This window comes from Pseudomonas sp. (genome assembly GCF_030690725.1).
Lineage (GTDB): Bacteria > Pseudomonadota > Gammaproteobacteria > Pseudomonadales > Pseudomonadaceae > Aquipseudomonas.
In genome coordinates, this window is record NZ_JAUYGD010000011.1 from 57,672 (window position 1) to 110,303 (window position 52,632).

A 52,632-nucleotide genomic window follows, 5' to 3' on the forward strand; every position below is an offset into this window, starting at 1 on the left:
CCTTAGGTACCCGGTAAGGCAACTGCCAGGTGCGCTTACCAAAACTGACGCCCAAGTCATGTACCGTACGACTGCGGTTTTCCAGCAGGCGTAAGCTCTTCAAGGCGCGACTGTCGTCATCGAACTCGACCTTCAGGTCGAGTTGCTGCATCGGAATTGCCACAGTGCCAAGCATAGGGGAAAGAATCTTCGAAGTTGGCGTTTGCTCGTCAATGCTCAGCGTTTGTTGCAACAGGGGTTGCAGTACCTGCGCGCCACGAGCTGCAGACCTACGGTCGACCGCGTGACCAATCAAAGTGACACTGCCACTTTGCACTTCAGCCGGTATCGGCATGAAAACGTTATGGCGCTGATTGATGCTGACGGCAGTTCCGCTGCTGGCAACCTGCAAAAACGCTGTCTGGGCGGCGTCGCCTATGCCATCCTGCACCAGCAGACTAAGTGCATTGCGACCGGGCATGCGCGCGCCGCTGGCACTAGACAGCTCAGCCGCTCGGCCTTCCTGGAGGCTGAACTGTAGCTCGCGAACAAAACCAGGGGCGCCGCCAAGAGGGCGTAGTATCAGGCGAGTGACATCGTCATTGATCAGCGCTTTGAGATCCAACGTGCCGCCAACCGCTTGCACTTCACGTATCTCAGGGCGAGCATGGCAAAGGCTGCGCGAGTAGCTTTCCACCGACCAGACGCTAGCCTGATCGCCGACCTTCAGGCTGATCGGTGCCTGGGACTCCTCCCCGCCCTCGAACTGTAGCCGATTGTCCTGCACCCTAATGAAGGGCTTACCGTTGAGCAGTAGCTCGCCCTGCCAACCCTGGGCCTCTGGGTAAGCAAAATCAATTGTCGGGTGGTTACGCGTAGTCTGGCTGTCATGGCGATTCTTGCCAAACAACTCGCGAGCGCCACCCAAATCACGCAACGAGCTAATCAGCAGGAGGTGCCCAATAGCATCTCCAGGCGCGTTGGTGCTGTAATCGTCCTGCACATTCAAACTGCCGCGCAAAGGCTGACCACGCTTCTGGCTCTCAGCCGGCAGGCTGTCGCGCCATGCAAGCGTAGGCGCCTGATCGCGCTGAATCAGAAGACGCCGGGTCTCCTGGCTTTCGTTACCGAGGAGATCCTTGGCCTTGACCACCAGCGTCAGTGCCACTGGCTCATTTCCAGGTTGGTAACGCTGGATATCGAGAGAAACCGTACCGATCTGGGGAATAGATACCTGAGCGGCTTTAAGATCAGTCGCGCTGGCCAACACTTCGTCGCGCCCCTGGTCGTCGAGCAGACGCACTTCATAGGAAGCAACCTCAGTCTCATCCTGCAGACTGGCCTTCAGCTCGACCGTCTGGAACTCGAACAGGCGCTCACCCGGAGACTGAATGGTAATGCGCGGCCCTTGCTCATCAGCCACCACCTTCACATTGATGGGTGTCGAGCGGACTTCATTGATCCCACGATCAAGTGCGCGAACAACAAACTGCAGTGTGCGGCCTGCATAGCGACGGCTCAACTCTGCTGGTAAACGCAAACGAGCATCGAAGTCCGCGTAAAATCTCTGCCCGGAGACAATAGCGCCCAAGGTACCGGGATTAGGGATTTTTATGGTTTCCACTCGATCCTTGCGGCTGAAAACCTCCCAGTTCAACGAATGCTCTTCGCCGGTTTCTGGGTCAATCATCAGTGCATTGATACTGTCGATGAACTGATTGTCGCCCGCACTGCCTTGCACATCGAAACTCTTGCCCGGCTCCAGGCTGAAATCGGCTATCGGCTTGTTCATCTGCAAGAGCGGCGGCTCTGTGTCGTCGATGATTTCGATATCAAACATCGCTTCACTGCTTTGCCCGGCGCTGTCAACGGCACGCACGCCCATAGCGGTGGAGTCGTTCAGCTTGTTCGGCACACGCAACGAAGCGCTGACGTATCCACCCAACGCACTAACCAGCGCGCTGCCTGTGACAGTCTTGAGCACCTGGGTCTGGCCGTCTTGCCGCAGGAAGAACTCGACTTTAGTCAGCTGGCGATCATCTTGAGCAAGAACCTGCGCATTGAACGCCTCGCCTTCGTAGAGTCGCGCTCCAGGTGCTGGCGTACGCACGCTCAGTACTGGTGGAAGATCCCGCTCTATAGGGAAGCGCCAGAGCGTAGGCTCCGCATCGTTTCCATACTGATCCTGGCCACGTAGCTCAACCACCAACTCATCGCCCTGCTCAGGGATAGAGACCTGGAAGGAACCTTCGAAACTGGCCATATCAATGCTGGTGTTGTTATACAGCGTCTGCGCTCCGCTCAAGGCTCGCAGGGAAACCAGCTTGGTATCGTCCACGCCGCGCACACGAAACTGCACTTGGTTGCCTGCATATAGCGGCACACCCTGAACCGGCGAAATCACGGCCAGACGAGGACCAAGGGTGTCGGCCATAACCTGCAAGGCCAACTCTTTGGCATCACCACGCTGACCACCGTCATCCACCGCCGCCACTCGCAAACGCAAATTGCGGTTCTGGTTACCCAGGGCGAGCGGCTTCAGATCAATAGTCAGCCGATTAACCGTCTCGGGCCCAGGTGTAAGGCCTGCGGACTGATCAATGAGCGCCTCCCACACTGGGGTACTTCCGTTTTCTAGCCACAAGCTAGCTTCAAGAGCGTGCACCGCAAGGTCATCACGGGCCACCACATCGACCAGCAAGCTGTCCTGGCTGTAAAAACGACTTTGTGCGGGACTCAGAGCGCGCACCTCAGGCTTGCTGTCGTCGCGAATACCAATCAACACCCGTAGTTCGGAATCGTTGCCGGTGCCGTCGGTCGCCACCGCACGAATGGGATAACGGTCGTAACGCACACCATCGAGGTGCTTGAAAGTTGGAGCAGCCACCACCTTGAGAGTGGAGAAAGCTTTGAGTGCACCAGGAATCGACTGCACCACCAGGTCGCCGTCGATGCTGCTCAGGCGATCCTCAGGATCGCCGGTAAGGACGTACCCGATACCGTCCCGCTTCGCCACTCCGTAGAGTTCCAGGCGTTCAACGCCGACATTGTCGTAACCAGTGAGTTTGAGAACGAATGTGCTGTTTTCTACCACTGGAGCTAGATCTACGCCGGCATCACTGACATTGATGCTCGGTGAAGCCAGGTTGATAACCGGGTCTTCCTCGTCCTTACCCAGAGTGACGTTAACCACAGGGCTACGGGTCAACTGGCCGTCAGTGTCGATGGCCTCGGCATGAATGGTGAGCGGCGCTTCTTTTTCGACGCCGCTCGGCGTCTTGTACACCACCGTAAAGGGTGCACGCTGATCGGTACCCACCAGCTTACCGTTTACATAGAAATCGACCTGGCGCATGCCCAAATCGTCGGTGGCATTAGCCCGCAACTCGACAGGCTGTCCCGAAACCAGGTGGCTGCCCTCGACCGGATGACTAAGAGCTACGGTAGGAGATTGATCCCCTTTCACCGGCAACAAAAGACGCTCTGACTCGTTTACCTGCTGGTGCTGGTCCACCACCCGACCACGCAGCTCTAGAGTACGTCCCAGCCACTCGCTCTTGATCGGCAGTTGGAAGGTGTGGCGGGCGCTACGAATCCCCAAAGCGTTGCCGTCGTAGTTTTTCACGTGATGACGGAAGGACTGCACCTCCTCGCCATTCACCAATAAGAAGATGTCGGTACCGCCATCCAAGGTGTCGTCGCTCGCCTCGATGGTGACTGCAACGGTCTGACCCACTGTTGCCAAACTGCCAACTGCAGGTTGGGTAATTCGCGCGATGGGCTTCTGGTTCTCCAGCACCCGCAGCAGACGGGCCGGAGCGTCGACGACTCCGCCATTACGAGCATGCACACGCGCAGAAAGAGCGATGCTGGTCTCACGCACGGCGATATCCGGCGCCTTCAGGTCGACCTGCCAGAGCTCCATCAATTGCTTTTGGTCCGGGTCGCGCGGTAGTGGCCGCTGCTCCAAAATAGGAAATAGCGTTTCGCCCACCTTGCGGCCATCGAGAAAGTACTCGACCTGACTGATGCCGCTTTGGTACTCGACATTGGGCAGCACACCCAAGTTGGCACTGACCACAGCCCTGAACCGGCTATTCTCGATCACACGCTGGGCATCTATGGGCGATTCAAGATCGAAGTCTGGAACCTTTGGATTGCTTTTGGCCACAACCCTCACAGGCCGCTCGGCTGTACTCTGACTCTTACCGGTTTCGTCGAAAGCAACTGCCCGCAGCCGCAAGGTACGACCTTCCAACTCCTGCTCAATGGGTAGCGTTAAGGCATATGGAGGTGTGAGACGACGGCCAACCAGCGTGTCATCCAACCAAAACTCAACACTTTTAACAGCAACGTCATCCGTAGCCGAAGCAGCCAACTCCAGCACCGCACCGACGGCGACGGTCGGCTCTACTTGCAATTCAACCGATGGGGGGGCGTCTAGCGCGGCGAGCAATAGCTCTGCGCCAATTTCTGGATAGCGCTGTAGGCGCACGCTAACCTTCAACGGACTCTGCTCAGGCACTTGGGCACGAGCTAACAATGCACGCTGATCATTGCGCTCAAGTATGCCTTCACTGCCAGGTGGTAGCTGCATCTCAACTATCAGGCTGTCCGCTAGCGGCGCCTCGCTACCATCATCAAACACTGCCAGCAATTGCGGCAATGGCTGAAAACTATTGAGCCTTGGCAGAATCAATGGCTGATCTGCAACCTGTCCCTCGTAGCGCAAGGCGGTCAATCGGCGGTTGAAATCGACCGTTACAGGCAGACTAATCTCATCGAGCCCCGGATAGCTCAGATAAACGAGAACCGCCTCGCCGGCGGTTTCTTGCAACGGATACACGATACCGTCGGCACTGACCCAGACCTTTTCCGGATTTGATGAGCGGTAACTAATCCCATGCCCCATACCTGCAAGCGGCGTTGCACCGCGAAACTCGAAATCAACCTCCGGCACCAACCGCGCCGATTGCAATGCATCACTAAATAACAATTTACCGGGGCTAACGCTGAGCGAGCGCGCCGCCTCATCAATGCTGTCGCCGGTGAAGCGAATATCCGAGTAACTACGTTGGTTGCCAGATGCATCCACGGCAGTCGCCTGCACCATTACCAATGCGTTGCGGGCAACCTCATCGGCGGATAAAGCGGGTTCAATCTGCTGACGCACACTGAACCTAGTTTGCTCATCGCTGCTCGGAAATACGCGCAGGGCTTCGGGCATCCGTAAAAACGCCTTGCTTTCAGCTTCGCTAACTACTCCGCCAGCAGCCCGCAGATCTGAGGCACGTAAACCTGTGAAGGACAGGCTTAGGTAACTGAGATCAATATTGTCTTGCGCATCGAAACTGCCAACCAAGTACTGCTTACCGTCGTTGATCTCTATCGCTAACTGAGCCAACTGAAGCTGAGGTGGCTGCCGCTCATACTGAAAAACTTCGCTGTATGCCGCTTTACTGCCGTCAGCAAAAACGAGATTCACAGCAGGCTGCAGAGCATTACTGCCGTCGAGGCGAAAGTTGAAAGCACAACCAATGGACGAGCTTTGGCTGCGAACGGAGTCGACTGGCTGAAAACGCTGCCCAGAAGCGACAACAGTTACGTCTACTAACTCACGACAATCATCAACCGCCAACGTGTAGTCGACGGCATTGCCGGAGCTACCAAGAGGAGATGCAGTGCGAATATCGAACTGAGGGGAAGCAAATGCAGCCGGCATGGCCAGCGCGAGAAGCACCGCCAGGGCACAGCGAAACCTAAGACAGCGGCTTCCTTGCTGCATTCGCGTAATAGTTCCATTAATTTTGCGCATGTAGACTGAGCCCACTGATAGACTCAACCCCGAGTGGCACAATGCTATACATCAGCAATAGGCATTTCAAGCGGGCATTAGCTTTCAAAAATGAATAAGCCGAAAAAATCGTGACCCAGGTCAAAAATGCAGGAACGGGAACCCTTCCTTGCAACCGACTCTTTGCAGCTCGACTTCGAACCAGCAACAATATCACTGAGCCATCACAGGGACGAGTCCATGGCCAATACTCTGCAAATGACCATTAACCTTGCGACAACGCGCGCCACCCAACACCTTGTACTAGCCTTCGTAATTATGGCTGTGGTAGCGGGTTTATGCTGGCTAGAATTCAAATTTATCAATGAGTTACAGCTAAAAGCGCCTTTTCGCGCGACTAACGTACCCACAACCACTCCCGAAAGACAGAAGTTAAGTAGAGCACTTTTTGAGCTATTTGGACCTGAAAAAACTGACCCAAACCCCATTAGCGCACCCGCAGAACAACTACCTGAAAGCAATCTCAATTTGCATGTTTCGGCCATATTCTTCATGGCGAATCCTGGCCACAGCTCGATTGTTCTAGAGGATGGCGATAGAACTCTAATACTCAAACCTGGAGATGAAGCTCGCCCTGGCGTCTCCGTCCAACATATCGAAAGCAATCGAGTAACCCTCAAACGCAATGGAAAACTCGAACAAATAAGCTTTCGAGGATTCGGCGAAATTGCTAGCAGCGATCTAGCATCCTTACCGCCTCTTGCGCAAAGCTCGAATAGCGAGCCCTTAACGGCCGCAGCCTCACCAGCCCCCCCCCCGCAGCTAGAGCAAACTACGCCGACTGCTTATCAGCAATTTATTCAACGCAAACTTGCGCAAACCAAGTAGTAGAGTACAAAAATTGTCTATCCGAATCCCATTAGTAATATTGTGCTCCCTCTTTTTTTTCTCGCCACAAAATTCCTATGCCGAGGACACATCTCCGCCAGAGGCAAGCGAGATTAAAATTAACATGCAAGACACCAATATCCGCTCTTTTATTGAGTGGATAGCTAAAGAAACAGGAAAGAACTTCATTATTGATCCGCGCGTGACCGGTAAAGTCACCGTAATATCTAACGAGACTATGACACCGGAAGAAGCATATAGGGTATTTCTTTCTGTATTGCAGGTTCACGGCTTTTCTGCAATTGAATCAGAAAGCGCCGTAAAAGTAATTCCTGACGCCAATGCAAAGCAGAGCGGCGTACCACTGGTTGACGACAACCAACTTAATGGTGATCAACAAGTCGTACGTGTAATACGCACAGAGCATGTCCCTGCTACTCAACTAGTTAACATTCTCCGCCCGATGGTACCTCAAGTCGGACACTTGGTGGCCTACCCGGACAGCAACGCACTGATTATTTCTGATAGAGCATCCAACATCAATCAGCTACTAAAATTGATTGTCGAAATAGACCGCGCAGGGCAATTTGAAATTGATGTAATACCTCTTAAATTTTCTAATGCAAAAGAAGTATCAGCCATTCTTAGCTCTCTGGCCTCCCAGAGCGGAGGACAAGAAGGAGCTAGTAAAATGAACATCGCGGTAGATGAGCGCACCAATAGCGTTCTTATATCTGGCGACCCCAGTAAACGCCAACAACTGCGAGATGTATTAGCCAATCTTGACCGGCCTGGCAGTCTTGTTCGTGACACACGCGTCACCTATCTGCACTATCTTAAAGCGTCTGAGGTTGCTCAAATACTTCAGAATATTGCCACAAGCATTCAGAAACAAGACAAAGACATCGGAATATCAGGCGCCGACATTTCGATACAAGCCAACGACACGACAAACGCATTAGTTATAAGCGCCCCTCCTGGAATAATGGAAACCATAGACAGCGTAGTTAAACGCTTAGACATTCGGCGCGCGCAAGTACTGGTTGAAGCCGTTATAGTAGAAGTTTCCACAAATAAACTTAATGAACTCGGTGTTCAGTGGAAAACCTCTAATAGTGCCCTTACGGGTGACGGCCTATTTGGGGGTATTAAATCTTCCTTCAAGGGCAATAGTATCGACAGCCTCCCTGACAGCCCATTAAAGCTAGATGCGGGGCTGACCTTGGGGTTTTTCAGCAATGGCTCCCTTCGCTCCTTAGTCCGCGCACTCGCCACTGACGATTCAATGAATATATTATCTACACCAAACTTGGTTACCCTCGATAATGAGGAAGGGAAAATTGTAGTAGGTCAAAACGTCCCCTTCGTAACCGGCAGTTCAACGAGCGCCTCAAATCCGTCAACCAACCCTTTCCAGACAATAGAAAGACAAGACGTCGGTATTACACTCAAGATAAAACCTCAGATTAATGAAGGCGACTCGGTTACCCTCAACGTCTACCAAGAAATATCCAGTGTCAGCACGGACACTGGCGCTGCCGACATTGTGACCAACAAACGCTCCATAGAAACGAGGGTACTTATCAAAGACAATATGACCCTAGTGCTCGGCGGACTGATTTCAGATGAAGTCCGTGACTCTGGCGACAAAGTTCCTTTCCTTGGAAAAATCCCCGTAGTAGGCAGATTATTTCGCAGCGACCGCAAAGAAATTGCGAAGAAAAATCTTATGGTTTTTATAAAACCAACAATAATTAACGACTTCGATCACGCAAGCCAGCTCACTGAAGGAAAGTACAACTTCATCCGTGACCGACAACTTCGCTATGACACAGAAGATTCCATCCAGGGCAAACCCACACTCCCCAAACAGCTCAACAGCTCCAACAACGAACTAAAGATTAATAACACAATACCTTTGGACTGATTTTAATTTAGCCAATTAAATCTTCGCCGTAATAGATGCCGTTTGTTTGCTTCGAGGTCTGCGCCACTTCCTGTGTAGTTTGCCACCACAGGCTGCCCAGCAATGCGACTCCAAGCCCCTAACATGCGACACACAAGTAAATCGATAATAATTGATAACGCGTAGCAAAGTATAAAAGCACAGCACACTTAAACAGCCTATACATATTCGCCGCTGAGTCGCGAGAAAAACGGCTATGCGTAGACAAACAACTGACATTATTAACACCAGCGAAGCTCATGTCGCCTTGAGCTTTTTCTTTAATTTGATAAAAATGTGGGGGTTGCACAATCGAACAGCAGCTTATTCTTTTAGGGGGAATCAGCGAAAAACTTATGAGGCTTACCAAAAGAACCCTGAACGACCAATAAGCGGTGAATTGCTTGAACGCATCTCTTATTCGATGGGAATTCATACGTCATTGCTGATCTCACATATCACCATCAACAATAACGCGCATGAATGGTTATATCAGCCGAACTTTGCAGCTCCACTCCACGGAAAATCTGCCCTTGAACATATGCTAAAAAGCCGCACGCTAGATATTGCAGATGTTCGCCGCCACCTAGGGATGGTCTGAAGTAGCCATGTATTTCCCCGGCATACCACCTAGCGCAACTTTTAAACTCGCCAAATGATCAAAAAACAATCAATTCGACGAGTATTTCTTACGTTTTCGCCACCCGGACCCCACTCCGGTGGCCATTTCCCGCATTACAGGCGCACCTCTCCTGCATTCGTCAGTAAATGTCGGCGCGCCATCCACAGGTTCGACAGAGCGAACAGTGTCACCAGTTGCGCCGTGTTTTTGGCCAAGCCGCGAAAGCGCACCTTGGTGTAACCGAACTGGCGCTTGATTACCCGGAACGGATGCTCGACCTTGGCGCGCACCTGAGCCTTGGCCTTTTCAATCTTGCGCTTGGCTTTGTACAGCACGCTGCGCTTATCGAGTTTTTTGTAGGTGCTGCGGCGTGCCGCCACCTGCCAGATAACTTCACGTCCTTCATGCTCGGGCCGCTTTTCGACACCGGTGTAGCCTGCATCGGCGCAGACCACGTTTTCGTCGCCATGCAGCAATTTGTCCACCTGGGTGACATCCGCCACATTGGCCGCCGTGCCCACTACGCTGTGCACCAGACCCGATTCGTCATCGGCGCCGATGTGGGCCTTCATGCCAAAATAATACTGGTTTCCCTTCTTGGTCTGGTGCATTTCCGGGTCGCGCTTGCCGTCCTTGTTCTTGGTCGAACTGGGCGCATTGATCAGCGTTGCATCGACGATGGTGCCCTGGCGCAGCGACAGGCCGCGGTCGCCCAGATAGCCATTGATGACAGCGAGGATGCCGGCCGCCAGCTCGTGTTTCTCCAGCAAGCGGCGGAAGTTGAGAATGGTGGTTTCGTCGGGGATGCGCTCCAGGTTCAGCCCGGCAAACTGGCGCAGGATCGTGGTTTCGTACAGCGCTTCCTCCATCGCTGGATCGCTGTAGCCGAACCAGTTCTGCAGCAGATGCACACGCAGCATCGCCATCAACGGGTAGGCCGGACGGCCACCTTCACCCTTCGGATAATGTGGCTCGATCAAAGCAATCAAGCCCTTCCACGGCACCACCCGATCCATCTCGATCAGGAACAACTCCTTGCGGGTTTGCTTGCGCTTGCCAGCGTACTCGGCGTCGGCGAAGGTCATCTGCTTCATCGGGAAACTCGGTGGGTGGGGTCGCGGTATTTTGCCAAATCAGAAAGTCTTTTTCAGAGTTTCCTTAACGGTTTCAGGGCATTTGGTATTTCGATATGACGGGAAGATAGCGACTTGAACCCGTTTGTGAGCGCTTCAGTTCGTGCAACCGCCCACTTAATACGGGGCTTCCGCTCGCTTCACCAGCTCATTTCGGCTCAATTCGCCGCAGCGTTTTCGACACTTTTTCGACATTTATTTCTTATTGCCTAGAGTGATAATCTTCCCTCATCTCAAGCCACCATCGACAACTAGCATTTAAAAACATGGAAAAATTAATTCTCACGGACAAACTATGGCAGGGCTTTATTGGGCAGGCCTACACAGAAAATCTATTGACCATCCCTAAGGCAGAGCACAGAGAAACCGACTCAGTATTAAGAATGCACAAGTCGTCCCGACACAAGAAGGAGGCATTGACTTTATTCTTACTTTACGATCAGACAATACTAACAAATGACCATCTAAGTTTTTCATCTCCAGCCCTTGAGGCGGAAAATCATATTCTTCTGTGCGAACAACCAGAAATCCTCCTCGATATATTCAAACACACAGACTGGTACGACATACGCGACCCCGCCGCCTTTGCAAAGGGAATGGAGCTTGTAGTCGAGAGCAAAGAATTTATTGTTCCCTGGGCAGTAGAACAAAAACATCAACTATTTTGTGAAATAGCAAAAGAACTGAAGCTGTCCAGAATCGAATTAATCACCAATTTCATAGATTACGCACATCAATATTTCACTCTAAATGCTTCCCCTGAAAATCACGCTTTTTCTCAAATGGTAGGAAGTGAGATTGCCGATATTTTTTGTGAAAAATTCCAGGCCGCCACTCCAGACAAGGAAGCTTTACATTCCGTAGACGCCATCTTATTTGGCTTAATGGTTAAGGCTGAAAGAATTTTCGAAGCTAAAAGATTATCCATAGAACATGGAGCCCCGGCAGCGGGAAAAGTAACTTCTGACGGTCGATACGCTCTCAACTCTAAGACTAACCCTTCAAACCCAAACACTTTATTCTCTGATTTTCATGTGGTTAGACAAGCCTTTGAGGACGCAGATTTATCAATTCCAATTCCAGAATCAATAAAAAGTGCTTTAGCAATGAAGCAAGACCCAAACTTTAAACCATTCCAAGAGCAGCTAAGACTTTTTCAACAAAAATTTGCCAACGGCCAGATAAAAGACTCCCATGAGATACTCTTAGAAATAAAGAAAGCAAGAAAACACCTAAGGTACTCTGGAGAGCTGACTAAAGGAATGCGACTTGTTACATACTCCTCCATTCCCACTGCAATTCTTGAATCTTTGCTTTTGGGCGGAATCCCTGCAATTAGCATGACTGCTACCGTTCTTTCTACTGCAGCGCAAACATTTAACGACGTTGCGCAGAAGAAAAACAACTGGGTGTTATTTGGAAAATGACCTATCAAAGTTAATTTCTAATAAAATCATCCCATCGGGCTAAAATTGCTCGATGCTGAGCAATAGCGCTGTTTCATACGATCACTATGATCCTGTCGATCATTGTCGTAGCGCGCCCGCCATGCCCTGCACTCTTCGTGGTAGTGCTGTTTGGCGGCTTTGCGGCATTCGCGGTAGTCGATTGAGCCTTTGCGGTGGTTGGCGCATACGCTGCTGTTGTCGATGTAGTTATTAACGGCCACCCACTCTGCTAGGTAGTTCGTGCCGCCATTCCAGCTCTTGATCCACTGTGAGGTGTGCTCTCGCCTTACGGTGTTCGTCTTTCTTTCGTTACTGGTGCTGGCCGCTGCAACCTGCGTGTAGGTTGGCGGTATGTAGGTGCTGGCCGGCTGTTTTGGTGTGTAGTTGTTGTCATTGAATACGTTCTGGCTTCGCTGCACTGCTAGCGCGGCTTGCTGCTCTGACCATTCAATATCAGCTTGGCTAGGCGATGGCTGGGCAACCTGTGGGGCGGGCTCGAAATGCGCAGGGGCCTCTTGGATGGAGTGCGGGGGTTCGCTGTAGGTTTGGGCTGGCTGCTCGCTGAAAACCGGCTGACCGCCAATACGGATGGCCTGTTTAAGCTGGTTAACGTCGGTCACGATTGGCTTGGCAAACAGCGCGATCAATCCCCATGTAATCGCTGAGCCAACGCCCAGGATAACGACGGTACGCCAAGGGGATTGCTTCTTGTTGTTGCGTATATAGTCCGGCGCATCATCCCAGTCTGAGTTCATTAATGCTTCCTTGCCGCCCACCTAGTTACTGAAAGTAGATTTGTTCTCTTCTATGCATTGTGGAAATGCCACACGGATAGTGACGGAACGAACATGGAACTGGAAGAGCCGGAACCCTCAACGCTGATAGGCCCGCAACAGGACGTTAAAACCGTCCAATCCTGGGCGGAGCGCAACGGCCTTACCTATGGCGCATCCCGCATCTGCGCCATAAAGGCGGCTACGGAAGGTGGATAAGCACATGCCTTCATCGGTGATTGTTTAGCCTTGCACCAGCCAGATTTTCCCCCAACCCACCGCCTTTGATCGCAAGCATCTGAAAGTATGTGAAAAATTTCAAACCAGGGGTTCGCCAAACGCACTTCAGCTGTTATCATGCGCGCCGCCACGGGAAGATGCCGGAGTGGCCGAACGGGACGGATTCGAAATCCGTTGTGTTAGCGATAGCACCTAGGGTTCAAATCCCTATCTTCCCGCCATATCGCAGTACCGAAGCCCCTGACTTTTTAGCGAAGTCAGGGGCTTTTGCGTTTCAGCTCGGTCAATAAATGCCGAAAGCGCGCTGCCGCTTGAAAGCCACAAAAAAGGGGCGCCGTAGCGCCCCTCTGCGTCGCGCTTACGCGCTTAGTGCTGCGGTTTAGACGGTCAGGCGCGTCAGGGCTTCGCGGTATTTGTCGGCGGTTTTTTGCGCGACGTCGGCGGGCACTGCTGGGGCCGGCGGCTCTTTGTTCCAGCCGGTGGATTCCAGCCAGTCACGCACGAACTGCTTGTCGAAGCTTGGCGGGTTCTTGCCTTCTGCATAGCTGTCCGCTGGCCAGAAGCGGCTGGAGTCTGGCGTTAGGGCTTCGTCCATCAGGGTCAGGGTGCCGTCTTCATCCAGACCGAATTCGAACTTGGTGTCGGCGATGATGATGCCGCGCGTGGCTGCGTATTCCACTGCTGCGCTGTACAGGGCAATGGCGGTGTCGCGCACTTTGGCGGCCAGCTCTGCGCCGATGATCGCTTCGCACTGTTCGAAACTGATGTTCTCGTCATGGTCGCCCACGGCAGCCTTGGTCGAGGGGGTGAAGATCGGCTGCGGCAGTTTGGCCGCTTCCTTGAGGCCCGCTGGCAGTTGGATGCCGCAGACGGTGCCGCTCTTCTGGTATTCCTTCCAGCCGGAGCCGACGATATAGCCACGTACGATGGCCTCCACCGCGACCGGCTTAAGGCGCTTGGCGACTACTGCGCGGCCTTCCACCAGCGGCAGTTCGGCGGCCGGGACGATGTCTTCGACCTTGTCGCCGGTGAAGTGGTTGGGCACCAGGTCCTTGAGCTTGTCGAACCAGAAGTTGGAGATGGCGGTGAGGATCTTGCCCTTTTCCGGGATCGGCTCGTTGAGGATCACGTCGAATGCCGAAAGGCGGTCGGTGGCGACCATCAGCATGCGTTTGTCGTCGATCTCATATAGATCACGGACTTTGCCCGAATAGATTTTCTTCAGGCTCAGGGTGGTGGCTGTGCTCATGTCGGAATTTCCGCCTTTGGTAAACAAAACAGGCGAAACCCGCCGGGTTTCGCCTATTGGTAGTGCCGGTGCAGCAGTTACCTGCTGTCAGCCAAGGTTTTCCTGGATCAGGTCCAGCACCTTGCGCGCCACGTCGGACGGGGCAATGGTGTTGAGGTCTTTTTCCACGGTGACCTGCACGCTGTCGCCAACGGCGGTCAGGCGTACCTGATAACGCTCGGCGCGGGCGTCGATCTCTTCCTTGCTTGGCGCGCTGCCAAACACGCTGCCGAAGAAACCAGGCTTGTCATCAGGCTTCTGCGCCCGTTCGGCCAGGTTGATGTAGTACACGCCCAGGCTGCGGTTGATGTCGTCGATACGCACATCAGCCATTTCCAGGGAGCGACCCACACCGGACCAGGCGCGGTCGAAATCAGCCCCCAGGCTCAGCACCGGGTTGCCGTTGCCGTCTTCAGACAGGCTGACGCGATTCGGTGCGTCGTAATCACGGGCGGCCAGCAGGGAGACCGAACCGCCCTGCTCGGCGCTGCGCGCCAGGGTCACGAGCATTTCATCGAGCAGTGCAGCATCCAGGCTTGGATTGCTGCTGCGGTTGGTGAAAGCGACATCGGCAGTGCTGCCGGCTGGACGCTCGGCACTGACCACGAAGATTTCGCTGGTGTTGCGCTGCACGCCTGGCTCGATACGCACCCGTACACGGGTTTCGGCATCTGGATTCACGCCAGAGACACGGCTGCTCAGACGGCGCGCCATGGACTCGGACAGGGCATCAAACCGCTGCCAGGCGGTGCTGAACTCGCCGGTTTGCGGACGCTCTTCTGCAATCTGAAAACCGTTGTCGGCAAAGAACTGACGCGCCACAGGCCAGACTTCAGCCGGTACGCGCTGCGCCACAACCCAACGCGACTCGCCGCTCTTTTGCAGGCTGAACTCGCTGGCATCACCGGCCACAGCCAGGGCTTGCGGGCGCGGCACGATAAATTCGCCAGTGTCGGTGGTGGTGGCGACCTGCTGCGGCACGGGCAGCAATGGGTCGATGCGCTTGGCGTCGACGTTTGGCGGGATTTGCATCGTGGCCGTTTGACGGGCTTCGAGGTAGTCGCTGCCACGGTCACGGAAATAGCCGTTTTCGCCATAGATCCAGCCGCAACCGCTGGTGCCAGCGATGATCAGGGCCAGGGCGGAGAGTCCGGTGAGTCGCTTCATGCGTAGTAATTCCTCAATTAAACCAATACGCCGGACTGGCGCAGGGCCTGACGCAGCGGTTCATGACAACGTGGGCTGAGCCAGGTCAGTGGCAGACGGATACCGTCTGGCATCAAACCCATTTCATGCAGAGCCCATTTCACCGGAATCGGGTTGGATTCGATAAACAGCGCCTTGTGCAGCGGCATCAAGCGGTCGTTGATCGCCCGGGCAATCGCCGCTTCACCGCGCATGGCCGCCGCGCACAGATCGCTCATGGCGCGCGGGGCGACGTTGGCGGTTACCGAGATATTGCCCTTGCCGCCCATCAGCATCAGCTCAACGGCGGTGGCATCATCACCGGAATAGACCAGGAAGTCCTTGCTCACACGGTCCAGTACTTCCTGGCCGCGCTGCAGGTCGCCAGTGGCTTCCTTGATACCGATGATGTTGTCGATTTTGGCCAGACGCTCAACCGTCTCCGGCAGCATGTCGCAGACCGTACGGCCTGGCACGTTGTAGAGGATCTGCGGGATGGCAACCGATTCGGCGATGTGGCGGAAGTGCAGGTACAGGCCTTCTTGGGTCGGCTTGTTGTAATACGGAGTGACCAGCAGGCAGGCATCGGCGCCGACGTCTTTGGCAGCGCGGGTCAGCTCGACCGATTCACGGGTGGAGTTGCCACCGGTACCGGCGATGACCGGAATGCGCCCGGCAACCTGGTCGACGATGCGCTTGATCACTTCGATGTGTTCAGGCACCTCAAGGGTCGCCGACTCGCCGGTAGTGCCGACTGCGACGATGGCATTGGTGCCCTCCTGCAGGTGGAAATCCACCAGTTTGCTCAGGCTGTCCCAATCAAGACCACCTTGTGCATCCATGGGCGTAACCAGTGCCACCATACTGCCCGCAATCATGCAACCGCTCCTGCCGGAAAAAGAGAGCCGTAATGGTACTGGGGCCACCTGCCTTGCACAAGCGAAGTACCGCGGCTGTGATGCAACGCGTATACAATCTTTCTCGAGCAAACGCGGCACATTCCTCACCACCCAGCCGCGCCGGCATTCCCCTGAGCGGTGCTTTTCGCTACCCTTCCGGCTTTGATCGGCGCTGTGTACGCAGGCCGACCGCTTATCGTTTAGGAAGGCTGCATGTCCACCCCCCTAGTTCGCGAACAATTCCTGCTTATCAGTGCCCTTGGCCCCAACGCCATGGAGCTGACCAATGTGCTCTGCCGCACCAGTCACGAGAACCGTTGCGCCGTGGTCAGCACCCGCCTGAGTCGGCATGGCGAGTACAGCGCACTGGTGTTGCAGATATCCGGCAGCTGGGATGCCCTGGCGCGCCTGGAGTCGAGCCTGCCGGCGCTGGCGAAGAAGCACAGCTTCTCGGTCAATGTGATTCGCAGCGCCGCCTCGGAAAGCCGCCCACAGGCGCTGCCTTATGTGGCCTATGTCAGCTCGGCCTACCGCCCGGACATCCTCAATGAGCTGTGCCAGTTCTTTCTCGACCATCACGTCGAGCTGGAAAACCTCACCTGCGACACCTACCAGGCCCCGCAGACTGGCGGCACCATGCTCAACGCTACCCTGACCGTGACTCTGCCAGCCGGTACGCAGATCAGCTGGTTGCGCGATCAGTTTCTCGACTTTGCCGATGCGTTGAACCTGGATGCGCTGATTGAGCCTTGGCGCCCACAAAATCCATAAGGAGTTTTTATGGCCGTAGCACTCGACACCCCGGTTGCAGACTTCCAGGCCCAGGCCACCAGCGGCCAGACCGTTCAGCTGTCCGCACTCAAGGGCCAGCAAGTGGTGATCTACTTCTACCCGAAGGACAGCACCCCGGGCTGTACCACCGAGGGTCAGGGTTTTCGTGATCAATACCCGGCGTTTCAGGCGGCCAACACGCTGATCTTCGGTGTGTCGCGCGACAGCCTGAAATCCCACGAGAACTTCAAGTGCAAGCAGGAGTTCCCCTTCGAACTGATCTCCGACAAGGATGAAGCCGTCTGCCAGCTGTTCGATGTGATCAAGCTGAAGAAGCTCTACGGCAAGGAATACCTGGGCGTGGACCGCAGCACCTTCCTGATCGATAAAGCAGGCGTACTGCGCCAGGAATGGCGCGGCGTGAAAGTGCCAGGGCATGTTGATGCCGTACTGGCCGCAGCCCAGGCACTGAATAAAGCCTGAATCGCGCGCAATAAAAAGCCGGTCAATTGACCGGCTTTTTATTGCCTGCAGATTAATCCGCCGCAGCCTGCTCGCTGCGCGGCCAGGCGTCGATCACCGCCTTGAACAGCGTGGCCAGCGGGATGGCGAAGAACACCCCCCAGAAGCCCCACATGCCGCCAAACAGCAGCACGGCGCAGATGATCGCCACCGGATGCAGATTGACCGCCTCGGAGAACAGCAGCGGAACCAGGACGTTGCCATCCAGCGCCTGAATGATCCCGTAAACCACCATCAGGTAGATGAACTGATCACCAAAGCCCCACTGGAACAGCCCGATCAGCGCCACCGGCACTGTCACCACCACCGCGCCGATATACGGCACCACCACCGACAGGCCGACAAACAAGGCCAGCAGCGCCGCATAGTTAAGCCCCAAGGCAACAAAGGCGATGTAGGTCACCACGCCGCAAATGATGATTTCGATCACCTTGCCACGGATGTAGTTGGCGATCTGCTTGTTCATCTCCTCGGCTACCTGGGTGATCAGGGCACGCTCACGCGGCAGATAACCGCGAAACCAGGCGCCGATCAGCTCCCGATCCTTGAGAAAGAAGAACACCAGAATTGGCACCAGTACCAGGTAGATCATGATGCTGACCAGCATCGGCAAGCTCGATAAGGAAAACGACAGCGCCCACTGGCCGAACTTGCCGACCTCACCACGCACGCCCTCAATCAGCTGCAGCACCTGCACATCGGTAATCAGCGTTGGGTAACGCTCCGGTAGCAGCAGAAACAGCGACTGCCATTCCCCCAACATGCGCGGCAGCTCATTGAACAAGGTGCTCAACTGCTGCCAGAGCAGCGGCATCAACACCAGCAGAAACAACCCCAGCATGCTTAGAAACAGGGTGAACACCAGCCACACCGCCACCACCTGCGGTAAGCGCAGGCGCTCAAAGGCATTCACCAGACCCTGCATCAAAAACGCCAGCACCAGGCCCGTCAGCACCGGAGCCAGCATGCCGCCCAGATTCAGAATCGCAGCAAAACCAAGCACCAACAGCACCGCGAGCACCACCGCCTGCTCATCAGAAAAATAGCGATGCAACCAATCCTGAAACACCTTGAACATCGTGACTCCTTACTTGGGCAGCGCCTTTAATAGGCTGCCTCATAATCCGCACTTGTCACAGCAAACCCTAAGCCTTGCGCAGCCAATAACGGTACACGCCATTATCGACCTCTTCACGCAGCAGACTATGCCCCGCCAGGCTGGCGAAGGCACGGAAATCCCGCTGCGAACCAGCATCGGTGGCCTCAATCTTGAGCACAGCACCACTGGCCAGACGATTTAGCTCCAGCTTGGCCTTGAGTAAAGGTAGCGGGCAGTTCAGCCCGCAGGCGTCCAGTTGCGCGTCGAAGTCCTCGGCACGCCATTGCATATCAGTCATTGAGCCACTCCAGGAAGGCCGCAAGGATACCCAAGGCCGCACAACCCTGGCCAGCACAGCCGCCAGCCAGCTACAGTAGCGCCTTTGTTCGACACGAGCTTTGTGCATGAGCCTTCTGCGCCCTACCCTGTTGACGCTGGCCTGCCTGCTGGCAGCCCCCGCCATGGCCAGTGACCTGCCCTCCCTTGGCGATGCCAGTTCCGCCATCGTTTCCCCGCAGCAAGAACACCAACTGGGCCGCGCCTGGCTAAGCCTGGTACGCGGCCAGGTCAGCCAGCTCGACGATCCACAGCTCAAGGACTTCGTCGAAACCAGCGTCTATCGCCTGAGCGAAACCAGCCAGCTGCAGGATCGCCGCCTGGAGTTCGTCCTGCTCAACAGCCCGCAGATCAACGCCTTCGCCGCACCCGGCGGGATTGTCGGGGTCAACGGCGGCCTGTTTCTCTATGCGCAGACTGAAGCCGAATACGCCTCGGTCATGGCTCACGAACTGGCGCACTTGTCGCAACGCCACTTTGCCCGCGGCCTGGAAGCCCAGCAGCGCATGCAGATCCCGGTCATGGCCGGCCTGCTCGCTGGTATCGTCGCGGCGGCTGCCGGCGCTGGCGACTTAGGCATCGCCGCCATCGCTTCGACCCAGGCCGCGGCCATGCAGGAGCAGCGACGCTTCTCTCGGCAGAACGAGCAGGAAGCCGACCGAATCGGCCTGGTCAACCTGGAAAAAGCCGGCTTCGACCCACGCGCCATGCCCAGCATGTTCGAGCGCCTGATGCGCCAATACCGCTACGACCGCAAGCCGCCGGAATTCCTTCTCACTCACCCGGTGTCGGAGTCGCGCATCGCCGACACCCGCAACCGTGCCGAACAGTACAAAGCCACAGGCATCACCGACAGCGTGCGCTACCAGCTGATGCGCGCACGCGTGCAGCTGACCTATGAAGAAACCCCAGGGGTCGCCGCCAAGCGTTTTCGCAACATGCTCGACGAAAACCCACAGCTGGAAGCCGCCCGCTACGGCCTGGCGATTGCCCAGATCAAAAGCGGCCAGCACAAGGAGGCCCGCGAGTCCCTGCAACCGCTGCTGGCGAACTCCCCCAACGATGTGGCCTACAACCTGGCGCAAGTTGAACTGGACATGGCCGCCAATCGCCTGAGCGACGCGCAAAGCCGGATTACCCGGCTGCTGACCCTCTACCCGAACAACTACCCGGTCAACCAGGCACATATCGACCTACTGATGAAGCAGAGTCGCATTCAGGAAGCCGAGCGCGCCCTCGACGATATGCTGAAAAGCCGCGGCAAGGACCCGGACGTCTGGTACCAGGTGGCTGAAGTACGCGGCCTGAGCGGCAACACCATCGGCTTGCACCAAGCCCGTGGCGAATTCTTCGCCCTGGTCGGCGACTACAACCAGGCCCTGGAACAACTCGACTTCGCCAAACGCCGCGCCAGCAACAACTTCCAACTGGCCTCACGCATCGACGCCAGGCAGCGCGAGCTGATGGAAGAAAAACGCATCATCGAGCAGATGCTGCGCTAGCCCTACGTAGCCCGTATAAGCCCTGGCGCAATCCGGGAAACATCGCGCAGACAGAACCGCGCCCCGGACTGCGCTGCGCTTGTTCGGGCTACCGTTCAGCAACGGCCGCTTTTGCGGGTGGCGCAATAGATGCGTGGGCTGCTCCTCTCTCCCTCATAGGGCGTTGGGGCTAGGCGTTGCCACTCAACTTGAGCCGCGCCGCCTGGGTGAAATCGAGCATGCGCTTGAGCGGCTTGATCGCTTTGGGGATCAATGCTGGGTCGACGAATATCTCGTTACTGCCCTCGCGCAGGCACTCCAGGGTGCGCTGCAGGGTATTCATTGCCATCCATGGGCAATGCGCGCAGCTGCGGCAAGTCGCGCCGTTACCGGCGGTTGGGGCGGCGACAAACTCCTTGTCCGGACACAGCTGCTGCATCTTGTAGAAGATGCCGGCGTCGGTGGCGACGATAAAGGTCTTGTTTGGCAGACGCTGCGCAGCAGCGATCAGCTGGCTGGTAGAACCCACTGCATCGGCCAGATCGATCACTGCGGTCGGCGACTCGGGGTGAACCAGCACGGCGGCATCCGGATACAGCGCTTTCATGTCTTCCAGCTGCTTGGCTTTGAACTCTTCGTGGACGATGCAGGCACCGTCCCACAGCAGCATGTCCGCGCCGGTTTTATTCTGGATATAACGACCCAGATGCTGGTCCGGCGCCCAGATTATGCTTTCGCCGTTGTCCATCAGGTGCTCGACGATTTCCACCGCACAACTGGAGGTCACCACCCAATCGGCGCGCGCCTTCACCGCCGCCGAGGTATTGGCATACACCACCACCGTGCGTTGCGGATGCTGATCGCAGAACGCTGAGAACTCTTCCACCGGGCAACCCAGATCGAGCGAGCAGGTCGCTTCGAGCGTCGGCATCAGCACGCGCTTTTCCGGATTAAGAATTTTCGCCGTTTCGCCCATAAATTTTACGCCAGCCACCAGCACGGTCTGCGCCGGATGCTGATTGCCGAAACGGGCCATTTCCAGCGAGTCGGAAACGCAGCCGCCGGTTTCCTCGGCCAGCGCCTGCAGCACCGGGTCGCAGTAATAGTGCGCCACCAGCACGGCGTTCTGCTTTTTCAGCTCGGCAGCGATTTCAGCGCGGTAAAAAGCCTCTTGCTCAGGCGTCAACGGCTTGGGCTGCTTGGCATCGAGGTGGGCTTGCACCAGCAGGCGTTCGGAAATCTGGGTCATGTCATCAGGCTCTGAATATGCTTTCAGTGCAGCGAGTATACCCGCCTGCACAGCGCCGGCGCAGGCAGCTTGCAACCACGTACAGGCGGTAAAAGTTACAGATACAAAAAAGCCCGAAAATTCCTTTAATCAGAACTTTCAGGCTTCTTGACCTTCCGAGGAAGGAAATATGGTGGGTCGTGTGGGATTCGAACCTACGACCAATTGGTTAAAAGCCAACTGCTCTACCAACTGAGCTAACGACCCGACGCGAGGCGCATGATACTGATTTAATTCAGAAATTCAACTCTTCGCGAAAACTTTTTAGAAATAACGAGTGGGATCTACCAGCCCAGCGGTAGCAAAACCCGCCGCGCGCAGACGGCAGCTGTCGCATTTTCCGCAGGCGCGCCCCTCATCATCAGCCTGATAGCAGGAGACAGTCAGCGCGTAATCAACGCCCTGCTGAACGCCTGCCTGGACGATCTCGGCCTTGCTCATGGCCTGCAGCGGAGCCTGAATGCGAAAGCCCTGCCCTTCTACACCGGCCTTGGTAGCCAGATTGGCCATGCGCTCAAAGGCCTCAATAAACTCCGGACGGCAATCCGGGTAACCGGAATAATCCACCGCGTTGACGCCGATAAAAATATCTCGCGCACCCAGCACCTCAGCCCAACCCAGCGCGAGGGACAGGAACACCGTATTGCGGGCTGGCACGTAAGTCACCGGAATGCCTTCGCTAGGACTTTCCGGCACCTCGATACTGGAATCAGTCAGCGCCGAGCCGCCCATGCCATTGAGATTAAGGCCGATCACCTTGTGCTCGACCACACCCAGTTGCCGCGCCACTTGCTCGGCCGCTTGCAATTCGGAGCGGTGACGCTGACCGTAATCGAAACTCATGGTGTAGCAGCTGTAGCCATCGGCCTTGGCCAACGCCACCACGGTGGCCGAATCCAAACCACCTGACAGCAGGATTACCGCTTTCTTATCGCTCATATCAATGTCCCGGCTCATCATTCCAGAGAATCTTGTGCAACTGCATTTGCAGGCGTACTGGCAGATTGTCGGCAATGATCCACTCGGCCAGCGAGCGTGCTTCCAGCTCATGATGACTGGGCGACATCAGCACTTCGCTAACGCGCTGATCCAGGCGGTACTGGATCAGTTTGCTCACCGCCCAGTCGTAATCCTCGCGCGAACAGATAACGAACTTGACCTGATCATTGGCCGTCAGCAGATCGATGTTCTCGTAGCGATTGCGCGCCACTTCGGCCGAGCCTGGGGTTTTCAGGTCGAGCACTTTGCTCACCCGCGGGTCGACCGCCGATACATCCAACGCGCCACTGGTTTCCAGCGACACTTCATAGCCGGCATCACACAGACGCTTGAGCAAAGGAATGCAATTGGGCTGGGCCAACGGCTCACCGCCGGTCACACAGATATAGCGCGGCTTGTAGCCGGCGACCTGCTCGAAAATGGCGTCCAGCGACATGATCTCGCCACCACTGAAGGCATAGGCGGTGTCGCAGTATTGGCAACGCAGAGGGCAGCCGGTCAGGCGAACGAACACAGTCGGCAAGCCGGCGGTGCGCGTCTCGCCCTGCAGCGAGTAGAAAATCTCGGTAATTCGCAGGGTATCTTGCATATCAGCCACGGGCGTGACAGCTAAACAGGCCGTCCGCCTCCGTTGCGGGAAAAGGGGGGCGGATTCTAACGAAAAAACCCGCGCAAAGCGCGGGTTTCTTGATTCGAAGTTCAGCTTTTACGGCAAACGCTGCAAATCACGCTGCGCCAACTGAGCAGCTGAACTGCCCGGGTACTGCACAATAACCTGCTGCAGAATACCTTTGGCCTTGTCGCTATTACCCAGACGCTGCTCGACATCAGCCAGCTTGAACAGCGAGTCCGGCACCTTGGCGTGGCTTGGATAGGTCTGACTGACCCGTGCAAATGCCTGGCCCGCGCCTTGTAGATCACCCTTGGCCAAATTCACCTCGCCCAGCCAGTATTGCGCGTTACCGGCGTACTGACTGTTCGGGTATTTGCGCAAGAAGGCGGCAAACGCCTGGCTGGCTTTGTCGAAGTCCTTGGCTTTGATCAAGTCAAAGGCAGCTTCGTAGAACAGCTTTTCCTTTGCAGGATCAGCCGGCTCATTGCTGGCCGGAGTTTGCGCCTGCCCCGCCGCTGGCGGAGTCGGTGTACCGCTGGCATTGATCGCGCCAGCAGCTGAAGAATTCTGGTTGGTCGCAGCACCTGCCGCACCACCACTTACACGCCGATCAAGATCCTGATAACGCTCCAGGCTTTCTTGCTTCAGACGTTGAATCTCATTCTGTTGTTCTTCCAGCGTACCGCGCAGCTGCGCGATCTCTTCCTGCATCTGCTGCAACTGGTTGAACAGCATGCCCTGCGCCGAGACAGGGGCCGCAGCCCCTGTCCCGGCGTAGGTGCCGGACGTACCATAACCAGCAGGCGGGTAACTGCTGCCGTAACCGGCATTGTTATCCACCACGGGAACCTCAGCCCACGCCGCAAGCGGCAGGCTGAGCGCCAAAACGGTTAAAGCACGGCGGCACGTACGCATATCGAATTACTTACGCAGTTCGACGCGACGGTTTTGAGCCCACGAGGACTCGTCGTTGCCAGTGGCGATTGCACGCTCTTCACCGTAGGAAACCAGTTCCAGTTGAGCCGGGGAAACGCCCTGCAGTACCAGGTAACGCTGCACAGCTTTGGCGCGACGCTCGCCCAGAGCCATGTTGTATTCACGAGTACCGCGCTCGTCAGCGTGGCCTTCCAGAACTACGCGAGCGCCGTTGCCTTGCAGGTCACGGGCGTGCACGTCCAGAGCGCGCATGGCCTCTGGCTTCAGGTCGGAGCTGTCGTATTCGAAGTAGAAGGTGGTGATAGCGCGCAGAGCAGCTTCTTCGCTCAGGCTGCCATCAACAGCGCCAGTGTTGGCACCGTAACCAGCGTTAGGATCGGTAGCGCCTTCGCCAGCAGCGTCGCCGCCTTTCGAGGAGCAACCAACTGCAACGGCCAGAGCCAGGCTCAGGGCAGCAAACTTACCAAATTTCAGCATTTCCATCATGTAACTCCTAATGAACCCCAGTGTGTTAAGCAGTATTTCAGACAGCAAAAAGGTGTAGCGCCGCATCAGTTCAGGTAAGGGGACCAAGAAGGCTCTCGAACTTCGCCTTGAGCGGTAGGAAGAGGGAGCCTCACGCGACCATTGGTGGACGCTAATACCAAGACTCCCCGGCCCTGCTGGCGGGTGGCGTAGATTACCATGGTGCCGTTAGGCGCGACAGTAGGCGACTCGTCCAGACTGGTATCTGAAAGTATCCGCAAATTACCACGCTGCAGGTCTTGGGCCGCCACTTTGAACACGGTGTAACCATCCTGGCGGTGAATCATCACCAGGGTCTTCTCATCAGCAGATAGTTTCGGGTTGGCGTTGTAGTTTCCGATAAAGGTCACACGTTCTGCCGAACCACCATTGATGTTGGTTTTGTAGATTTGCGGCTTACCGGAACGGTCCGAGGTGAAGTACAGGGTCTGACCGTCCTTACCCCAGAACGGTTCGGTATCGATCGATGGCTGGTTAGTTACCCGGCGCAGCTGGCGAGTGCCCATGTCCATCACATAGATTTCTGGGTTGCCGTCACGCGACAGCACGAATGCCAGACGATTGCCGTCCGGCGACCAGGCTGGCGCGCCATTCAGGCCTTCAAAGTTGGTGATCTGCTCGCGGCGACCGGTATCGATATGCTGCACAAAGATGCGCGGACGCTTCTGCTCGAACGAAACGTAAGCAATGCGACGACCATCTGGAGCAAACGACGGCGACAGAATCGGCTCACGCGACTGGAGCAAAGTCACCGCACGAGCGCCGTCATAGTCGGAGCGCTGCAGGGTGTAACGGGTGTTGTTGACCGCAAAACGCTCGGCAGTCACGTAGAGCATGCGGGTGGAGAACGCACCCTTCACACCGGTAAGCTTTTCAAACGACTGATCGGCGATATGGTGTGCCATGTCACGCAACTGATCGACACCGCCACCCACGCTGCCGGTCATGACCTGCTGCTGAGTGGTGACGTTAAACAAGGCGAACTGGATCTGCAGACGCCCGGCGCTCGGCACAATGCTGCCGACCAGCACGTATTGCGCGCCCAGAGCCTGCCAGTCGCGGTAGATCACTTCAGTCGCCTGGGTCGGCAAGCTGATCATGTTCTGCCGAGGGATCGGCTCGAACACACCGGAGTTGCGTAGGTCATTGCCGATGATTTCAGCCATGTCCTCGGGCAACACGCTGCCACCCTGCCAGCCAAACGGCACTACGGCGATGGGGGTGGCGCGATCAGTACCACTGCTGATCACCAGCGGATCAGCGGCCTGAACGGTGCCGACCAGCATGGCCAGACCGAGCAGAACAATACGCATCAGGGTATTCACAGACCTAAATCCTCCGGTTTGAAGACAGCGCGACGCTGCCGGTATAGGCGATCAAAAGTGGCACGGTCCAGTTGCTGCATTTCAGCAATACGTCCAACGTTACGCACCGCTTGCACGGCCGAGTTATCAAATGGCGAGTCGCCACTGGAGCGCGTCACGCTGGCATTGGTTATGGTGCCATCAGGCAGCATTTCGATCAGTACTTCTACGCTCATGCCATTACGCGCCGATGGCGGGCGCCGCCACTGCTGGCTGACCAGCATAACAATCAGATCATCCAGGCTACCGGCCACCTGATCACCGACGGTATCGGCGATTGCCTGCTGACGACCGACATCCTCGGACAACAGCTCGGCCAGTGCAGCAGCCTTCTTGTCTTCTACCGCTTTACGCTGAGCCGCCTCAGTTGCTTTCTTTTTGGCATCATCGGCAGCTTTTTTCTTCGCAGCTTCGGCGGCGGCTTTCTTTTTCGCCTCTTCTGCGGCTTTTTTCTTGGCGTCTTCAGCAGCTTTTTTCTTGGCCGCCTCATCCGCCGCTTGTTTTTTGGCTACATCGGCGAGCTTCTTCTGCTCGGCGGCCTTCTTATCGGCCTCGGCTTTCTTCGCAGCTTCCGCTTTCTGAGCCTCTTGGGCTTTCTTTTGTTCCGCGGCCTTGGCCGCTACTTTTTCCTGCTCGGCCTTTTTCTGCTCAAGCTGCTCGGTTTCATACACCGGCGCCGTGGTTTTCTTGGTTTCGCCAGCGATTTTCTGATTGGTCTGGGTGGTGGCTTGGCTCTGCGATTGCAGCTTGTACAGGGTCGCCTGCACCACAGGCTTGGCCGGCGGTAGCTCCGGAGCAAAGGCGAAGCTGACGAACAACATGGCAAACATGATGACGTGCAGCCCCACAGCCCAGACCACAGGCCAGAACAGACTTTCCGAGGGCGAACGCTCGCGCTGGTAGTGCATCAGGGGGCCTCGGTAATCAGCCCGACGTTACCCACGTCAGCCTGCTGCAAGCCACCCATGGCCGCCATGATGGTGCCGTAGTCAACGGTCTTGTCGCCGCGTACAAACACCTGCACCTGCTTACCGGTTGCCCGGCTCTGGCTGATGATCGCAGTCACTGCGCGGGTCATTTCTTCCAGGGTCAGCGCCTTGTCCTGCACGGTATCGACATCGACTTCGGTGCCCATATTCCAGAAATAGGTCTTGTCGGCCTTGATCGAAATGGTCAGCACCTGGGCGTTATTGTCCTGCGGCAAGACCTCACTGCTGACTTGCGGCAGATCGACCTTGACCCCTTGATTGAGCATGGGCGCGGTCACCATAAAGATCACCAGCAGTACCAACATCACATCGATGTAAGGCACCACGTTCATCTCGGCGACGGGCTTGCGTCTGTTGCGAATTCTGGCCATGGCTTAAAACCTTTCGTAAAGAGTGCCTAAGGCTTAGTCGTCGCTGGTGTGGACTTTGCGGTGCAGAATCGCCTGGAACTCATCGGCGAAGGTGTAGTAACGGCCAATCAGCATTTCGCCGCGGGCGGCAAAGCGGTTGTAGGCGATTACCGCAGGAATGGCAGCAAACAGGCCGATGGCAGTGGCGATCAGTGCTTCGGCAATACCCGGCGCTACGGTGGCCAGGGTCGCTTGCTGCACCTGGGCCAGGCCGCGGAAGGAGTTCATGATGCCCCATACGGTACCGAACAGGCCGATATACGGGCTGGTCGAACCGACAGTGGCGAGGAACGGCAGGCTCTGCTCGAGTTTCTCTTCTTCACGTGAGATGGCCACACGCATGGCACGAGCCACAGCATCCATCACCGCATCCGGATCAACACCGGACTGCTGACGCAGACGCGAGAACTCTTTGAAACCAGCGCGGAAGATCTGCTCCAGACCGGAATCTGGGTCCGGGTTGCTGCCCGCCTGGCGGTACAGCTTGGACAGGTCGATACCCGACCAGAAGCGTTCCTCGAAGTTATCCAGGGCACGCTTGGCTGCACGCAGCAGCGCGGTGCGCTGAAAAATCATGACCCACGAAGTGACCGAAGCGGCCACCAACGTCAGCATTACCAGTTGCACCACCAGGCTGGCGTTGCTGATCAGACTCCACATGGACATGTGGTCAACGGCGTTGGCTTCCACGCTTACTCTCCTGCTCTAGATGTACCCGCGCCGCCCTGCCCGGCAAAGGCCGTGTGCAGAGCTTGGGGAATGGCCCGGGGTTTCAAATTGTCGGCGCGCACACAGGCCACCATAAACTGCCCTTCACAAAGCAGCGCATCATCCGTTGCCCGCCTGACCTGTTGACGAAAACGCAGGCTGGCACGGTTTAATTCAATTACTTCAGCGCTTACCAGCAATTCGTCGTCGAGCTTGGCGGGCGCGTGGTAGCGCGCTTCAGCCGAATGCACAACGAACAACAGGCCCTCCTCGGCCAACGTCGACTGGAGAAAACCCAGATCACGCAGGCACTCGGTGCGAGCCCGTTCCATAAATTTGAGGTAATTGACGTAGTAGACGATGCCGCCTGCATCGGTGTCTTCGAAATAAACCCGACAACGATGGGTGAACGGCGTAACTCCGTTTTGCGCGCGCATACTCTAGTGCCAGCTCCTGATCTTGCCAATCGTCTTCGACAAGTATTTTTTGTTAATCATCGTCACTCACAAACAAGTCAGCCGTGGGCATCTCACCCATGCGCTTGGGCACATTCAGGCCAAAGTGCAAATAAGCATGCCGGGTGACCACGCGGCCGCGCGGGGTGCGCATGATATAGCCCTGCTGAATCAGATAGGGTTCCAGCACATCCTCAATGGTGTGGCGCTCTTCACTGATGGCTGCGGCCAGGTTATCAACACCCACCGGGCCACCGTCGAACTTCTCGATCATGGTCAGCAGTAGACGCCGGTCCTGGTGGTCGAAGCCACGCTCATCAACATCCAGTAGGTTCAAAGCCAGGTCGGCGATTTCGCGGGTGATATCGCCCTGCGCACGCACTTCGGCAAAGTCGCGCACACGGCGCAGCAAACGATTGGCGATACGCGGCGTACCGCGGGCGCGGCGGGCAATCTCGAAGGCGCCATGGGGCTCGATCGACAAGCCGAGAATCCCCGCAGAGCGCATGACGATAGTCGCCAGATCTTCGGTGTTGTAGAACTCCAGGCGCTGAACAATGCCAAAACGGTCGCGCAGTGGATTGGTCAGCATGCCAGCCCGAGTGGTCGCACCGACCAGGGTAAAGGGCGGCAGATCGAGCTTGATAGAGCGCGCGGCCGGGCCTTCACCGATCATGATGTCGAGCTGAAAATCTTCCATTGCCGGGTACAACACTTCCTCGACAATCGGCGACAGGCGATGAATCTCATCGATAAACAGCACATCGCCCGGCTCAAGATTGGTCAGCAGCGCCGCCAGATCACCCGGCCGCTCCAGCACGGGGCCCGAGGTGCTCTTGATCGAAACATTCATTTCCTGAGCGATGATATTGGCCAGGGTGGTCTTGCCCAGACCGGGTGGACCGAAGATCAGGGTGTGATCGAGCGCTTCGCTGCGCCCACGGGCCGCCTGGATAAACAGCTCCATCTGCTCGCGCACGCTCGGCTGGCCGATGTATTCGGCCAGTTTCAGCGGACGAATGGCGCGGTCAACCTGCTCATCACGGTCACGCGGGGCTGCGGTAATCAGGCGATCAGCTTCTAGCACTAGACCATTCCCTTCAGGGCTCGACGAATCATATCTTCACTGCTCAAACCGTCTTCCTTAATAGCTGAGACGGCGCGACTGGCTTCCTGGGGTTTGTAGCCGAGCGAAATAAGTGCACTGACCGCATCATTCTCCGCGCTTGAGACTGCACTGCCGCCGCGAGGTTCCACCACTAGGTGCGACATGCCGGGCACGGTTTCCCAGGCTTTGAAGCGATCCTTCAGCTCAACCAGCAGGCGCTCGGCGGTTTTCTTGCCAACACCCGGAATCTTCACCAGCACCGAGGTATCTTGCGCCTGCACACAACGCACCAACTCATCGACTTCAAGGCCGGACATCAAGGCCAGAGCCAGTTTCGGGCCGACACCATTGAGGCGAATCAGCTCACGAAACAGCTCACGCTCGCGCTTCTCGAAAAAACCATAGAGCAGATGCGCATCCTCACGCACCACCAGATGGGTGTGCAGGGTCAACGGCTCACCCACCGAGGGCAAACGGTACAGGGTGGTCATGGGCACTTCCAGCTCATAACCCAAACCATTTATGTCAACAATCACATGGGGCGGCTGCTTTTCCGCCAGGGTGCCGCGCAAACGTCCGATCACCGCTGCTTTCCTTAAAAATTACGTTACAAACGAAGGCGACCCGCGCGCCGCTTGGCGCCGACCAGACCATGGGGAATCAGACTCTGCCGGTGATGGGCATGGCACAGGGCGATGGCCAGGGCGTCCGATGCGTCGATCTGTGGCTTCTGCACCAGTTTGAGCAGGTGCATGACCATCAGCTGCACTTGCTCCTTATCCGCCCCGCCGCTGCCGGCAATCGCCTGCTTGACCTGGGTCGCGGTGTATTCGGCGATATCCAGCCCCGCTTCGATCCCCGCGACAATGGCCACGCCGCGCGCCTGGCCAAGCTTGAGCGCGGAATCCGGATTGCGCGCCATAAACACCTGCTCGATGCCCATGGTCACCGGCCCGTAGGTTTCGATCACCTCACGCACGCCGCGAAACACGACCTGCAGACGCTCCGGCATCGAACCATTGCCCGTGCGAATGCAGCCGGAGGCGACATATTCGCAATTGCGCCCGGTATCACGCACCACGCCGTAACCGGTGATGCGCGAGCCGGGGTCGATGCCGAGAATCAAGGTCATGCCCTACCACCCACTCAAGGCGCCCGCCAACTTGACCGACACACTGTCTATTTATCCAGTTGGCGAGTATAGGGCCAGCCCACTTCGGCGTCACCCAGGCCGGTGCTATTAAAAATGACCAGGAGCCACTTTTAATAGCGCATCGTGACAGCCCACTGGTTAGCCGCCTATAAAAAAGCCGGAAGTGCTCAGGCATACACCTGAAGACCTCCGGCTTTTCATTGGTAACCGACACTCAGCCAAGCTGCTCCATGATCTCGTCAGGAATTTCGGCGTTGTGGTAGACCTCCTGCACATCGTCGAGGTCTTCGAGCATATCGATCAACTTAATGACCTTTTGCGCGGTTTCCAGATCAGTAACCGGCGCACTGATCGATGGGATCATGGCGATTTCCGCCTCATCGGCCTTGAAACCGGCCGCGCTAAGCGCCTCGTTGACCCCATGAAAATCGGCAAAGCTGGTCGACACCAGCGCCGAGCCATCCTCAGCCATTTCCACGTCATCGGCCCCGGCTTCCAGCGCCGCCTCCATCAGGGCATCTTCGCTAACGCCTGGGGCGAAGCTGAGCTGACCCTTGCGCTCGAACATATAGGCCACCGAACCATCGGTGCCCAGGTTGCCACCGCACTTGGTAAAGGCATGCCGCACTTCGGCCGCGGTGCGGTTGCGGTTGTCGGTCATGGCCTCGACGATAATCGCCACACCACCCAGCGCGTAACCTTCGTAACTCAGCTCAACAACGTTATCGGCTTCGTTATTGCCGGCACCACGGGCAACGGCGCGGTCAATTACATCGCGGGACATATTGGCAGTCAGCGCCTTGTCCACCGCCAGACGCAGACGCGGGTTGTCCGCAGGGATCGGACCGCCGTGCTTGGCTGCCACCGTCAGCTCACGAATGATCTTGGTGAAAATCTTGCCGCGTTTGGCGTCCTGACGCCCTTTGCGGTGCTTGATGTTGGCCCACTTGGAATGACCAGCCATAACTCACTCCGTAATTCGTCAAATCAGATTTTGTCGCACCCATATAACCAAGAAGCCTGGAAAATCCAGGCTCCTTGTCATCACTGAGGCTTATTCAGCCTTGGGCTGCTCGCGCAGGCGAATATGCAATTCGCGCAGCGCCTTGTTATCCACCAGCCCAGGCGCCTGAGTCATCACGCAGGCCGCGCTCTGGGTTTTCGGGAAGGCGATCACTTCACGAATCGACTGCGCGCCGGTCATTAGCATCACCAGGCGATCCAGACCGAAGGCCAGGCCACCGTGAGGCGGCGCACCGAACTTCAGGGCATCGAGGAGGAAGCCGAACTTCTCCTGCTGCTCGTCTTCACTGATACCCAGTACGCGGAATACGGTCTGCTGCATCGACTTGTCGTGGATACGAATCGAACCGCCACCCAGCTCGGTGCCGTTCAGAACCATGTCATAGGCACGCGACAGTGCGGCCGCCGGATTGGCCTCCAGCTCGGCCGGGCTGCATTTTGGCGCAGTGAACGGGTGGTGCATGGCGGTCAGGCTGCCGTCGTCGTTCTCTTCGAACATCGGGAAGTCGACGACCCACAGCGGCGCCCACTCGCAGGTCAGCAGATTGAGGTCATGACCCAGCTTGATGCGCAGCGCGCCCAGGGCTTCGCTGACGATCTTGGCCTTGTCGGCGCCGAAGAACACGATGTCGCCATCGACCGCACCGACGCGATCAAGGATCACATTGATGTTATCCAGCGGGATGTTCTTGACGATCGGCGACTGCAGGCCTTCGGCACCATTGGCACGCTCGTTGACCTTGATATAGGCCAGGCCCTTGGCGCCGTAGATACCAACGAACTTGGTGTATTCGTCGATCTTGCTGCGCGGCATGCTCGCCCCGCCCGGTACGCGTAGCGCGGTCACGCGGCACTTTGGATCGTTGGCCGGGCCGCTGAACACCTTGAAGTCGACCGTTTGCAGCTGATCGGCCACGTCCACCAGTTCCAGCGGGTTGCGCAGGTCCGGCTTGTCGGAACCAAAGCGGCGCATGGCTTCGGCCAGGGTCATGTGCGGCAGCTCGCCGAACTCGACGTTGAGCACTTCCTTGAACAGCTGGCGAATCATCTTCTCGGTGATGGCCATGATGTCGGCTTCATCGAGAAAACTGGTTTCGATGTCGATCTGAGTGAATTCCGGCTGACGGTCGGCACGCAGGTCTTCGTCGCGGAAACACTTGGCGATCTGGTAGTAACGGTCGAAGCCGGCGACCATCAGCAGTTGCTTGAACAGCTGCGGCGACTGCGGCAGGGCGAAGAAGCTGCCGGCGTGGGTGCGGCTCGGCACCAGGTAGTCACGCGCGCCCTCTGGGGTGGCACGAGTGAGGATCGGCGTTTCCACATCGAGGAAGCCGTTGTCATCCAGGTAACGACGGATGCTGCTGGTGATGCTCGAACGCAGTTTCAGCTTGGCCGCCATTTCCGGGCGGCGTAGGTCGATAAAGCGGTAGCGCAGACGGGTTTCTTCGCCGACGTCGGTGTATTCGTTGAGCGGGAACGGCGGGGTTTCCGCTTCGTTCAGCACTTCCAGTTCATAGCCCAGCACTTCGATAGCGCCGGATGCCATGTTGGCGTTGCCAGCACCGGCCGGACGCAGACGCACCTTACCGGTGATCTTGACCACGTACTCACTGCGCACCTTGTCGGCAGTGGCGAAGGTCGCCGCACGATCCGGGTCGAATACCACCTGGGCCAGACCTTCACGGTCACGAATGTCGAGGAAAATCACCCCGCCATGGTCACGACGGCGATGTACCCAACCGCAAAGGGTGACTTCCTGGCCGTCCAGGCTCTCGTTCAGTTGGCCGCAATAATGGCTGCGCATCATGGTGGTAGTCGCTTCTCTTGAGTCTTGAATTCGTTGGGCCGCAGTGACTGCGACGCTCGTTGGCCGGATAACCGGCTGGCGCAGGCGCCATTTTCCGCAATTGTGCTGCCTTTAAGGGGCGCGAAACGATCAGCGGCGCATACGCAGCCAACTGCTCGCCCGACAAAACGCGGCAAAGCGCGGGATTATATATGGTTAAGCCGCCACTTGCAGCCGCCGCCCCACGCGCTTTTGCCAGCCCTTCCTATACTCAGGCATGCAGCTCTTTGACTGTCGATAAGTGGAGAGGCTTATGGCCACGCCGAACCTGGCTGAAATACCCAGCGATTTGCTGGCCGACTTTCGCCTGGAATCCAGCGAACAATTCCAGCGTTGCGAGCAATTGCTGATCGAGCTCGAGCACGCCCCCGATGACCGCGAGCGCCTGCGCGAACTGTTTCGCCTAGTGCATACGCTCAAGGGCAACCTGGGTTATATCGGCCTGGATACGCTGATGCGCGTGCCGCAAGCCATGGAGGACGTGCTGTCCTGCCTGCGCGAAGGCCAGTTGCATTTCGACAGCTTGCTGGGCGACATACTGCTACTAACCCTCGACCACCTGAAAGAACTGATCCAACACGCCCTCGGCGGCCCATCGGCGCAACTCAATGCAGCCCAGAGCAAAGCGCTTAGCCAGGCACTCAGCGCCCTGGCACTGGCACCAGCGGCGCAACAAACCGGGATTCGCAGCGCATTACTGCAACAGCTCGACCCCAGCTCAAAACCGCCCGCAGCCATTGCTACAGACGAACCCGCTGCCGCCGATCTACTCAGACGCTACGGCATCGAGCCTGACGCTGACCTGCTGTTCTTCGTCGACCTGATGCAAGCCAGCGAGCGCCGCTCACATTTCTGGCAAGGCCGTGGCCTGCGTCAGCTTGACCTGGCCTTGGCGATCAATCAGCTGGGTGGCAACCCGGAGCAACCCGAGCAACTGGCGGCAGCCATTTGCCTGCACGACCTAGGGATGGCTTTTCTGCCACTGGAGATGCTGCATAAAGAAGCGCATTTCAATCGCGAAGAACGCAGGCAGATGCAATCGCACCCACGCCTCGCCTACGACCTGCTCAAGCGTATGCCGCGCTGGGATGCCGCCGCAGAAATCACCCTGCAACACCAGGAACACGCCGACGGCAGCGGCTACCCGAAAGGCCTGAAGGAAGTCGAAACCAGCCCCGGCGCCCTGATTATCAATATCGTCGACACCTTCGACGCCCGCACCCATGAGCGCGCCCATCAAACCCTTAACAAACGCCCACTGCTGCGCGCCATCCTGGAAATCAACAACCTCGCTGGCCGGCAGTTCAGCGCACACTGGGTCGAGCTATTTAACCAGACGCTACAACAACACCCAGAACTGGCGCATCGCTAAGCCCCAGAAAAATTGAACCCATGCCAAGCAATAGCCTCCAACCATCACTTTCATTGATATAAACCACGATAAAGCTCGGCAACACCCATGGTAGGCTCTGCCCATTATGCGGGCAGCCAAGCCCCGAGCCACCTGAGAGGAGAAATGGTATGGAAATCAATATCGGAATTGCCGAGCAGGACCGCGCCGCCATCGCCGAAGGCCTGTCGCGCCTGCTCGCAGACACCTACACCCTGTACCTGAAAACCCACAACTTCCACTGGAACGTCACGGGCCCGATGTTCAACACCCTGCACCTGATGTTTGAAGGTCAGTACACCGAGCTGTCGCTGGCCGTCGACCAGATTGCCGAACGTATCCGCGCCCTGGGCTTCCCCGCTCCCGGCACCTACGCAGCCTACGCCCGCCTTTCTTCTATTAAGGAAGAGGAAGGCGTGCCGAGCGCCCAGGACATGATCAAACAACTGGTTCAAGGCCAGGAAGCCGTCGTACGCACCGCCCGCGGCATCTTCCCCCTGCTGGACAAGGTTAGCGACGAGCCCACAGCGGACCTGCTGACCCAGCGCATGCAAGTGCATGAGAAAACCGCCTGGATGCTGCGCAGCCTGCTGGCTGCCTAGGTATATGGGTAAATAGGAAATCACGTAAAAGGCCCGTATCTACGGGCCTTTTGCTAGGCGCTTGCCCAGCAGCTGTTCTATGCTTTGGTCAATTGCAACTTGGCCACAGTGACGTGCATGAACAAACCCGCTAAAGCTCCCAGCATTCTGGAACTGTACCCCGAGGAAACCCGCGACGCTGCGGCGCTTCTGAAGAAGGCGGTACCGCTGATGATGCGCCACGATATTCCGCCCAACCCGGTGCATTACGCCCTCTGGTACACCTACAGCAAGGGCCTGGAACCTGAACTCAATCGCCGCCTGGATAAAACCGTCGCTGACTTTGACAGCTTTCCGCCAGAAACTGCGGCCAAGCTGTTTCGCGACTACATCATCCATGGCGAGCTCGAAGAGGCCCGCGCTGGCCAACAACAGGTCATCGAGCTGGTCGACGATATCGAAGGCAACGTGTCACGCAGCATCATCGGCAGCCGTAACTACCAGGCCAGCCTGGAACATGGCCTTGCCGCACTGCAGGAACCGATCATCGATGACCTGCCGAATGTCCTGAATGAGCTGCAGCAAAGCACGCAACTGATGCAGGACCAGCAGGACAAATTCCTCTATCGCCTGAATGCTGCCCAGCAAGAGATCAAGAGCCTGCGCAGCCAGCTTGAACGTGCGCATATCGCCGCCACACTGGACAGCCTGACTCAGGTCTTCAACCGCAACGCCTTCAGCAGACTGCTGGAACAGACCCTGAGCAGCGAACATGACGGCGTCGCCCTGGTGATGCTGGATATCGATCACTTCAAACAGTTCAACGACCAATACGGCCACCCTCTGGGTGACCGCGTGCTGCAGCACGTGGGTCAATTGCTGCGCGACCTTTTGCCACCCCGCGCCATGGCCGCTCGTTACGGCGGTGAAGAGTTCTGCATCATCCTGCGCGATTGCTTTGATAACGCCACGGCTTACGCTTTTGCCGAACAGATGCGCCTGAAGATCCAGTCACTGCGCATCAAAGTGCGCCGCACCGACGAAGTACTCGACAGCATTACCGCCTCCTTCGGCTTCGCCCTTGCAGAACAAGGCGATACGCTGGAAACCCTGCTCACCCGCGCCGATGACGCGCTTTATCAGGCCAAGCGCGATGGTCGCAACCAGGTAAGCCCCATGCCGAGCGAAACTGCGCTCAGTGCTTGATTGAGAACCCCACCTCTTTGCTGTTAAATACGCCCCGTGCCGCTGATCCGTATCCATGGCTCAGCGCATAGGCTGGTACCACGCGCTTTTACTCCTCCCCGGCAACACCCACTACGCGCAGCCAGCCCTTCCTGTTGATTCTTTAAATTAAGCGAGCTCATCGAACATGTTGAAAATTGTCCACCTTCTGACGGGCGCTCTCGCCCTGCTACTTTCTTTTGCCCCACACTTTGGCGACACACCACAGTCACTCCTAGAACAACCCAGCGCGCTGTGCCTTGCTCTGTTCGGCCTGCTTAACCTGTTGCTTGCCCCACAACTGCCCATCTGGCACGCCGGCCTGCGCCATCAAGCGCAAAACCTGGTTTCCGCCCTACTGGTGCTCGGCACCCTGCTGCAAGCCTTGATCCTGCTCGCCCCGCTGCCAGTCATTGCCAACCAACCGGCCAGCCTGTTCAGCCTGCTGATCATCGCTGCCGCCGTAGCCGTACACCTAGCGGCCAACCTGCGCCTTAAATCGCGCAACACCTCAAGCTCGCAAGATCTGGGCGACCGCGAAACAGGTACTGTTAAGTGGTTCAACACCTCGAAGGGTTTCGGTTTTATCTCCCGCGACTCGGGCGACGATATTTTCGTGCACTTTCGCGCCATTCGCGGTGAAGGCCACCGCGTACTGGTCGAAGGCCAGCGGGTCGAGTTCGCCGTAATGCAACGCGACAAAGGCCTGCAAGCCGAGGATGTCATCGCCGCACTGCCTGCACGACGTTAAACGCATAAACGCAAAAGGCCCGCACACTGCGGGCCTTTTGCGTTTTATAGCCAATCAATAATGGGGCGGCGGCGCCTCATCCTCAGCCATACCGAACTGCGAACTCACCTCATCCTGGCGCTTGATCAACGCAGCCACCTGCAGTTGCAAGCGCTCCAGAAGCCGCTGTTGCGCAACCAGCGCATCATTGAGTGCTTGAATAGTGTCGTCCTGAAAAGCCAGCCGGCTTTGCAAATCGTTGATGCGCTCTTCTATTTCCACCAGTCAAGCCTCTTCCACCAGTCAAGCCTCAGCAAAACAAAAATCCCCAGTCAAAACCAGGCGTAAACGGGCTTTCAACGCGGCCAATTGCTCAGGCGTGTACGCCTGCGCCGGATGCTTGCCCCAAACGGGCGCTGGCCAAGCCGCATCCTCGCGACGCCGCACGATGACATGCATATGCAGCTGACTGACCACATTGCCCAAGGTCGCGACATTCATCTTGTCTCCTGCAAAACAATCCTTGAGCACTTCAGCCAGGCCGTTGGTTTCCCGCCAGAGCTGCAGTTGATCAGCCACATCCAGCTGAAACAACTCACTGACATCTTCACGACGCGGCACCAGGATAAACCAAGGGTACTGCGCATCATTCATCAACAGCAGACTGCATAACGGATAATCCCCCATCCAGACAGTGTCCTGCTGCAAACGCGAATCCAGAACAAACATAACTATCTACCTTTAAGAAAACCCACTCGCTTGGTTTTGACAGAGATCGAACAGAACAGGCAACGACACCTGAAGCCTGGCCAGCAAACCGACTGCCAAAGCAAAGCCAGCAAACATCGACTGAGCAGGATACGCCGAAGCTGAAAACACGGCACCCAGGATCAACCACACCACCACGCACCAATAGACAGCACTCAGCAAACCCGCCTCAAGCACGCGCACCAAAACTGTTCCCTTAGGTAATCCCCACGCAGCAGGCAAATGCCACACAACCGCCATACAACGGCAAGCAACTGAAAACAGGGCAGAAAGCGACCGCAAAAATACCTTTCACTGAGCATAAAAATAGAAAAACCTGCTGAAAAACCAAGTACAAACCAATGCAACCCCCAAAAACCTCGATCACACAGGTCAAAACGAGGATAAAAAATTGGCTTTCGGGATTTTGTGCACGACTATTGCTAAGCAATCCATGACGAATCGCACTGCACCGTTTGGCTGCCGAAGGCAACCCACACGCAGGCGCAAAAATCCGTCAGCATTGACTTCGAGCACGCCAGCAGCATCTACAAAAATGCGACATGATTCATAAGCTTTTGCGACACAGCCGTGAAGAAATCGTAATGAATAGATTGCAACTATCGCCAACATTGGCAGCGTGCTATAAGTTACCGCCGACACAAAAAGAAAGAGTCGTCCATATAACAACCAGCCGGACGGCGCAACTTTTCTAAACCAAAGGAGCAATCACGATGCAAGTGATGAAGTGGAGCGTAATCGCCCTCGCAGTAGCAGCGGGCACCACCCAAATGGCAGTGGCATCCAGCCAGTCCGAATCCAAGGGCTTTATTGAAGACAGCAGCTTCAATATCTTCAACCGCGCTCTGTACCATAACCGTGATTACAAAAACGGCGCAGACACTACCACCGACGGCGCATCAAGCAAGCGCAATGGCTACAGCGAAGAGTTCGGCCTGGGCATCCGCCTGATGTACGAGTCTGGCTTCACTCAAGGCACCGTTGGCGTGGGTGTAGACGCTCACTCGCTGAGCAGCATCAAACTGGACACCGGCAAAGGCCGTGCAGGCATTGGCCAATTCTCCAAGAATGGCTCTGGCGAAGCAGAAGACACTCAGAGTGAAGTAGGCGGCGCGATCAAGTTCCGTATCTCCGACACCGTTCTGAAATACGGCAACCAGATCGTTGGCAGCCCAGTATTCTCAACCGACGATAGCCGCATCCTGCCAGAAGTTGCTACTGGTACTCTGCTGACCAGCAACGAAATCGAAGGCCTGGAATTGACTGCCGGTCGCTTCACTGCGATCAGCCGCCAAGCGCCTACCGGTCGTGATGGCCGCGAGCTGACCGAAGCCAACATCGTTGGCGCCAGCTACAGCTTCACTGACAACTTCAGCGGTGCCATTCACGCATCCGATGTTGAAGATCACTTCAAGAAGCAATATGCCAACCTGAACTACAACCTGCCTCTGGCTGAAGACCAAGGCCTGAACTTCGACTTTAACTTCTATAGAACCAATGACGACGGCCGCAAACTGTCGGGCGAAGTGGACAACAAGATCTGGAGCTTGGCAGCAGCTTACTCCTTGGGCGCACATAAATTCACCCTTGCCCACCAGCGCTCTTCTGGCGACACCGCTTATGCCTATGGCGTTGACGGCGGCGGCACCATCTGGCTGTCCAACTCGGTTCAGTACTCTGACTTCGACCGCAAAGATGAGCGTTCCTGGCAGGTTCGTTATGACCTCGACATGGCCACCTACGGTGTACCAGGTCTGAGCTTCATGACTCGCTATATCACCGGCGACAACATCGACTACGGTGTTGGTGTTGATGAAGGCGAAGAGAACGAATTCAACTTCGAAACCAAGTATGTAATCCAAGAAGGCGCAGCCAAAGACCTGTCGTTCCGCGTTCGCAGCGCTATCTACCGCGCCAACAACTCGCAGAATGCCAACTATGGCTCCGACAACAACGATTTCCGTCTGATCGTTGAATACCCACTGAGCGTTCTGTAATTCAGAGTGCTTAGCTGGTAAAGAAAGCCCGACCTAGGTCGGGCTTTTTCTTGCCTGCTGAAAACTTACAGTGGCAACGCATAAGTCCCCGTCACATGCGCCACCAGCTCCTCTTCATTACCCTGCGAATACACCGACACTTCGCAAACAGCCTGCCTGCGACTTAATCTCAATATCCGCGCTTCGGCTAATAGATCAACTGGTTTGGGTTTAACCAGAAAGTTGATATTCAAATTAGATGTCACGGCCATCTCAACGCGACCAAGACTACCCAGCACCACCGCATACATCGCTGCATCCGCCAGCGCCATAATGGTTGGCCCGGACAAGGTTCCGCCGGGGCGAATTAATTTGCTGTGAAATGGCACCCGCGCCAGTGCACCCTTAGCATCCAGTCGATCGATACACAGGTTGATATCTTCTGCCATCGGCAACCCTGCGCGAATCAGCGCCTGCACCTGTTCCGCCGTCAATATCGACACACTCCCCTCCTTTTATAAGCACACGCCTGCATCCTGTACGCATCTGTACAGGCACCGTACAATGCGGGCCATTCAAAATCTCTTGCAACCGACAGAACAGCCAAATATGCGTACCAGCCAGTTCCTGCTCTCGACTCTGAAAGAAACCCCATCCGATGCCGTGGTGATCAGCCATCAGTTGATGCTGCGTGCCGGCATGATCCGCAAGCTGGCTTCCGGCCTGTACACCTGGCTGCCCATGGGCCTGCGTGTGCTGCGCAAGGTTGAGAAAGTCGTGCGCGAGGAAATGAATGCCGCCGGCGCGCTGGAAGTGCTGATGCCGGGCATTCAACCGGCAGAGCTGTGGCAGGAATCCGGTCGTTGGGAGCAGTACGGCCCGGAACTGCTGCGCATGAAGGATCGCCACGGCCGTGACTTCTGCGCCGGCCCGACCCATGAAGAAGTGATCACCGATCTGGCGCGCAATGAGCTGAATAGCTACAAGCAGCTGCCAATCAACCTGTATCAGATCCAGACCAAGTTCCGCGACGAAATCCGTCCGCGCTTCGGCTTGATGCGTGGCCGCGAGTTCATCATGAAGGATGCCTACTCCTTCCACGTTGACCAGGCTTCGCTGCAGGAAACCTATGACCGCATGCACCAGGCCTACTGCAACGTGTTCACCCGCCTGGGATTGAATTTCCGCCCCGTGCAGGCTGACACCGGCTCCATTGGCGGCACTGGTTCCCACGAATTCCACGTACTCGCCGACTCCGGCGAAGACGATATCGCCTTCAGCGACAGCTCCGACTACGCCGCCAATATCGAGAAAGCCGAAGCCGTTCCGCGCGAAAGCAGCCGTGGCGCAGCCACTGAAAGCATGCGTATGGTTGAAACTCCAGACACCAAGACCATTGACGCACTGGTGCAGGGCTTTGGCCTGGCCATCGAAAAAACCATCAAGACCCTGATGGTGCACGGCGCGAAAAAAGGCACCTTGGTCGCCTTGATCGTACGTGGCGACCACGAACTCAACGAGATCAAGGCCGCCAACCTGGAGCTGGTTGCCAGCCCGCTGGTATTTGCCAGCGAAGCCGAGATTCGCGCGGCCATCGGCGCAGGTCCTGGCTCACTAGGCCCGGTCAATCTGCCGATCCCTTGCGTGGTTGACCGCTCGGTTGCCCTGATGAGCGACTTCGCCTCGGGAGCCAATATCGATGACAAGCACTATTTCGGCGTCAACTGGGAGCGCGACCTGCCGCTGCCGGAAGTTGCCGACCTGCGCAACGTGCTGGCCGGCGACCCAAGCCCGGACGGCAAAGGCACCCTGGAAATCAAGCGCGGCATCGAAGTCGGGCATATCTTCCAGCTGGGCACCAAGTACAGCGAAGCGCTGAACTGCCAGGTGCTAGGCGAGAACGGCAAGCCGGTGACCTTGACCATGGGCTGCTATGGCATCGGCGTGTCCCGCGTGGTGGCGGCAGCCATTGAGCAGAACAACGATGACCGCGGCATTCTCTGGAACGACGCCTTGGCGCCTTTCCACATCGCCCTGGTGCCGCTGCGTTACGAAACCGATGCCGTGCGCGAAGCCACCGACACGCTGTATGCGCAGCTAACTGCTGCCGGCTATGAAGTGCTGCTCGATGACCGTGACAAAAAGACCAGCCCAGGCATCAAATTCGCCGATATGGAACTGATCGGCATCCCGCATCGCATCGTAGTCAGTGATCGCGGCCTGGCCGAAGGTAACCTGGAATACAAGAGCCGTAAGGAAATCGACGCCCAGGCCGTGCCTGTCGCCGACATCATGAGCTTTATCCAGGCCCGCATCAGCCACTGATCTCAGCCCTTTTAGCAAGAGTCGTCATGTTCAAGCGAAACACCCTCAGCCTCATCGCCACCCTGCTGGGTGGCTCTCTGCTACTCAGCGGTTGCGCCAACCAGTTGCCGCAACGCAGCGAGCATGAGGAGCGCGTCGAGCGCAAATTGCTCGATCACAGCCTGCAGATCGATGTGGGTGAGCCACGCGTGCTGGAGTTGCCGCAACGCCGCGTGCGCGTGCATGAACAGAAGACCTTCGAGGTTACGGCGTTTGACGTCACGCGCCGCTATGACCGCTACACCCCCTACCAGCCCTGGCGCGAGTTGTATGAAGTGCCACTGGGAGCACTGGCAGTGGTCGGCGGCATCGGCGCCAACGTGCTCAACGTGGTACTGCTCGGCAGCCTGCCGGATACCGTCACCAAAGACTGGATCAGCTATGGCTTTGCCGGGCTCAACCCGGCAATGAACGTCGAGTCCAACGGCCGCTCGCAGCAGAACCTCGCCAGCCTTGAGGAGCGCCGCCAGGATGCGCGCATGGAGTATTCAAGCCTGCCATGGGCCGAGCGCCCGGTGCTGGTTAAAGCCGGCGAACAGAGCCATGAACTGCTCACCGACCGCAATGGCATCCTGCGCCTGAACCTGCTAGACAGCCCGTTTGCCGAAGAAGATGTCACGCGCATCAGCACCCTGCTGTTGACGGTTGAAGATGATCAAGGCTCGGCGCGCGCCGATGCCTCCCTGCTGGTCAGCCGCACCCTGCGCGGTAAACTGCAGGAAGCCCACCAGCTGATCTACAACGACCTTGAGGGTGACGACGTTGCCCAGTGGGTGCACCGGGTCAAACGCCTGTCAGAGCTGGGCCTCGAAGAGGAAGCCAGCGAACTGGAACAGAGCCTGATCGAACTGACACGCAACGATCCGGAACTGCAGAAAATTTTCCTCCAGGCCCTGACCAAAGACGCCGGCCGCCTGGTCGCCGATCCTGGCAACGACTGACGCCCCCATGCGGCAGCGCCTGACCTGCGCCCTACTCGGCCTGCTGCTCTGCGGCGCGACTTATGCCGACGTGCGTCAGGCGCCAGAGCCGGAACTGCGCACACTGCTGCAACAGACCGTAGCCCAGGCCGACAGCTTTCAGGATCGTTTCGAGGCCGAAGTCTGGCTGCTGGATATGTCCACACGCATGCGCCGCTATATCCCGGATGCCGAGGAACGCCTGAGCCTGCTGCGCCTGGTGCATCGCGAAGCCAGCAAGGCCGGCTTGCGTCCCGATCTGGTAATCGCGCTGATTCATGCCGAAAGCCATTTCGACCGTTTCGCCATCTCCTCAGTCGGCGCCCAGGGCATGATGCAGGTGATGCCCTTCTGGAAAGCCGAACTGGGCCGCCCGCAAGACAACCTCACCGATAACGCCACCAACCTGCGTTATGGCTGCACCATCCTCAGCTTCTATTTGCGCAAGGAAAACGGCGACCTGAACCGCGCGCTGGCGCGCTATAACGGCAGCCTGGGCAAGCACACCTACTCAGCCAAGGTGGTCGGTTTCTGGCACGACTTCTGGTATGTCAAACCGTAGGATGGGTTAGCGGCGCGGAGTACAAGACGCAAGCACAACAGGAAACCCTATGCGCCGCGTAACCCATCAAGGACTTAGCGCCGCACGATAAATCCGGTAATCCCCTGCTGCGCCTGCTCTTGCAGCTCCAGCGAGGTAACTTCGGCAGCCTGCGGCCCGTGTTGCAACCAGCTGGTCAATTCAGCCACCGCAGTTTCATCACCCTCGAACAGCACTTCGACCCGGCCATCGGCCAGGTTGCGTACCCAACCATCGAGATCAAGCCGCTCAGCCTGCTCCGCCGTTGCCTGGCGAAAGCACACACCCTGAACGCGGCCGCTAACGTAACCATGCATGCAGATACGCGCCACGGCTTAGTCCTCCGCCTTGAGTGCAGTGAGGCGAGCCGTCAGACCGGCAGCCGTCTGCTCACCGAGCAAGCGCTCACGCATACGCCCCTGATCGTCGACGATATAGGTCACCGGCAACACCTCGGCACGCGGCAACTGATAGCGCTCGGCAGGGTCCTGCGCCAACACAGTGAAACTGATGCCCATGTCTTGCGCGGCCTTGCTCAGTTTCTCCCCCTGCAGCGCATCGAAGTTCACCCCGAGCACCTGCACGGACTGCTCCTTGAGCTGTTGCTCGAGGGCATTGAGCTCGGGAATCTCGGTGCGACAAGGTGCGCACCACTGCGCCCAGTAATTAATCACTAACCACTGGCCTTCCAGGCGCTCAACCGCTACCTTTCGTCCATATTGATCGACGCCTATGTCTTCAGCGCAACCGGCCAGAATCAGACCTATGCCTACGCCCGCAACAGCACGAATGATCGCCTGGAAACGCATTCCCATGCATTCGCTCCCTGATTCCATAAGGTTGATATGACATTAGATGCCTTGCGCCTGGAAGTGCCAGACATCCTCGAAACCGATGTCGCGCCGCTAGCCGACCTCAATGAGCAGCTGGCCCAAGCCCGCCTGCAGTCGCCAGAACTGGCCTTGCAGCAGGCGCTCGGCCTGCTCTTCAGGCTGAACCGCAGCGCCATGACCTTACTCGAAAGGCAGCGCGCACTGCAAAGCTTCAGCGATCAGTACCGCCATTACAGCAAGGCCTACCAGGGCGAAAATCCTCCCACGGCCTTGTTCGTGCACCTGTGCAGTGAACTGGCCATCGGTTTCAAACGCCTGCTGCTGCAAATCCTCCAGGGCCGTCAACCATCACGCCCGCACCTGGCCTGGTGCCTGTATATGGCTCAGCACTTTCTCGCGCAGAGCCTGCTGCGCCACTATCAGCTGTATCAGGAGCCGCCGCCCAGTCTGTGGCGTGACAGCCACCTGCTGTACTGGATCGGTGAGCATCAGGATTGCCTGGACGAGCCGGTGGCGGCGGCGTTTACCCCGCAACCCGCGAACACTCTGCGCGGCATTTATCAGCAGATGTTGCTGCTGGCCTTGAGCAACCCATTCCACCTCGCCGATGGCGAGTGCGAACTCCTGTTCGGTGCGCTCTCGCCACTGGCAGGTCTGGCGCGTCTGCTGCCCTGGGACGAGGACGATGAGATCGAAGGGCCCACCATCGACCTGACCGAGGCGCAACCCTGCCTGAGCTATGCCCAGACGCCAGAAGGCAGCGTGGACTGTTTACGCCGCTTTGAGTTGGGCGCCCTGCTGGTGGCCCTGCATGATCCCGCACCACTACAAAGCAAGGCAGAGCGCCAACTGCTGGAGCGCGTACAACAACACTGGCTGGGGCGCCAGCAACGTCGACATACCCGCGCCGACCACAGTTCAGAATGCAACCTTATCGTCGGTCTGCCCGGCATTCACGCGCAGTTGCTGGAACAGCGACCGCTGCGCACCAGCGCCCAGATGCTCGACGCCAGCGCAGGCGGTGCACGCCTGCTGTGTAATGCCGACCAGGCCGCGCAGCTGTCGGTTGGCCAACTGGTACTGCTGCTCACCGGCAGCGATACGCCGACCCTGGCCCTGGTACGTTGGCGGCATCTGAATAGCGAAGGCCTGCACCTTGGCCTGCGCTACCTGAAAGGCCTGCCGCGTCCGGTATGGCTGCGGCGCGCGCCCAGCGCCCAGACTCACCCAGGCGTGCTGCAGAGCACCCCGGCACCGGGTAATGGCTGGCATCATGGCTTATGGCTGCCCAATGGACAGTTTGTTGAAGGGGAAAATGTCTGGCTGCAACTGGCCAGCGCGCACAATCAGGCGATTCTACCGCTGCCGACCGCCAATCTGATCACCGCATCCGTCACGCGCTATCCGATGCAGCTGGCCTGAGCCTTGTTGCCGATACGCTAAAACTGCGAGAAAGGTCACGCCGAACGTCGGCCGAGCGCACAGTTTCATCGGGTGGGCCAAGCTTATAATTCATCGCACTCACGCTTGATGCGATCCGTTATTAGCCTGGAACACAACCATGACCCAAGCCCTCGATAAGTTGGTCGGCCCTGTGCCATCTGCCATCGTCAATCTCGCCCGCTTACAGGTCACCCCGTACGAAGGGCGCGTCGCTGAGTTCAACGTAGCCGCCTGGCTGCACCTACCAGGGCTGGCCAACCTGCCTGTGTCCCTGTTGATCAGCTATCGCGACGGCACCACCCGCCGTGAGGTGATGGTCGATCACGGCAAGGTCAATCAGCACAGCAAGATTCTGCTTTCCAGCGTGGCCCGTCTGCCGGTGAAGCTGAAGATCGAAGAAATGCAGGTGCGCCTGCGCTCTGCCGTACCGGCGACTAGCCTGGTGGTCGAGGAGCTGTTTGTGCAAGCGGTCGAATTGCCACAAACCGATAGCCGCCAAGCACTCGCCTGATAGCCCCCCTCAGCACACAAGCCCCGCGCACTGACGCGGGGTTTTGCGTTTAGCGCGAGAGCATTCCTGCAGGCCCGCACTGGGCGTCAGAATCAGGTCGCGTAACAGTTTCAGATAAGCCAGAAGAGTCGGGCTGCTCAGTCGGATTGGAATTGACCAAGGACTGTGGCCAGCTGCTGAAGCGCAGGCCGGTGATGCGATTAAGGCGCTCGAGCGCCTCTTGCGGATCACGCTGATACAGATGAATCACTTTGCCTTTATTGGCTGTCATAACGCCTTCACACTCCGCCAATCCCTGCCCTGCTGGCAACCTGATCGCTATCTGCAAGACAGATAGCCAGAAGCGTGCCAGCTTCCTTTTAACCGCGTTTGGCGACCTCCATGGTCGCCAGTGCCATCATGCGCCATCAGCACAACGCCGCAAACTGACGTTTTACGTCACTTTGCCGGCTCAGCCTCTGGCTGCAACCACTTCGCAAGGTCTTCACCAAATAGCGCAGCCTGTTCTTCCTGCAATTTCGTCAAGCCACTGCGCAGCGCTGGGTACCAGACCTCATCGAGTTCCTCGGGCAAATTCTCCGCCCTTGGCATCGGCCAGGGACTGTGGCTAAGCAATTGCTGCAACGAATAATGGCCCAGATCGCGGCTCAATACCCAGGTGCCGGAACCGGTAGGTGCAATCAGTTTCTGCTGCTCAAGAAACACCAGAATCTCTTCCCACTCATGCTCAGCCAGCGACCAACCCTGACGCTGCACGTCCAGCAAACGCACCTTCAAGCCCGATTGCTGGCGCTCGTAGAACACCCGCAAGACGCCAAGCGCCATCAACAGACGCGGCACCGCACGCTTGCGCCATTGCTGGGAAAATCCCAGGTTGCAGACCAATTCGGCGCCAAACAGCACAATCAGCCAGGACAGGTAGATCCACAGCAGAAATAGCGGCACCGTGGCGAACGCACCGTAGATCAGCTGATAACCGGGGAACAGGCGCACATACAGGCCGAACAGCATCTTCGCCACTTCGAACAGAATCGCCGCGAACAAGCCACCCAACAGCGCATGCCGCACCGGAACCTGAGCATTCGGCACCGTGGCATACAGCAAGGTGAATGCGGCCACGCTAAACAGCAGCGGCATAAACTTCAGAACGACCTGAGCTCCGAGCAAGGCATCGGGCCCGGAAATCAGCGACAGCGAGGTAAAGTAAGTGCTGATGGCAAAGCCGCCACCGAGCAACAAGGGTCCCAGGCTGAGAATCGCCCAGTACAGCAGAAAGCTCGATACGCCACGCCGCGGCTGACGCACGCGCCAGATGGTGTTGAAAGTCTTCTCGATAGTTACCAGCATCCAGAACGCCGTCGCGGCCAACACCCCCACACCAATCCAGGTCAGCTGACGCGCCTGAGCGGTGAAGTCACGCAGGTATTGCTGCAGGGTTTCCCCAGCAGAGGGCACAAAGTTGCGGAAGATAAAACTCTGAATCTGCTCGCCGGTATCCTGAAACGCCGGAACGGCCGAGAGCATGGAAAAGGTCACCGTCATCATCGGCACCACCGCAAACAGCGTGGTGTAGGTCAAGGCTGCCGCGTTACTGGTGCCTTGGTCGGCAATAAAGCGCTGCAATAAAAAACGCCAGAACTCCAACAGGTTGTTAACGCGCTGCAGCATGCCCTCTCCTTAGCCACTTGCATCCCGGCTACCTGCTCAATCGCAGGCGCGGGTGCCGTAAGCGGTTAGAATAGCCGCCATCGAAGGTAACAGGCGACCCGAACATGACCGCTATGACGCTCTACCATAACCCGCGCTGCTCCAAATCGCGCAGCGCATTGCAATTGCTGGAAGACCGCGGACTCACCCCAACTATCGTGCGCTACCTGGAAACACCGCTCAGCGCCGATCAGTTGCAGGTGTTGCTGGGCAAGCTCGGCATCAGTGCGCGACAACTGCTGCGCACCAGCGAAGAGGAATACAAGACCCTAGGCCTGAGCGACCCGCAGCTGACAGACGCGCAGCTGATCGCGGCCATGGTCAGCCAGCCAAAACTGATTGAGCGGCCCATTCTGGTAGTCGGTGACAAAGCCGCCATCGGTCGCCCACCTGAAAACATTCTGGAGATTCTGCCGTGAGCGCGCCCTACATTCTGGTGCTGTATTACAGCCGTCATGGCGCCACAGCGGAAATGGCCCGACAGATCGCCCGTGGCGTAGAAATGGGCGGTTTGGAAGCGCGCTTGCGCACAGTGCCTGCGGTATCTGCAGAGTGTGAAGCAGTGGCTGCGGATATCCCGGCCGAAGGCGCGCTGTATGCCAGCCTTGATGACCTGAAGAACTGCGCCGGCCTGGCACTCGGCAGCCCGACGCGCTTCGGCAATATGGCCGCGCCGCTCAAGTACTTCCTCGATGGCACCAGCGGCCTGTGGTTAACCGGCGGCCTGGTCGGCAAACCTGCCGGCGTATTCACCTCAACCGCCAGCCTGCACGGCGGCCAGGAAACCACCCTGCTGTCGATGCTGCTGCCGCTACTGCACCACGGCATGCTGATCACCGGCCTGCCCTACAGCGAAGCCGCGCTGCTCGAAACCCGTGGCGGTGGCACGCCCTATGGCGCCAGCCACCACGCCGGCGCCGATGGCAAACGCGCCCTCGATGAACATGAAACAGCCCTGTGCCGCGCACTCGGCCAACGCCTGGCGCAGACTGCTGCAAAACTGGAGAGTGCCCGTGGCTAAAACCGCAAAATCGCTGCCGCCCCTGGAATGGTTGCAACCGCGCCTGAACATCAGCCGCGCGGTCAGCCTGCTGAGTTTTTTTAGCCTCGCAGCGTTGTTGCTGGCGTGGAACCTGTGGTTCGCCAACGTGCCCAGCAAACTGCTCTGGGTGATCCTCGGCGTACAACTCGCGCCCCTGCTATTGCTGGCTCCCGGCCTGATCATCGGCAACGCCCGCGCCCACGCCTGGGCCTGCTTTGTAGTGAATTTGTACTTTATCCAGGGCGTACTCGCAGCCTTCGACCCGAGCAAGGCGCTGTACGGCTGGCTACTGACAGGGCTGAGCTTCAGCCTGTTCTGCGCCGCGCTGATGTTTACCCGCTGGCGCTTTCAGTACGAGCGCAAGTTGGCAGGGGAAAACTAGGGGACAACGCTGAGCCTGGCTGCGCGCAGGTTCAGCGTTTTATAGCGAGCGCTTTACCAACCGAGGGTTTCTTTAAGAAAGGGAATTGTCAGCTTGCGCTGAGCCTGCAGTGACGCCTGATCCAAGCGCTCAAGTAAGTCGAACAAGGCACTCATGCTGCGCTCGCCCCGGGTCAGGATAAAACGCCCGACTTCATCACTCAGGTGCAGCCCGCGACGCGACGCGCGCAGTTGCAAGGCGCGCAGCTTGTCCTCATCGGACAATGACTGCAGCTGAAACACCAGAGCCAGGGTCAGGCGTGATTGCAGGTCAGCCAGCTGCACCGGCAACTCGCGCGGCGAGCTGCTGGCGGCCAGCAACAGGCGTCGGCCACTGTCACGCAGTCGGTTGAACAGATGGAACAACGCCTCTTCCCAGTCACTGCGCCCGGCAACTGCATCCAGATCATCTAGACAAACCAGCTCGCACTGCTCCAGATTATCCAGCAGTGCCGGGCCGTACTCGACCACCTCAGCCAGCGGCAGATAAACCGCCGGCTCGCCGCGCTGCTCAAAGCGCAAACAGGCCGCCTGCAACAAGTGACTTCGCCCTACACCCTCACCGCCCCACAGATAAATCAGGCTTTCCGTCCAGCCTGCATCAGCCTCGCACAGACGCTCGACATAACCCAACGCCGCAGCGTTGGCTCCGGGATAGTAATTGGCGAAAGTGGCGTCATCGCGCAGACGCACACCTAATGGCAGTTGTATGGGTGTCATGCTGGGTTGGGCGGCTCGTCGGAACCGCGGGCTGGCTCACCGTAAAGATCGGAAAGTTTATAGTCTTCGTAAGTGACTGTCACTGCTGCACTTTTCCACTCAATTCGGGGCTTTGCCGTTGCGGCTCTGCTCACTGCCGCTCGATTTTGATCAGTGTTTTCGACACTTTTTCGACACTCATACAAGGGGGATTAAAAGCGCCGTTGCTACGCAAGCCACTACTGACCCAATTGCAAACCCGGCCCAGAATGTTTTCTGGGTTCTTCTCCTGATTGCTAGCTCGTACTTGGCTGCCAGAATTGTGTGTGCTGGTGGTGCATTTTTATATGCGCGGCTTTCGCTGTAGTTCGGCTCTCGCTTCTTTACTCTCTCGATCTTCGGCTTTTGCTTGGACTGTGCGTCTGCCTGCTTCGCTTCTGGTTTGGGTGCAGCATCAGCGCTGCCCTGCTCCTTTTTGCCGTTATTACGGCCCATCCGCCGTTCAAAGTCTTCTTTGTACCAGTGACGGTCTTCTAAGCTCATCAATCCCCCTTGAGCCTGACGGCAAACCAGCGTCGGGCCACTTCCGTTGTGATCGTTATCCCGCGTTTTGATTGCTCAAGTTTGAATTGGCTTGGTCGTATTCGGGGCTTGTTTGTCCGTATTCGGGTGCTATCTGACCGCTTGCAATCCAAAGCGCGTAGCTCGGGAAAATCTTAACCAAAACGTCAATTTCCTCTGCGCTCACTCTCACCGCGCCTTTGCTGACGTTCCTCCATCTCTCATATTCGCCGCCCGACTCGCTGCACTTTTTGGGGCCGCCAGCCTTGCCTATCAATAGTCTAGCCCTATCGGCTGCGCCTTCCATAATAGAAAAATATGCCCTGAGTAGTTATTGCTCACTATAACGCACTGAGCAATAATCACTCTATGAGCAGTTATTACTCAACACACCTTATAGGCACTTGTGCCTATCAATGAGCGGGATAGTGCAGCAATGAGCGACCAATTAGAAGGACTTGAACATCCACTAAAGCCGGCCCAGCTGCCGGACGTGGAAACGCTTGAAGGATTTGCAGAGCGCAACGGCCTCACTGCTGATACCGCTCGCGCATGGGGTCAGAAGGGTTTTATCCCGACCCTCAAGCTCGGAAAACGTCGCATGGTCAACAGCGCCATGCTCCGTCAGTTTCTTCTCGATCAGGAGTGGACGGCATGATCCTTTTTCAAATTTCACTCATCGCTGCCTCTCTTATTTTTGTCGTCATTGGTTTCGTACTCCTCTACAGAGGATGGCGCCAGTTATGAGAACAACGATGAATAACCTAGTTATTGGCTGTCTGCTAGAGCGCCTTCTCTATATCCGCTACTGCCCTGAGGTGTTAGCTAGTGGCGTTTGGCGCCAGTTCTCTGGCTACCTAGATGCCCTTATTGATATGCGTTTAATCAATAGCCAGCAGTCCGTTGCTATCCACGATTTGGCTACCAACGCTTATTTGCAGAACGGCCTTCGCCGTGTCTTAAAGCCTTCGTCTGCAAAGCCTCAGGCGCAGGTTCTGGCCAATGAAAAGCCTGAGCCAGTATC

Annotated in this window: 56 protein-coding genes, 2 tRNA genes and 2 pseudogenes (1 of these 60 cut by a window edge); 25 read left to right on the forward strand and 35 right to left on the reverse strand. The window is 57.2% G+C overall.

Going from position 1 to position 52,632, the window contains the following annotated elements:
• Positions 1 to 5,206, reverse strand: the start of a protein-coding gene (locus Q8O69_RS02345) for an Ig-like domain-containing protein (RefSeq protein WP_305589300.1). 37,103 nt of this gene lie to the left of the window's left edge; only the first 5,206 of its 42,309 coding nucleotides appear in the window; it begins with the start codon at positions 5,204 to 5,206; its stop codon lies off the left edge, out of view.
• A gap of 807 nt (positions 5,207 to 6,013) precedes the next feature.
• Here Q8O69_RS02345 and Q8O69_RS02350 point away from each other — a divergent pair.
• The 3 genes from Q8O69_RS02350 (at position 6,014) to Q8O69_RS02360 (ending at position 9,207) form a co-directional block, all read left to right on the forward strand.
• Positions 6,014 to 6,661, forward strand: coding sequence for a type II secretion system protein N (locus Q8O69_RS02350; RefSeq protein WP_305589301.1), 648 nt, complete (start codon positions 6,014 to 6,016; stop codon positions 6,659 to 6,661).
• 124 nt (positions 6,662 to 6,785) lie between these two features.
• On the forward strand, positions 6,786 to 8,588 hold the full coding sequence (gene gspD / locus Q8O69_RS02355; protein ID WP_305589303.1) for a type II secretion system secretin GspD: 1,803 nt from the start codon (positions 6,786 to 6,788) through the stop codon (positions 8,586 to 8,588).
• 235 nt (positions 8,589 to 8,823) lie between these two features.
• The gene (locus Q8O69_RS02360) at positions 8,824 to 9,207 is read left to right on the forward strand and encodes a DUF2384 domain-containing protein (protein WP_305589305.1); all 384 of its coding nucleotides are present in this window, start codon (positions 8,824 to 8,826) and stop codon (positions 9,205 to 9,207) included.
• A 134-nt stretch (positions 9,208 to 9,341) separates the two neighbouring features.
• Here the strand turns inward: Q8O69_RS02360 and Q8O69_RS02365 are convergent, their stop codons facing one another.
• Positions 9,342 to 10,322 (reverse strand): IS5-like element IS1384 family transposase, encoded by a 981-nt coding sequence (locus Q8O69_RS02365; RefSeq protein ID WP_010466230.1) that lies wholly within the window; start codon positions 10,320 to 10,322, stop codon positions 9,342 to 9,344.
• Positions 10,323 to 10,627: 305 nt separating this feature from the next.
• Here Q8O69_RS02365 and Q8O69_RS02370 point away from each other — a divergent pair, with 305 nt between their 5' ends.
• Positions 10,628 to 11,788 (forward strand): hypothetical protein, encoded by a 1,161-nt coding sequence (locus tag Q8O69_RS02370; RefSeq protein ID WP_305589307.1) that lies wholly within the window; start codon positions 10,628 to 10,630, stop codon positions 11,786 to 11,788.
• Positions 11,789 to 11,814: 26 nt separating this feature from the next.
• On the opposite strand, the gene Q8O69_RS02375 is transcribed toward Q8O69_RS02370, so the two are convergent.
• The gene (locus Q8O69_RS02375; protein ID WP_305589309.1) at positions 11,815 to 12,564 is read right to left on the reverse strand and encodes a hypothetical protein; all 750 of its coding nucleotides are present in this window, start codon (positions 12,562 to 12,564) and stop codon (positions 11,815 to 11,817) included.
• A gap of 93 nt (positions 12,565 to 12,657) precedes the next feature.
• On the opposite strand from Q8O69_RS02375, the gene Q8O69_RS02380 reads away from it, so the two are divergent.
• Together Q8O69_RS02380 and Q8O69_RS02385 are read left to right on the forward strand one after the other, a co-directional pair.
• Positions 12,658 to 12,801, forward strand: coding sequence for a hypothetical protein (locus Q8O69_RS02380; protein WP_371136033.1), 144 nt, complete (start codon positions 12,658 to 12,660; stop codon positions 12,799 to 12,801).
• A gap of 152 nt (positions 12,802 to 12,953) precedes the next feature.
• Positions 12,954 to 13,043 (forward strand) — tRNA-Ser (locus tag Q8O69_RS02385).
• A gap of 158 nt (positions 13,044 to 13,201) precedes the next feature.
• Here Q8O69_RS02385 and Q8O69_RS02390 read toward each other — a convergent pair.
• The 3 genes from Q8O69_RS02390 to dapA all read right to left on the reverse strand — a co-directional run bounded on the left by Q8O69_RS02390 (position 13,202) and on the right by dapA (position 16,173).
• Positions 13,202 to 14,071: a phosphoribosylaminoimidazolesuccinocarboxamide synthase gene (locus Q8O69_RS02390; RefSeq protein ID WP_305589311.1), complete on the reverse strand. Its 870-nt coding sequence runs from the start codon at positions 14,069 to 14,071 to the stop codon at positions 13,202 to 13,204.
• A gap of 87 nt (positions 14,072 to 14,158) precedes the next feature.
• Positions 14,159 to 15,277 (reverse strand): outer membrane protein assembly factor BamC, encoded by a 1,119-nt coding sequence (gene bamC, locus Q8O69_RS02395; protein WP_305589312.1) that lies wholly within the window; start codon positions 15,275 to 15,277, stop codon positions 14,159 to 14,161.
• A 17-nt stretch (positions 15,278 to 15,294) separates the two neighbouring features.
• Positions 15,295 to 16,173 (reverse strand): 4-hydroxy-tetrahydrodipicolinate synthase, encoded by an 879-nt coding sequence (gene dapA, locus Q8O69_RS02400; RefSeq protein WP_275963535.1) that lies wholly within the window; start codon positions 16,171 to 16,173, stop codon positions 15,295 to 15,297.
• A gap of 234 nt (positions 16,174 to 16,407) precedes the next feature.
• On the opposite strand from dapA, the gene Q8O69_RS02405 reads away from it, so the two are divergent.
• Both Q8O69_RS02405 and Q8O69_RS02410 read left to right on the forward strand, forming a co-directional pair.
• Positions 16,408 to 16,965, forward strand: a complete 558-nt coding sequence (locus Q8O69_RS02405; RefSeq protein WP_275963534.1) for a glycine cleavage system protein R — start codon at positions 16,408 to 16,410, stop codon at positions 16,963 to 16,965.
• Positions 16,966 to 16,974: 9 nt separating this feature from the next.
• Positions 16,975 to 17,448 carry a peroxiredoxin gene (locus Q8O69_RS02410; protein ID WP_275963533.1) on the forward strand — a complete coding sequence of 158 codons (474 nt, stop codon included), beginning with the start codon at positions 16,975 to 16,977 and terminating at the stop codon, positions 17,446 to 17,448.
• Between the two features lie 52 nt (positions 17,449 to 17,500).
• Here Q8O69_RS02410 and Q8O69_RS02415 read toward each other — a convergent pair whose 3' ends face one another.
• Together Q8O69_RS02415 and Q8O69_RS02420 are read right to left on the reverse strand one after the other, a co-directional pair.
• Complete coding sequence (locus tag Q8O69_RS02415; protein ID WP_305589313.1) at positions 17,501 to 18,565, reverse strand: AI-2E family transporter; 1,065 nt, start codon at positions 18,563 to 18,565, stop codon at positions 17,501 to 17,503.
• 67 nt (positions 18,566 to 18,632) lie between these two features.
• Entirely contained in the window at positions 18,633 to 18,884 is a 252-nt protein-coding gene (locus tag Q8O69_RS02420) for a sulfurtransferase TusA family protein (protein ID WP_275963531.1), read from the reverse strand.
• A 106-nt stretch (positions 18,885 to 18,990) separates the two neighbouring features.
• On the opposite strand from Q8O69_RS02420, the gene Q8O69_RS02425 reads away from it, so the two are divergent.
• Positions 18,991 to 20,424, forward strand: coding sequence for a M48 family metalloprotease (locus Q8O69_RS02425; RefSeq protein WP_305589314.1), 1,434 nt, complete (start codon positions 18,991 to 18,993; stop codon positions 20,422 to 20,424).
• 169 nt (positions 20,425 to 20,593) lie between these two features.
• Here the strand turns inward: Q8O69_RS02425 and nadA are convergent, their stop codons facing one another.
• From nadA to aspS, 16 genes and pseudogenes are all read right to left on the reverse strand, one after another.
• Positions 20,594 to 21,652, reverse strand: a complete 1,059-nt coding sequence (gene nadA, locus Q8O69_RS02430; protein WP_305589315.1) for a quinolinate synthase NadA — start codon at positions 21,650 to 21,652, stop codon at positions 20,594 to 20,596.
• Positions 21,653 to 21,822: 170 nt separating this feature from the next.
• A tRNA-Lys gene (locus Q8O69_RS02435) sits at positions 21,823 to 21,898 on the reverse strand.
• A 57-nt stretch (positions 21,899 to 21,955) separates the two neighbouring features.
• A complete protein-coding gene (gene queC, locus Q8O69_RS02440; protein ID WP_275963528.1) occupies positions 21,956 to 22,630 on the reverse strand; it encodes a 7-cyano-7-deazaguanine synthase QueC in 675 nt (224 codons plus the stop codon).
• 1 nt (position 22,631) lies between these two features.
• Entirely contained in the window at positions 22,632 to 23,279 is a 648-nt protein-coding gene (gene queE, locus Q8O69_RS02445; protein WP_305589316.1) for a 7-carboxy-7-deazaguanine synthase QueE, read from the reverse strand.
• Positions 23,280 to 23,396: 117 nt separating this feature from the next.
• Entirely contained in the window at positions 23,397 to 24,218 is an 822-nt protein-coding gene (ybgF, locus tag Q8O69_RS02450) for a tol-pal system protein YbgF (RefSeq protein ID WP_305589318.1), read from the reverse strand.
• A gap of 6 nt (positions 24,219 to 24,224) precedes the next feature.
• The gene (pal, locus tag Q8O69_RS02455) at positions 24,225 to 24,722 is read right to left on the reverse strand and encodes a peptidoglycan-associated lipoprotein Pal (RefSeq protein ID WP_304870625.1); all 498 of its coding nucleotides are present in this window, start codon (positions 24,720 to 24,722) and stop codon (positions 24,225 to 24,227) included.
• A 68-nt stretch (positions 24,723 to 24,790) separates the two neighbouring features.
• Complete coding sequence (gene tolB / locus Q8O69_RS02460) at positions 24,791 to 26,089, reverse strand: Tol-Pal system beta propeller repeat protein TolB (protein ID WP_275963524.1); 1,299 nt, start codon at positions 26,087 to 26,089, stop codon at positions 24,791 to 24,793.
• Positions 26,086 to 27,036 (reverse strand): cell envelope integrity protein TolA, encoded by a 951-nt coding sequence (gene tolA / locus Q8O69_RS02465; RefSeq protein ID WP_275963523.1) that lies wholly within the window; start codon positions 27,034 to 27,036, stop codon positions 26,086 to 26,088. Before tolA ends, tolB begins: the two co-directional genes overlap by 4 nt.
• A complete protein-coding gene (gene tolR / locus Q8O69_RS02470) occupies positions 27,036 to 27,488 on the reverse strand; it encodes a protein TolR (protein WP_275963522.1) in 453 nt (150 codons plus the stop codon). The genes tolA and tolR overlap by 1 nt, the downstream gene beginning before the upstream one ends.
• A 33-nt stretch (positions 27,489 to 27,521) precedes the next feature.
• On the reverse strand, positions 27,522 to 28,217 hold the full coding sequence (tolQ, locus tag Q8O69_RS02475; protein ID WP_304870633.1) for a protein TolQ: 696 nt from the start codon (positions 28,215 to 28,217) through the stop codon (positions 27,522 to 27,524).
• Positions 28,198 to 28,672, reverse strand: a pseudogene (gene ybgC, locus Q8O69_RS02480) (tol-pal system-associated acyl-CoA thioesterase). Before ybgC ends, tolQ begins: the two are co-directional and overlap by 20 nt.
• A 52-nt stretch (positions 28,673 to 28,724) precedes the next feature.
• Positions 28,725 to 29,777 (reverse strand): Holliday junction branch migration DNA helicase RuvB, encoded by a 1,053-nt coding sequence (gene ruvB, locus Q8O69_RS02485; RefSeq protein WP_305589319.1) that lies wholly within the window; start codon positions 29,775 to 29,777, stop codon positions 28,725 to 28,727.
• Entirely contained in the window at positions 29,777 to 30,382 is a 606-nt protein-coding gene (gene ruvA, locus Q8O69_RS02490; protein ID WP_305589321.1) for a Holliday junction branch migration protein RuvA, read from the reverse strand. Before ruvA ends, ruvB begins: the two co-directional genes overlap by 1 nt.
• A gap of 23 nt (positions 30,383 to 30,405) precedes the next feature.
• Positions 30,406 to 30,930: a crossover junction endodeoxyribonuclease RuvC gene (gene ruvC, locus Q8O69_RS02495; protein ID WP_275963519.1), complete on the reverse strand. Its 525-nt coding sequence runs from the start codon at positions 30,928 to 30,930 to the stop codon at positions 30,406 to 30,408.
• A 235-nt stretch (positions 30,931 to 31,165) separates the two neighbouring features.
• Positions 31,166 to 31,915 carry a YebC/PmpR family DNA-binding transcriptional regulator gene (locus Q8O69_RS02500; protein WP_305589323.1) on the reverse strand — a complete coding sequence of 250 codons (750 nt, stop codon included), beginning with the start codon at positions 31,913 to 31,915 and terminating at the stop codon, positions 31,166 to 31,168.
• 90 nt (positions 31,916 to 32,005) lie between these two features.
• Complete coding sequence (aspS, locus tag Q8O69_RS02505) at positions 32,006 to 33,781, reverse strand: aspartate--tRNA ligase (protein WP_305589325.1); 1,776 nt, start codon at positions 33,779 to 33,781, stop codon at positions 32,006 to 32,008.
• Positions 33,782 to 34,073: 292 nt separating this feature from the next.
• Here aspS and Q8O69_RS02510 point away from each other — a divergent pair, with 292 nt between their 5' ends.
• From Q8O69_RS02510 to Q8O69_RS02530, 5 genes and pseudogenes are all read left to right on the forward strand, one after another.
• Positions 34,074 to 35,192, forward strand: a complete 1,119-nt coding sequence (locus tag Q8O69_RS02510) for an HD domain-containing phosphohydrolase (protein ID WP_305589327.1) — start codon at positions 34,074 to 34,076, stop codon at positions 35,190 to 35,192.
• Positions 35,193 to 35,341: 149 nt separating this feature from the next.
• A complete protein-coding gene (locus tag Q8O69_RS02515) occupies positions 35,342 to 35,812 on the forward strand; it encodes a Dps family protein (protein ID WP_160087544.1) in 471 nt (156 codons plus the stop codon).
• A gap of 117 nt (positions 35,813 to 35,929) precedes the next feature.
• Positions 35,930 to 36,997 (forward strand): GGDEF domain-containing protein, encoded by a 1,068-nt coding sequence (locus Q8O69_RS02520; protein WP_275963515.1) that lies wholly within the window; start codon positions 35,930 to 35,932, stop codon positions 36,995 to 36,997.
• Between the two features lie 166 nt (positions 36,998 to 37,163).
• Positions 37,164 to 37,484, forward strand: a pseudogene (locus Q8O69_RS02525) (cold shock domain-containing protein membrane protein); the annotation flags it as partial.
• 57 nt (positions 37,485 to 37,541) lie between these two features.
• Complete coding sequence (locus Q8O69_RS02530) at positions 37,542 to 37,766, forward strand: cold-shock protein (RefSeq protein ID WP_169852850.1); 225 nt, start codon at positions 37,542 to 37,544, stop codon at positions 37,764 to 37,766.
• A 54-nt stretch (positions 37,767 to 37,820) separates the two neighbouring features.
• Here the strand turns inward: Q8O69_RS02530 and Q8O69_RS02535 are convergent, their stop codons facing one another.
• Genes Q8O69_RS02535 through Q8O69_RS02545 form a run of 3 tightly spaced genes read right to left on the reverse strand, consistent with a single transcriptional unit; the run spans position 37,821 to position 38,696 of the window.
• Positions 37,821 to 38,027 carry a SlyX family protein gene (locus Q8O69_RS02535; protein WP_160015123.1) on the reverse strand — a complete coding sequence of 69 codons (207 nt, stop codon included), beginning with the start codon at positions 38,025 to 38,027 and terminating at the stop codon, positions 37,821 to 37,823.
• Between the two features lie 21 nt (positions 38,028 to 38,048).
• On the reverse strand, positions 38,049 to 38,474 hold the full coding sequence (locus Q8O69_RS02540) for an HIT domain-containing protein (protein ID WP_305589328.1): 426 nt from the start codon (positions 38,472 to 38,474) through the stop codon (positions 38,049 to 38,051).
• A gap of 12 nt (positions 38,475 to 38,486) precedes the next feature.
• Positions 38,487 to 38,696: a hypothetical protein gene (locus Q8O69_RS02545; RefSeq protein ID WP_305589329.1), complete on the reverse strand. Its 210-nt coding sequence runs from the start codon at positions 38,694 to 38,696 to the stop codon at positions 38,487 to 38,489.
• 530 nt (positions 38,697 to 39,226) lie between these two features.
• On the opposite strand from Q8O69_RS02545, the gene Q8O69_RS02550 reads away from it, so the two are divergent.
• Positions 39,227 to 40,510, forward strand: coding sequence for an OprD family porin (locus Q8O69_RS02550; RefSeq protein WP_305589331.1), 1,284 nt, complete (start codon positions 39,227 to 39,229; stop codon positions 40,508 to 40,510).
• Between the two features lie 65 nt (positions 40,511 to 40,575).
• Here the strand turns inward: Q8O69_RS02550 and Q8O69_RS02555 are convergent, their stop codons facing one another.
• A complete protein-coding gene (locus tag Q8O69_RS02555; RefSeq protein WP_305589351.1) occupies positions 40,576 to 40,983 on the reverse strand; it encodes a PaaI family thioesterase in 408 nt (135 codons plus the stop codon).
• Positions 40,984 to 41,098: 115 nt separating this feature from the next.
• Here Q8O69_RS02555 and Q8O69_RS02560 point away from each other — a divergent pair, with 115 nt between their 5' ends.
• From Q8O69_RS02560 to Q8O69_RS02570, 3 genes are read left to right on the forward strand one after another with little or no spacing between them, the layout of a single operon-like run.
• Positions 41,099 to 42,814, forward strand: coding sequence for a proline--tRNA ligase (locus Q8O69_RS02560; RefSeq protein ID WP_305589332.1), 1,716 nt, complete (start codon positions 41,099 to 41,101; stop codon positions 42,812 to 42,814).
• 26 nt (positions 42,815 to 42,840) lie between these two features.
• Entirely contained in the window at positions 42,841 to 43,794 is a 954-nt protein-coding gene (locus Q8O69_RS02565) for a hypothetical protein (protein WP_275963509.1), read from the forward strand.
• Between the two features lie 7 nt (positions 43,795 to 43,801).
• On the forward strand, positions 43,802 to 44,374 hold the full coding sequence (locus Q8O69_RS02570) for a transglycosylase SLT domain-containing protein (RefSeq protein WP_305589333.1): 573 nt from the start codon (positions 43,802 to 43,804) through the stop codon (positions 44,372 to 44,374).
• Between the two features lie 74 nt (positions 44,375 to 44,448).
• Here Q8O69_RS02570 and Q8O69_RS02575 read toward each other — a convergent pair whose 3' ends face one another.
• Together Q8O69_RS02575 and Q8O69_RS02580 are read right to left on the reverse strand one after the other, a co-directional pair.
• Complete coding sequence (locus Q8O69_RS02575) at positions 44,449 to 44,724, reverse strand: acylphosphatase (RefSeq protein WP_305589334.1); 276 nt, start codon at positions 44,722 to 44,724, stop codon at positions 44,449 to 44,451.
• 3 nt (positions 44,725 to 44,727) lie between these two features.
• Entirely contained in the window at positions 44,728 to 45,207 is a 480-nt protein-coding gene (locus Q8O69_RS02580; RefSeq protein WP_305589336.1) for a TlpA disulfide reductase family protein, read from the reverse strand.
• 30 nt (positions 45,208 to 45,237) lie between these two features.
• Between Q8O69_RS02580 and Q8O69_RS02585 the strand changes: the two genes are divergently transcribed.
• Both Q8O69_RS02585 and Q8O69_RS02590 read left to right on the forward strand, forming a co-directional pair.
• Positions 45,238 to 46,647, forward strand: a complete 1,410-nt coding sequence (locus tag Q8O69_RS02585; RefSeq protein ID WP_305589338.1) for a PilZ domain-containing protein — start codon at positions 45,238 to 45,240, stop codon at positions 46,645 to 46,647.
• A 139-nt stretch (positions 46,648 to 46,786) separates the two neighbouring features.
• The gene (locus tag Q8O69_RS02590; protein WP_305589340.1) at positions 46,787 to 47,179 is read left to right on the forward strand and encodes a hypothetical protein; all 393 of its coding nucleotides are present in this window, start codon (positions 46,787 to 46,789) and stop codon (positions 47,177 to 47,179) included.
• A 49-nt stretch (positions 47,180 to 47,228) separates the two neighbouring features.
• On the opposite strand, the gene Q8O69_RS22025 is transcribed toward Q8O69_RS02590, so the two are convergent.
• On the reverse strand, positions 47,229 to 47,450 hold the full coding sequence (locus tag Q8O69_RS22025; protein WP_371136034.1) for a hypothetical protein: 222 nt from the start codon (positions 47,448 to 47,450) through the stop codon (positions 47,229 to 47,231).
• A 167-nt stretch (positions 47,451 to 47,617) separates the two neighbouring features.
• Complete coding sequence (locus Q8O69_RS02600; RefSeq protein ID WP_305589342.1) at positions 47,618 to 48,847, reverse strand: virulence factor BrkB family protein; 1,230 nt, start codon at positions 48,845 to 48,847, stop codon at positions 47,618 to 47,620.
• Between the two features lie 104 nt (positions 48,848 to 48,951).
• On the opposite strand from Q8O69_RS02600, the gene arsC reads away from it, so the two are divergent.
• Genes arsC through Q8O69_RS02615 form a run of 3 tightly spaced genes read left to right on the forward strand, consistent with a single transcriptional unit; the run spans position 48,952 to position 50,310 of the window.
• A complete protein-coding gene (arsC, locus tag Q8O69_RS02605; protein ID WP_305589343.1) occupies positions 48,952 to 49,305 on the forward strand; it encodes an arsenate reductase (glutaredoxin) in 354 nt (117 codons plus the stop codon).
• Positions 49,302 to 49,907: an NAD(P)H:quinone oxidoreductase gene (gene wrbA, locus Q8O69_RS02610; RefSeq protein ID WP_305589344.1), complete on the forward strand. Its 606-nt coding sequence runs from the start codon at positions 49,302 to 49,304 to the stop codon at positions 49,905 to 49,907. Before arsC ends, wrbA begins: the two co-directional genes overlap by 4 nt.
• The gene (locus Q8O69_RS02615) at positions 49,900 to 50,310 is read left to right on the forward strand and encodes a DUF2069 domain-containing protein (protein ID WP_305589345.1); all 411 of its coding nucleotides are present in this window, start codon (positions 49,900 to 49,902) and stop codon (positions 50,308 to 50,310) included. The genes wrbA and Q8O69_RS02615 overlap by 8 nt, the downstream gene beginning before the upstream one ends.
• 53 nt (positions 50,311 to 50,363) lie before the next feature.
• Here Q8O69_RS02615 and hda read toward each other — a convergent pair whose 3' ends face one another.
• The 3 genes from hda to Q8O69_RS02630 form a co-directional block, all read right to left on the reverse strand.
• Entirely contained in the window at positions 50,364 to 51,068 is a 705-nt protein-coding gene (hda, locus tag Q8O69_RS02620; protein ID WP_275963498.1) for a DnaA regulatory inactivator Hda, read from the reverse strand.
• A 177-nt stretch (positions 51,069 to 51,245) separates the two neighbouring features.
• Entirely contained in the window at positions 51,246 to 51,590 is a 345-nt protein-coding gene (locus Q8O69_RS02625) for a hypothetical protein (RefSeq protein WP_305589346.1), read from the reverse strand.
• A 55-nt stretch (positions 51,591 to 51,645) separates the two neighbouring features.
• Complete coding sequence (locus Q8O69_RS02630; RefSeq protein ID WP_305589347.1) at positions 51,646 to 51,915, reverse strand: DNA-binding protein; 270 nt, start codon at positions 51,913 to 51,915, stop codon at positions 51,646 to 51,648.
• A gap of 129 nt (positions 51,916 to 52,044) precedes the next feature.
• Here Q8O69_RS02630 and Q8O69_RS02635 point away from each other — a divergent pair, with 129 nt between their 5' ends.
• Together Q8O69_RS02635 and Q8O69_RS02640 are read left to right on the forward strand one after the other, a co-directional pair.
• On the forward strand, positions 52,045 to 52,266 hold the full coding sequence (locus Q8O69_RS02635) for a DNA-binding protein (protein ID WP_305589348.1): 222 nt from the start codon (positions 52,045 to 52,047) through the stop codon (positions 52,264 to 52,266).
• Positions 52,267 to 52,363: 97 nt separating this feature from the next.
• On the forward strand, positions 52,364 to 52,632 hold a 269-nt coding region (locus Q8O69_RS02640), incomplete at its 3' end, for a hypothetical protein (RefSeq protein ID WP_305589350.1).

What these genes read in the sequence shown, in the direction of transcription:
- Q8O69_RS02350 (WP_305589301.1), top strand. Translation starts at nt 6,014, where the DNA reads ATGGCCAATACTCTGCAAATGACCATTAACCTTGCGACAACGCGCGCC.
- gspD (WP_305589303.1), top strand. Translation starts at nt 6,786, where the DNA reads ATGCAAGACACCAATATCCGCTCTTTTATTGAGTGGATAGCTAAAGAA.
- Q8O69_RS02360 (WP_305589305.1), top strand. Translation starts at nt 8,824, where the DNA reads ATGCGTAGACAAACAACTGACATTATTAACACCAGCGAAGCTCATGTC.
- Q8O69_RS02365 (WP_010466230.1), bottom strand. Translation starts at nt 10,322, where the DNA reads ATGAAGCAGATGACCTTCGCCGACGCCGAGTACGCTGGCAAGCGCAAG.
- Q8O69_RS02370 (WP_305589307.1), top strand. Translation starts at nt 10,628, where the DNA reads ATGGAAAAATTAATTCTCACGGACAAACTATGGCAGGGCTTTATTGGG.
- Q8O69_RS02375 (WP_305589309.1), bottom strand. Translation starts at nt 12,564, where the DNA reads ATGAACTCAGACTGGGATGATGCGCCGGACTATATACGCAACAACAAG.
- Q8O69_RS02380 (WP_371136033.1), top strand. Translation starts at nt 12,658, where the DNA reads ATGGAACTGGAAGAGCCGGAACCCTCAACGCTGATAGGCCCGCAACAG.
- Q8O69_RS02390 (WP_305589311.1), bottom strand. Translation starts at nt 14,071, where the DNA reads ATGAGCACAGCCACCACCCTGAGCCTGAAGAAAATCTATTCGGGCAAA.
- bamC (WP_305589312.1), bottom strand. Translation starts at nt 15,277, where the DNA reads ATGAAGCGACTCACCGGACTCTCCGCCCTGGCCCTGATCATCGCTGGC.
- dapA (WP_275963535.1), bottom strand. Translation starts at nt 16,173, where the DNA reads ATGATTGCGGGCAGTATGGTGGCACTGGTTACGCCCATGGATGCACAA.
- Q8O69_RS02405 (WP_275963534.1), top strand. Translation starts at nt 16,408, where the DNA reads ATGTCCACCCCCCTAGTTCGCGAACAATTCCTGCTTATCAGTGCCCTT.
- Q8O69_RS02410 (WP_275963533.1), top strand. Translation starts at nt 16,975, where the DNA reads ATGGCCGTAGCACTCGACACCCCGGTTGCAGACTTCCAGGCCCAGGCC.
- Q8O69_RS02415 (WP_305589313.1), bottom strand. Translation starts at nt 18,565, where the DNA reads ATGTTCAAGGTGTTTCAGGATTGGTTGCATCGCTATTTTTCTGATGAG.
- Q8O69_RS02420 (WP_275963531.1), bottom strand. Translation starts at nt 18,884, where the DNA reads ATGACTGATATGCAATGGCGTGCCGAGGACTTCGACGCGCAACTGGAC.
- Q8O69_RS02425 (WP_305589314.1), top strand. Translation starts at nt 18,991, where the DNA reads ATGAGCCTTCTGCGCCCTACCCTGTTGACGCTGGCCTGCCTGCTGGCA.
- nadA (WP_305589315.1), bottom strand. Translation starts at nt 21,652, where the DNA reads ATGACCCAGATTTCCGAACGCCTGCTGGTGCAAGCCCACCTCGATGCC.
- queC (WP_275963528.1), bottom strand. Translation starts at nt 22,630, where the DNA reads ATGAGCGATAAGAAAGCGGTAATCCTGCTGTCAGGTGGTTTGGATTCG.
- queE (WP_305589316.1), bottom strand. Translation starts at nt 23,279, where the DNA reads ATGCAAGATACCCTGCGAATTACCGAGATTTTCTACTCGCTGCAGGGC.
- ybgF (WP_305589318.1), bottom strand. Translation starts at nt 24,218, where the DNA reads ATGCGTACGTGCCGCCGTGCTTTAACCGTTTTGGCGCTCAGCCTGCCG.
- pal (WP_304870625.1), bottom strand. Translation starts at nt 24,722, where the DNA reads ATGGAAATGCTGAAATTTGGTAAGTTTGCTGCCCTGAGCCTGGCTCTG.
- tolA (WP_275963523.1), bottom strand. Translation starts at nt 27,036, where the DNA reads ATGCACTACCAGCGCGAGCGTTCGCCCTCGGAAAGTCTGTTCTGGCCT.
- tolR (WP_275963522.1), bottom strand. Translation starts at nt 27,488, where the DNA reads ATGGCCAGAATTCGCAACAGACGCAAGCCCGTCGCCGAGATGAACGTG.
- ruvC (WP_275963519.1), bottom strand. Translation starts at nt 30,930, where the DNA reads ATGACCTTGATTCTCGGCATCGACCCCGGCTCGCGCATCACCGGTTAC.
- Q8O69_RS02500 (WP_305589323.1), bottom strand. Translation starts at nt 31,915, where the DNA reads ATGGCTGGTCATTCCAAGTGGGCCAACATCAAGCACCGCAAAGGGCGT.
- aspS (WP_305589325.1), bottom strand. Translation starts at nt 33,781, where the DNA reads ATGATGCGCAGCCATTATTGCGGCCAACTGAACGAGAGCCTGGACGGC.
- Q8O69_RS02510 (WP_305589327.1), top strand. Translation starts at nt 34,074, where the DNA reads ATGGCCACGCCGAACCTGGCTGAAATACCCAGCGATTTGCTGGCCGAC.
- Q8O69_RS02515 (WP_160087544.1), top strand. Translation starts at nt 35,342, where the DNA reads ATGGAAATCAATATCGGAATTGCCGAGCAGGACCGCGCCGCCATCGCC.
- Q8O69_RS02520 (WP_275963515.1), top strand. Translation starts at nt 35,930, where the DNA reads ATGAACAAACCCGCTAAAGCTCCCAGCATTCTGGAACTGTACCCCGAG.
- Q8O69_RS02540 (WP_305589328.1), bottom strand. Translation starts at nt 38,474, where the DNA reads ATGTTTGTTCTGGATTCGCGTTTGCAGCAGGACACTGTCTGGATGGGG.
- Q8O69_RS02550 (WP_305589331.1), top strand. Translation starts at nt 39,227, where the DNA reads ATGCAAGTGATGAAGTGGAGCGTAATCGCCCTCGCAGTAGCAGCGGGC.
- Q8O69_RS02560 (WP_305589332.1), top strand. Translation starts at nt 41,099, where the DNA reads ATGCGTACCAGCCAGTTCCTGCTCTCGACTCTGAAAGAAACCCCATCC.
- Q8O69_RS02565 (WP_275963509.1), top strand. Translation starts at nt 42,841, where the DNA reads ATGTTCAAGCGAAACACCCTCAGCCTCATCGCCACCCTGCTGGGTGGC.
- Q8O69_RS02570 (WP_305589333.1), top strand. Translation starts at nt 43,802, where the DNA reads ATGCGGCAGCGCCTGACCTGCGCCCTACTCGGCCTGCTGCTCTGCGGC.
- Q8O69_RS02580 (WP_305589336.1), bottom strand. Translation starts at nt 45,207, where the DNA reads ATGGGAATGCGTTTCCAGGCGATCATTCGTGCTGTTGCGGGCGTAGGC.
- Q8O69_RS02585 (WP_305589338.1), top strand. Translation starts at nt 45,238, where the DNA reads ATGACATTAGATGCCTTGCGCCTGGAAGTGCCAGACATCCTCGAAACC.
- Q8O69_RS02590 (WP_305589340.1), top strand. Translation starts at nt 46,787, where the DNA reads ATGACCCAAGCCCTCGATAAGTTGGTCGGCCCTGTGCCATCTGCCATC.
- Q8O69_RS22025 (WP_371136034.1), bottom strand. Translation starts at nt 47,450, where the DNA reads ATGACAGCCAATAAAGGCAAAGTGATTCATCTGTATCAGCGTGATCCG.
- Q8O69_RS02600 (WP_305589342.1), bottom strand. Translation starts at nt 48,847, where the DNA reads ATGCTGCAGCGCGTTAACAACCTGTTGGAGTTCTGGCGTTTTTTATTG.
- arsC (WP_305589343.1), top strand. Translation starts at nt 48,952, where the DNA reads ATGACCGCTATGACGCTCTACCATAACCCGCGCTGCTCCAAATCGCGC.
- hda (WP_275963498.1), bottom strand. Translation starts at nt 51,068, where the DNA reads ATGACACCCATACAACTGCCATTAGGTGTGCGTCTGCGCGATGACGCC.
- Q8O69_RS02625 (WP_305589346.1), bottom strand. Translation starts at nt 51,590, where the DNA reads ATGAGCTTAGAAGACCGTCACTGGTACAAAGAAGACTTTGAACGGCGG.
- Q8O69_RS02630 (WP_305589347.1), bottom strand. Translation starts at nt 51,915, where the DNA reads ATGGAAGGCGCAGCCGATAGGGCTAGACTATTGATAGGCAAGGCTGGC.
- Q8O69_RS02635 (WP_305589348.1), top strand. Translation starts at nt 52,045, where the DNA reads ATGAGCGACCAATTAGAAGGACTTGAACATCCACTAAAGCCGGCCCAG.